Origin of the sequence: Nocardia sp. NPDC127526, assembly GCF_042672265.1 — a bacterium.
Classification (GTDB): domain Bacteria; phylum Actinomycetota; class Actinomycetes; order Mycobacteriales; family Mycobacteriaceae; genus Nocardia.
In genome coordinates this window covers 57,672-115,342 of record NZ_JBHXVO010000014.1, presented here as the reverse complement: position 1 = coordinate 115,342, position 57,671 = coordinate 57,672, and the positions used below count along the sequence as shown (strand labels likewise).

General features: G+C 69.3%; 34 protein-coding genes (2 of these 34 cut by a window edge). 25 read left to right on the top strand and 9 right to left on the bottom strand.

The features are described 5' to 3' along the window. On the top strand, positions 1-824 hold the 3' portion of the coding sequence (locus ACFVIV_RS22570) for a phosphatidate cytidylyltransferase (protein ID WP_379199412.1). The gene continues 40 nt to the left of window position 1, outside the view; the window shows 824 of its 864 coding nt (coding positions 41-864); its start codon lies off the left edge, out of view; it ends in the stop codon at positions 822-824. 67 nt (positions 825-891) lie between these two features. Here the strand turns inward: ACFVIV_RS22570 and ACFVIV_RS22565 are convergent, their stop codons facing one another. Further along, positions 892-1,212 (bottom strand): lipopolysaccharide assembly LapA domain-containing protein, encoded by a 321-nt coding sequence (locus ACFVIV_RS22565; protein WP_379199304.1) that lies wholly within the window; start codon positions 1,210-1,212, stop codon positions 892-894. 152 nt (positions 1,213-1,364) lie between these two features. On the opposite strand from ACFVIV_RS22565, the gene rlmN reads away from it, so the two are divergent. The 7 genes from rlmN (at position 1,365) to ACFVIV_RS22530 (ending at position 12,115) form a co-directional block, all read left to right on the top strand. Beyond that, positions 1,365-2,477: a 23S rRNA (adenine(2503)-C(2))-methyltransferase RlmN gene (rlmN, locus tag ACFVIV_RS22560; protein ID WP_379199302.1), complete on the top strand. Its 1,113-nt coding sequence runs from the start codon at positions 1,365-1,367 to the stop codon at positions 2,475-2,477. 143 nt (positions 2,478-2,620) lie between these two features. Next, a complete protein-coding gene (locus ACFVIV_RS22555) occupies positions 2,621-3,316 on the top strand; it encodes a VWA domain-containing protein (RefSeq protein WP_379199300.1) in 696 nt (231 codons plus the stop codon). Next, a complete protein-coding gene (locus ACFVIV_RS22550; RefSeq protein ID WP_379199298.1) occupies positions 3,313-4,197 on the top strand; it encodes a protein phosphatase 2C domain-containing protein in 885 nt (294 codons plus the stop codon). Before ACFVIV_RS22555 ends, ACFVIV_RS22550 begins: the two co-directional genes overlap by 4 nt. A gap of 49 nt (positions 4,198-4,246) precedes the next feature. Then, on the top strand, positions 4,247-8,113 hold the full coding sequence (locus ACFVIV_RS22545) for an NACHT and WD repeat domain-containing protein (protein ID WP_379199296.1): 3,867 nt from the start codon (positions 4,247-4,249) through the stop codon (positions 8,111-8,113). A 13-nt stretch (positions 8,114-8,126) separates the two neighbouring features. Next, entirely contained in the window at positions 8,127-9,482 is a 1,356-nt protein-coding gene (locus ACFVIV_RS22540; RefSeq protein WP_379199294.1) for a family 1 glycosylhydrolase, read from the top strand. Positions 9,483-9,549: 67 nt separating this feature from the next. Further along, positions 9,550-10,416, top strand: a complete 867-nt coding sequence (locus ACFVIV_RS22535) for a helix-turn-helix domain-containing protein (RefSeq protein WP_379199292.1) — start codon at positions 9,550-9,552, stop codon at positions 10,414-10,416. Positions 10,417-10,516: 100 nt separating this feature from the next. Beyond that, complete coding sequence (locus tag ACFVIV_RS22530; RefSeq protein WP_379199290.1) at positions 10,517-12,115, top strand: MFS transporter; 1,599 nt, start codon at positions 10,517-10,519, stop codon at positions 12,113-12,115. Here ACFVIV_RS22530 and ACFVIV_RS22525 read toward each other — a convergent pair. Further along, a complete protein-coding gene (locus tag ACFVIV_RS22525; RefSeq protein WP_379199289.1) occupies positions 12,112-12,507 on the bottom strand; it encodes a nitroreductase family deazaflavin-dependent oxidoreductase in 396 nt (131 codons plus the stop codon). The genes ACFVIV_RS22530 and ACFVIV_RS22525 overlap by 4 nt on opposite strands. A gap of 224 nt (positions 12,508-12,731) precedes the next feature. Between ACFVIV_RS22525 and ACFVIV_RS22520 the strand changes: the two genes are divergently transcribed. Genes ACFVIV_RS22520 through ACFVIV_RS22480 form a run of 9 tightly spaced genes read left to right on the top strand, consistent with a single transcriptional unit; the run spans position 12,732 to position 43,398 of the window. After that, complete coding sequence (locus tag ACFVIV_RS22520; RefSeq protein ID WP_379199287.1) at positions 12,732-12,992, top strand: acyl carrier protein; 261 nt, start codon at positions 12,732-12,734, stop codon at positions 12,990-12,992. After that, positions 12,989-14,083, top strand: coding sequence for an acyl-CoA dehydrogenase family protein (locus tag ACFVIV_RS22515; RefSeq protein ID WP_379199285.1), 1,095 nt, complete (start codon positions 12,989-12,991; stop codon positions 14,081-14,083). Before ACFVIV_RS22520 ends, ACFVIV_RS22515 begins: the two co-directional genes overlap by 4 nt. Further along, positions 14,080-15,060 (top strand): 3-oxoacyl-ACP synthase, encoded by a 981-nt coding sequence (locus tag ACFVIV_RS22510; RefSeq protein WP_379199283.1) that lies wholly within the window; start codon positions 14,080-14,082, stop codon positions 15,058-15,060. The genes ACFVIV_RS22515 and ACFVIV_RS22510 overlap by 4 nt, the downstream gene beginning before the upstream one ends. A 3-nt stretch (positions 15,061-15,063) precedes the next feature. Beyond that, a complete protein-coding gene (locus ACFVIV_RS22505; RefSeq protein WP_379199281.1) occupies positions 15,064-16,089 on the top strand; it encodes an HAD-IIIC family phosphatase in 1,026 nt (341 codons plus the stop codon). Next, positions 16,086-18,155, top strand: a complete 2,070-nt coding sequence (locus tag ACFVIV_RS22500; RefSeq protein WP_379199279.1) for an AMP-binding protein — start codon at positions 16,086-16,088, stop codon at positions 18,153-18,155. Before ACFVIV_RS22505 ends, ACFVIV_RS22500 begins: the two co-directional genes overlap by 4 nt. 8 nt (positions 18,156-18,163) lie before the next feature. Continuing rightward, positions 18,164-23,002 (top strand): condensation domain-containing protein, encoded by a 4,839-nt coding sequence (locus tag ACFVIV_RS22495; protein ID WP_379199277.1) that lies wholly within the window; start codon positions 18,164-18,166, stop codon positions 23,000-23,002. Then, complete coding sequence (locus ACFVIV_RS22490; protein ID WP_379199275.1) at positions 22,999-23,844, top strand: 3-hydroxyacyl-CoA dehydrogenase family protein; 846 nt, start codon at positions 22,999-23,001, stop codon at positions 23,842-23,844. Before ACFVIV_RS22495 ends, ACFVIV_RS22490 begins: the two co-directional genes overlap by 4 nt. Next, positions 23,831-35,173 carry an amino acid adenylation domain-containing protein gene (locus tag ACFVIV_RS22485; protein WP_379199273.1) on the top strand — a complete coding sequence of 3,781 codons (11,343 nt, stop codon included), beginning with the start codon at positions 23,831-23,833 and terminating at the stop codon, positions 35,171-35,173. The genes ACFVIV_RS22490 and ACFVIV_RS22485 overlap by 14 nt, the downstream gene beginning before the upstream one ends. After that, positions 35,170-43,398 (top strand): condensation domain-containing protein, encoded by an 8,229-nt coding sequence (locus tag ACFVIV_RS22480; protein WP_379199271.1) that lies wholly within the window; start codon positions 35,170-35,172, stop codon positions 43,396-43,398. The genes ACFVIV_RS22485 and ACFVIV_RS22480 overlap by 4 nt, the downstream gene beginning before the upstream one ends. On the opposite strand, the gene ACFVIV_RS22475 is transcribed toward ACFVIV_RS22480, so the two are convergent. After that, positions 43,363-43,587, bottom strand: a complete 225-nt coding sequence (locus ACFVIV_RS22475; RefSeq protein WP_379199269.1) for a hypothetical protein — start codon at positions 43,585-43,587, stop codon at positions 43,363-43,365. The genes ACFVIV_RS22480 and ACFVIV_RS22475 overlap by 36 nt on opposite strands. Before the next feature lie 167 nt (positions 43,588-43,754). Continuing rightward, positions 43,755-44,690 carry an NAD(P)/FAD-dependent oxidoreductase gene (locus ACFVIV_RS22470; protein WP_379199267.1) on the bottom strand — a complete coding sequence of 312 codons (936 nt, stop codon included), beginning with the start codon at positions 44,688-44,690 and terminating at the stop codon, positions 43,755-43,757. A gap of 45 nt (positions 44,691-44,735) precedes the next feature. Here ACFVIV_RS22470 and ACFVIV_RS22465 point away from each other — a divergent pair, with 45 nt between their 5' ends. Both ACFVIV_RS22465 and ACFVIV_RS22460 read left to right on the top strand, forming a co-directional pair. After that, entirely contained in the window at positions 44,736-45,200 is a 465-nt protein-coding gene (locus ACFVIV_RS22465; protein WP_379199265.1) for a MerR family transcriptional regulator, read from the top strand. A gap of 89 nt (positions 45,201-45,289) precedes the next feature. Further along, positions 45,290-45,514: a hypothetical protein gene (locus tag ACFVIV_RS22460; RefSeq protein ID WP_379199263.1), complete on the top strand. Its 225-nt coding sequence runs from the start codon at positions 45,290-45,292 to the stop codon at positions 45,512-45,514. A 36-nt stretch (positions 45,515-45,550) separates the two neighbouring features. On the opposite strand, the gene ACFVIV_RS22455 is transcribed toward ACFVIV_RS22460, so the two are convergent. Next, on the bottom strand, positions 45,551-46,174 hold the full coding sequence (locus ACFVIV_RS22455) for a LysE family translocator (RefSeq protein ID WP_379199261.1): 624 nt from the start codon (positions 46,172-46,174) through the stop codon (positions 45,551-45,553). Positions 46,175-46,288: 114 nt separating this feature from the next. On the opposite strand from ACFVIV_RS22455, the gene ACFVIV_RS22450 reads away from it, so the two are divergent. The 3 genes from ACFVIV_RS22450 to ACFVIV_RS22440 all read left to right on the top strand — a co-directional run bounded on the left by ACFVIV_RS22450 (position 46,289) and on the right by ACFVIV_RS22440 (position 50,324). Next, positions 46,289-46,753 (top strand): Lrp/AsnC family transcriptional regulator, encoded by a 465-nt coding sequence (locus ACFVIV_RS22450; protein WP_379199410.1) that lies wholly within the window; start codon positions 46,289-46,291, stop codon positions 46,751-46,753. 126 nt (positions 46,754-46,879) lie between these two features. Continuing rightward, positions 46,880-49,714 (top strand): hypothetical protein, encoded by a 2,835-nt coding sequence (locus tag ACFVIV_RS22445; protein WP_379199259.1) that lies wholly within the window; start codon positions 46,880-46,882, stop codon positions 49,712-49,714. Between the two features lie 91 nt (positions 49,715-49,805). Next, positions 49,806-50,324: a hypothetical protein gene (locus ACFVIV_RS22440; RefSeq protein ID WP_379199257.1), complete on the top strand. Its 519-nt coding sequence runs from the start codon at positions 49,806-49,808 to the stop codon at positions 50,322-50,324. Here the strand turns inward: ACFVIV_RS22440 and ACFVIV_RS22435 are convergent. Both ACFVIV_RS22435 and ACFVIV_RS22430 read right to left on the bottom strand, forming a co-directional pair. Beyond that, positions 50,311-51,642 (bottom strand): tetratricopeptide repeat protein, encoded by a 1,332-nt coding sequence (locus tag ACFVIV_RS22435; RefSeq protein ID WP_379199255.1) that lies wholly within the window; start codon positions 51,640-51,642, stop codon positions 50,311-50,313. The two genes, ACFVIV_RS22440 and ACFVIV_RS22435, sit on opposite strands and share 14 nt — an antisense overlap. Before the next feature lie 89 nt (positions 51,643-51,731). Continuing rightward, entirely contained in the window at positions 51,732-53,375 is a 1,644-nt protein-coding gene (locus ACFVIV_RS22430; protein ID WP_379199253.1) for a DUF4331 domain-containing protein, read from the bottom strand. A gap of 362 nt (positions 53,376-53,737) precedes the next feature. Between ACFVIV_RS22430 and ACFVIV_RS22425 the strand changes: the two genes are divergently transcribed. Further along, positions 53,738-54,466, top strand: coding sequence for a hypothetical protein (locus ACFVIV_RS22425; protein ID WP_379199251.1), 729 nt, complete (start codon positions 53,738-53,740; stop codon positions 54,464-54,466). 76 nt (positions 54,467-54,542) lie between these two features. Here ACFVIV_RS22425 and ACFVIV_RS22420 read toward each other — a convergent pair whose 3' ends face one another. Next, positions 54,543-54,827 (bottom strand): DUF2631 domain-containing protein, encoded by a 285-nt coding sequence (locus tag ACFVIV_RS22420; protein ID WP_379199249.1) that lies wholly within the window; start codon positions 54,825-54,827, stop codon positions 54,543-54,545. Positions 54,828-54,994: 167 nt separating this feature from the next. Here ACFVIV_RS22420 and dxr point away from each other — a divergent pair, with 167 nt between their 5' ends. Next, positions 54,995-56,164 carry a 1-deoxy-D-xylulose-5-phosphate reductoisomerase gene (dxr, locus tag ACFVIV_RS22415; RefSeq protein WP_379199247.1) on the top strand — a complete coding sequence of 390 codons (1,170 nt, stop codon included), beginning with the start codon at positions 54,995-54,997 and terminating at the stop codon, positions 56,162-56,164. A 24-nt stretch (positions 56,165-56,188) separates the two neighbouring features. After that, positions 56,189-57,391: a M50 family metallopeptidase gene (locus tag ACFVIV_RS22410; protein WP_379199245.1), complete on the top strand. Its 1,203-nt coding sequence runs from the start codon at positions 56,189-56,191 to the stop codon at positions 57,389-57,391. Here the strand turns inward: ACFVIV_RS22410 and ACFVIV_RS22405 are convergent. Next, positions 57,375-57,671 carry the 3' end of an endonuclease V gene (locus ACFVIV_RS22405; RefSeq protein ID WP_379199243.1) on the bottom strand. It continues 390 nt past the right edge of the window, so only the last 297 of its 687 coding nucleotides appear in the window; the start codon falls outside the window, past its right edge; the stop codon is at positions 57,375-57,377. The two genes, ACFVIV_RS22410 and ACFVIV_RS22405, sit on opposite strands and share 17 nt — an antisense overlap.

Here is a 57,671-nt window from a genome sequence, read left to right as displayed (position 1 = left end):
CGCCCAAGTCCAAGGCGGGGCGCAACCTGCCCGCCGCACTGGCGGTCGGTTTCGGGCTGGGGTTGTCCCTCATCGCGATTCTGCTGTGGGCGCCCAAGATTCTGATCGGCGTGATCGCGGCGGCCATGGCGGTGGCGACCTGGGAGGTGGCCAAGCGGCTGCGCGAGGCCGATGTGCTGGTGCCGCGGATTCCGCTGCTGGTGGGCGGGCAGGCGATCATCTGGCTGGCCTGGCCGGCCGGGCCGCAGGGGGTGCTCGGGGCATTCGGGGCCTCGGCGCTGGCGGTCATGGTGTGGCGGCTGTTCGATCACGGGTTGCAGGCGACGCCGCGAAATTATCTGCGGGACACCGCGATCAGCGTGTTCGTGCTGGCGTGGGTGCCGTTGCTGGCCTCGTTCGCGGTGCTGCTCCTGCTGGAGGAGGACGGCAATCTGCGGGTGCTGACCTTCATGATCCTGGTGGTCTGCTCGGATGTCGGCGGTTATGTGGCGGGGGTGCTGTTCGGCAAGCATCCGATGGTGCCGGCGATCAGCCCGAAGAAGTCCTGGGAGGGCTTCGGGGGGTCGCTCGTCTTCGCGGTCATCGGTGGTCTGCTGACCGTCACGCTGCTGCTGCAAGCCAATTCGATGATCGGCGTGCTGCTGGGCGTGGGTCTGGTGCTGGTGGCCACCACCGGTGATCTCATCGAATCCCAGATCAAGCGGGAGCTCGGGATCAAGGACATGGGCACGTTGCTACCCGGCCACGGCGGCATCATGGATCGCCTGGATTCGATGCTGCCGTCGGCCTTCGTGTCCTGGTTGGTACTCACAGCCCTGCTGTGAGAGAGCGGGGGCTAAGACCCCGAACCCCCTTAGCCCCGCTGGGGGCGCGGGCCGAGTCCCCGAAACCTCAGTGCGCTTTCTTGGCGGCGCGCCGGAGTTGCAGGATGCGGTAGCCGCCGACCAGGGCGGTCGACAGGGCGCCGATGAAGACCGCGAGCAGGACCAGGACGCCGATGGGCAGGTTCCAGGTCCAGGCGAAGAATTCGACGTGCGCCTGTTCGAGGTTCTGCAGGATGAATACCAGGACGAGAATGCCCAGCAGGGCGGCGATGACGAGCCCGATCCACGCGTAGCCCGCGCGGGTCTTGAGAACGCCTTCGCCCTTGTGCTTCGGCTTGCTGCTCGGGGCCGGATCCGCGCCCGAGGCTGGTACGTCGGCGGTGGTCATAGCTGAATCATTGCCGATAGCTATGACCGGTGCACGCATATTGCCACTTATCTCCGCAATGTCGCCTCTGCCCGATGTTCGCCCGCAATGTGACCAGCGCATCTCCCCCCGCGGCCCCGCGGACCCGTTTCGGATGGAATCATGGAGGGGTTATGACTGCCGCCCCCTTGCCCCTCGTTTTCGACGCCCCCCGCCGTGGCATGCCGCCCCGGCACCTCGCCGACCTCGATCCGGCCGAGCGCAAGGCGGCGGTCGAGGAGCTCGGGCTCCCCAAGTTCCGCGCCGACCAGATCGCCCGGCAGTACTACGGCCGCCTGGTGTCCGATCCGGCGCAGATGACCGACCTCCCCGAGGCCATGCGCACCAAGGTCGGCGAGGCCCTCTTCCCGCCCCTGCTCTCCGAGGTCCGCCACGTCGTCTGCGACGAGGGCACCACCCGCAAGACCCTCTGGCGCGCCCACGACGGCACCCTCCTGGAATCGGTCCTCATGCGCTACCCGGACCGCGCCACCCTCTGCATCTCCAGCCAAGCCGGCTGCGGTATGGCCTGCCCCTTCTGCGCCACCGGCCAGGCGGGCCTGAATCGCAACCTCTCCACCGCCGAAATCGTCGACCAGGTCCGCGCCGCCGCGGCCGCCCTGCGCGACGGCGAGGTCCCCGGCGGTCCGGGCCGCCTCTCCAACATCGTCTTCATGGGCATGGGCGAACCCCTCGCCAACTACAAGCGCGTGGTGAACGCCGTCCGCCGCATCACCTCTCCGGCCCCCGACGGCCTCGGCATCTCCCAGCGCAACGTCGTCGTCTCCACCGTCGGCCTGGCCCCCGCCATCCGCAAGCTCGCGGATGAGGATCTCTCGGTGACCCTGGCCGTCTCCCTGCACACGCCGGACGACGAGCTCCGCGACACCCTGGTCCCGGTCAACAACCGCTGGTCGGTAGCCGAGGTCCTCGACGCCGCCCGCTACTACGCCGACAAGTCCGGCCGCCGCGTCTCCATCGAATACGCCTTGATCCGCGATATCAACGACCACCCCTGGCGCGCCGACATGCTCGGCAAGAAGCTGCACAAGGCCCTCGGTTCCCGCGTGCACGTGAACCTCATCCCGTTGAACCCGACCCCGGGCAGCAAGTGGGACGCCTCGCCGAAACCCGTTGAGCGCGAATTCGTTCGCCGCGTGGAGGCCCAGGGCGTGCCGTGCACCGTGCGCGACACCCGCGGCCAGGAGATCGCCGCCGCCTGCGGTCAGCTCGCCGCCGAAGGCTGATTCCGGGGGCGGAACACTCCGGTCCGGAGGGCTGGAAAACGTAGTCTGAGCTGCGTATACCCCGAATCTTGGGTCGAGTGATCCGGGTTGGGGGCGAAGAGTTGGGTCCATCGACGAACACCTCGGTCGTTAGGACTCAACTCGTGTACAACGTGATGCCGGAATTCTCTGATATCGAACGCCCGCCGGTTTTTCCGATCTGCTTGATCATCGATGTGTCGTTGTCGATGTACGGGGATCCGATCGATGCGGTGAATGAAGCCTTGCCCGGGCTGCGCCGGACCATACTCGGGGACCCGGCGGCGGGGGAGATCGCGCGATTGGCCGTGGTGACCTTCTCGCATACCGCGAAAGTGGTGCTGCCGCTGACGGATTTGCGGGAGGCTCGGCAGCCGTTGCTCGCGGTGGAGTCGTCCACCAATTTCGCGGCGGGGTTCCGGCTGGCTCGTGAGGTGATCTCGACGGGGATCGAGCGGCTCGGGCGCGGTACCCGGTTCTATCGGCCGGTGGTGGTGTTCCTCAGCGATGGTGAGCACAATGCGCCCGAGGATTGGCATCCGGCGTGGCAGCGGCTCACCGATCGCGGTGCCGGGTCGGGTGCGGAGGTGGTGAGTTTCGGTATGGGACTGGCCAATCGGCAGGCCATTACCGAAGTGTCCACCGGGCAGGCGTATTTCGCCGGGGATCCGGATCCGGCCACTGCGGTGCGCGCCATATTGAGCGGCGTCGGGGACAGTATCAAGGCCCTGTCCGGGGCGTTGTCGCGGCCGGAGGGCGGCACCCTTGTCGTGCCGGAGGCCGATGGGCTGACCCGGCTTTCCGAAGGGGGCGGGAAATGATCGAGTTGCCGACCACCGCACCGCTGGTCGGGGAACCGATCGAGGCGCCGGCGCCGCGGTTGAGCGGCTCGGCCGCCGCGCTGCCGGGCATTCGCGCCGATGCGGGGCTCCTCGCCGATCGATGGCTGGCCGCGGCCAGCGTTGCCGGGCACGCGCATCAGAGCCTCGGCGCCACGGGGCAGGACTCGTACCGGTTCGCGCTGTCGGTGGATGGTTCGGCCCTGGCGCTCGTCGTGTGCAACGGGCTGGGCGGGTATCCGCACACCTCGCAACTCGGCGCGGATCTGTTCGCGCGGCTCGGCGGTGCGGCAGTCGCGGAAATCGGTGCGGCCGAGGCCGATGCGCGTGGCGCGGCCGCGCTCGCCGGCCCGATCGAGCGGGTCAATGCCATGCTGATCGACGAGTTCAGTGATATCGCCACCGCGGACTGGGCGATATCGTGCCTGCGCTTCACCACCCTGGTGTGCCGGGTGCCGTTGAGCGGCGACCGGCCGGCGCTGGTCGCCCGGGTCGGCGGCGGTGAGCTGTTCCTGCTGCACGGTGACCGCTACACGACCGCGCTGCCGGCGCGGGAACCCGGACCCGCCAATGTGGTTCGCGCGAGCCTGCCGCACGCCCGGCCCGCATCGGTGCTGGAACTCGCCGAAATCGACCTGGGCGCAGCCGATCTGCTGGTGCTGGCCACCGGCGGGCTGGCCGGTGACATCTTCGACTCGCCCGCGGTGCGGTCCTGGCTGTCGTGGCAGTGGTCGGTGCACTGCGGCCCGGCCCGCATGCTCGACTCGCTGCGCTATCGACGGCAGGGGTCGCACGACGATCGGACGGCAATCGCATTGTGGCTGCGAGGGATTCAGGACGGCGATGCACACGGATCGATCTAAACTGCGGGTGGCGCAGTCGGTGTGCCAGCTACGTCCGGGGGAGGGGTCCTTGGCAGAACCGCAGGCTGCCGGTTCGCCGCGGGAGGTGTTCGCGCGGCAGCTCACCGAGCTCTGGGAGTGCGCCGGCAAACCGCCGCTGGAGAATGTCGTCACGGCGGCGAACAAGACGATGGCGCCCGCGCGGGGGGCGGCCGCGAAAGACCTTCGGTTCCAGCGCTTCGCCGATTGGAAGGCGGGCCGCAATGTGCCCGCCGACTTCGAGACGGTCTGGCCGGTGCTGCGGGTGCTCATCGACAAGGCGGCCGAGCCGCTTCCGCCGGTACAACGGCAGCGGCAGTACTGGCGCCGGTCCTGGGAGGCGGCGCGGAAATGGGCGCCGGAACCGGTGTGCCCGTACCGCGGTCTGCGACCGTATCGGCGCGCCGACGCCGACCGCTTCTTCGGCCGGGACCGCGCGATCGGGGAGCTCACCGAGATGGTGCGCACCATCGCCGAGAAGGGCGGCGGCATAGGCATTCTCGTCGGAGCCTCGGGTGCGGGAAAGTCCTCGCTGCTGGCCGCCGGGCTGGTTCCGCGGCTGGAAGCCGGGTTCACCCCGGTCCGATGCACCCCCGCCACCGGCTCGCGGCAGGCTTTGACCACCGCGGTCTCGACCGCGCGCTGTGTGCTGATCATCGATCAATTCGAGGAGCTGTTCGCCGCCGCGTTCGGCGCGGAGGAGCGCCTCGACTTCATCGAGAAGCTCCGGGAGTGCGCGTCGAGCGGGGTCACCGTGGTGCTGGGCCTGCGGGCGGACTTCTTCGCGCGCTGCCTGGAGTATCCGATCCTGGCGCAGGCCTTGGCCAACCGGCGGATTCCGGGTGCGGCGCAGCAGGATTCCGCCGCGCGGAGCATGGTGCTGGTCCGGCCCTCGGATACCGAGTTGGGCGAGGCCATCGCCGGGCCCGCCCGCCTGGCCGGGTTGAAGCTCGAGGCCGGTCTCGCCGATTTCATTCTCTCCGATCTGGTTCGGCTCACCGACGCCGACGGAGCGGGCGCCCTGCCGCTGCTCTCGCACGTGATGGCGGCCATCTGGGAGCATCGCAGCGGCAGCAAGCTCACCATTGCCGCCTATGTGGCGGCGGGCCGGGTGGCGTCCTCGGTGGCCGCGACCGCGGACCGGGCGTGGGAGGAACTGGACGCGGCCGGACGCGATGCGGCGCAGCAGATGCTGGTCGCCATGGTGGCGGTCGGCAATGGCACCCGCGATACCCGCCGTCGGGTGCCCCGCGCCGAGCTTCTCACGCGCACATCGAATCCGGAGGCCGCCGAGGCCGCGCTGGACCGGTTGACCCGCGCCCGCCTGGTCGTCGCCGACGACGACACCGTCACCCTCGTGCACGAGGTCGTGCTGGACGCTTGGCCGCGGCTGCGCGGCTGGATCGACGCCGATCGTGAGGACCTGCTGGTGCGGCAGCGCACCGATACCGACGCGATGGAATGGGAGGCGGCCGGCCGCAATGCCGCACTGCTGTATCGCGGGACGCGGCTGGCGCAGGCGCGCGCGAGCCATCCGGCGCGCAGCGGGCGCAGCGCCGCCTTCCTCGCCGCCGCGATCAGGGCGCGGCGACGGCGGCTGGCAGCGCTGAACGCCGGGGTGCTCGCGCTGGTGGTGGCGCTCGTCGCCGCGGCGGCCGGCCTCATCGGAGTCGCCAATGAGTCCCGCAAGCGCGATGCGGAATTCTTCGCCACCCTGCTGAGCACGATCGACCGCAAGCAGACCTCCGACCCGACGTTGGCGGCGCAGCTGAGCGTCCTGGCGCATCGGCTGCGGCCCGATGATCCGGGCGTGCGGTCCCGGCTGATCGCCAGCCAGGCCTGGCCGGTGGCGAAAACCTTTGCCGGCCATGACGGTTACGTGCGGATGGCCTACCTGGCCGATGGGACGCTGGCGGTCGGCGGCGGTAACGGCGTCATCCGGCTGTGGAATGTCCAGGGCGCGGGCGAACCGGACCTGATCGCGGAGATCGCCGGTCACTCCGCCGGGATCGTCACGCTCATAGCTCGCGGTTCGCAGCTGATCTCGGCCGGTGAGGATGGCGCCATCGCGGTGCACGATCTGGCGGATCCGGCGCGGCCGCGGCAGCTGAGCCGCTTCGGCGCCGGTGGCGTCATCCGATGGGCGAGTCTCTCGCGGGACCGGCGCATGCTGGTGACCACGCAGGGGAGCGAGGTCAAGGTGTGGGATCTCGCCGACTCCGGTGCGGCGACGCCGATCCCGGTCACGTTCCCGCTCACCGGAATACCGATCAGGGCCGTGTTCACGAGCAATGGCGCGCTCCTGATCACCGAGGGCGTGCCCGGCAACCTGCGGTCGGAGCTCACGACCGCCGTGTGGACATTCGATCCCGCGTCCGGCGCGACCCGGCGCACGCCGCTGCCCGTCCAATCCGATGTGCTGCTGGCGGAGCCCGCCGAAGATCAGCCGCTGGTCGCCGTCGGCGACAACGGCGCCCAGAGCACGGCGTCCCACCCGGGCAGCAGCACGGTCCGGATTCTCCGCATCGACGATCCGCACCATCCGGTCGAGGTCGGCCCGGCCTTCCCGGTGACCAGCGCGGAGAACCTGCGTGGCGTCGGATTCCTCGGCGACAGCGGGATACTCGCGACGCTCACGCCGGCGGGACTGACGCTGTGGAATCTCGCCGATCTCACGCGGCCGGTGGCGCTCGGCCTACCGCTGACCGGCCGGAGCTCCGCCTGCACGGCGCCCGATGGCCGATGCGGTTCGATGATCCAGCAGGTTGTCACCACGCTCGATGAGCGCCAGGTGGCGATCGGGTACGCCGATGGCACGGTGGCGCACTGGTCGCTGCCCGCGAGCGTCCTCGCCGGCCAGGCCGGGCATATCGGAGCGCTGACCTCCGCGGTCAGCGCGCGCGGCGGCCGGATGATCACCGGCGGGCCGGGCGCCGATGCCCGGATCTGGGACATCAGCCGGCCCGCCGCGCCGCGGCTGATCGGGACGATTCGCAAACCCGGCTATCGCCTGCCCGGCCGGAACCCGACGGTGGGCCCGACCATCAGTCCGGACGGCCGGTTCGTCGCGGTGGTGCAGGACGACCTGATGCGGATGCTCGACATCACCGATCCCGGCAATCCGCGGATCGTGCACACCTTCGAGGGGGCGCTGAGCATCGGTTTCGGGGTCGGCGACCGCCCGCTGCTGGTTTCCCTGCATGCCGACCCCGTGCCCGCCTGGGTGGTCTGGGACTACACGGATCCGGGAAATCCGGTGCGCCTGGGCGCTGCCCTGCTGGCCGGCGAGCCGAACGACTTCCTGGTCCAGCTCGCGCCGAGCCGTGATGGTCGCATCGCCGTCGGTCTGACCGACGTCCTGCAGGTGTGGGTACCGGATGCGATCGAACCGGCCGGGGAAGTGGGGCGCGTCCAGCTGGGACCGAGAACGAGCGGCACCGGGCTCGCGGTCTCCCCGGACGGCCGGATGGTCGCCGCCGGATGGGATTTCGGCACCGTCCGCCTGTGGGACATTTCCACGCCGGATGCCATTGTGCCACTGGGTGACCCGTTGACGACGGTCAGCAGCATGGTGAACTCGGTGGATTTCGCGCCCGACGGCCGCACCCTGGCGGTCGGCGGCCGGGACGGCACGGTGCAGCTGTGGGATGTCTCCGACCCGGAAACCCCGGTGGCGCTCGGTGATTCACTCAACCCGCCCGGCGAGGGAAGCTGGCACGTCGCCTTCCATCCCGACGGTGAGCACCTCATCGGCGGCGGCGACAACGGCGCACTGCGCATCTGGAATCTCGATCCCGCCCGCGCCGTCGAGCGCATCTGCGACCTGACCGGATCCGCGATCGACGACTGGGTCGCCGCCGAATTCGAGGGCCGCTCCTTCCCTCGCCTGTGCTCCTGACCGAACTCGACGAATGCGAGACATCGTGCGTCCGATCCCCCGCCGTACCGTACTCGGATCGGCCGCCGCGGTGGTGGCCGGTCTGGTCGCCGGCCGGTCCGGCCCGGCGACTGCCCGCCCGGCGCCGCCCCGTGAGCTGCCACCGCTGGGAAATGAATTCCTCTGGGGTGTCGCCGCTTCCGGATTCCAAACCGAAGGCCATACTCCCGACAGTCGCCGGCGGCAGCTCTACATCGGCACCGAACTGGACGAATTCCCGGACTCGGTGGACTTCTACACCCGGTACCCGAGTGATATCGCGCTGGCCGCCGACCTCGGGGTCGGTGTGTACCGGATTTCCGTCGAGTGGGCGCGCCTACAGCCGCGGCCGGGCGAATGGGACGAGGCCGGGTTCGACTTCTACGACCGCGTCCTCGATGCCATGGCGGCCCACGGCATCCGCCCGATGCTCGCCCTGGATCACCTGGTGTATCCGGTGTGGATCGCCGAGCGGGGCGGGTGGCAGGATCCGGGCTTCGTCGACGCCTGGCTGGCGAATGCACGGAAGGTGGTGCAACGCTACGCATCTCGCAATCCGATCTGGATCACCTTCGCCACACCCTACGGGTACGTGAAGTTCGAGAGCCGCGACACCTTGCCGGCGACCGAGATTCCGGCGCAGATGACGCGAATCATCGACGCGCACAACGCCATCTACGACCACATCCACCGGCTGCAACCGGGCGCGCGGGTCACGATGTCGGGCGGTTTCCTCACCGGCTTCACCGATGACGTCACGGAAGGCCCGTTTCTCCGGCAGGTCGTCGATCGCCTGGATTTCATCGGTTTCGGCATCTCGGCCGGCCTCTCCCTCGAATCCCTGCCCGATCTTGCGCAGCAGGCGCTGTTCTCGCCGCTGAATCTGCGCAGCCCACTCGCCCACGCCATGCAGCCGGAGTCGGTCTACTACGCCCTCCGGCATTACGCCCGCAAGTTTCCTGGCAAGCCCCTCTATGTCGTGGAGAACAGCATTCCCATGGTGAATGGCCGGCGGCCCGACGGTTACGGCCGCGGCGACCATCTCCGCGATACCGTCTACTGGCTGCAACGCGCTCGCGCCGACGGCATCGATGTCATCGGTTACAACTACTGGGGACTGACCGACAGTTTCGACTGGGGCGGCTACGACCTGCGTTTCGGCCTCTACACCGTCGATGTCCGCACCGACCCCACGCTGACCCGCCACCCCACCGACGCCGTAGCCGCTTACCGCGCCATCACCGCGACCGGCGGCGTACCCGCCGATTACCTTCCCACTCGCCGACCCGCCTTCTGCTCACTCGTGGACAGCGCGGACAGCTGCTTCGATCCGGTGACCCTCCCGCGCTGAGGTCCGCCACCACTTGTGGCAGGTCGTGCACTGGGAAAGACGGTGTGGCGGTTCTAGGCTCGATGAGGTGCGACCGATTGTCTCCGAGGGGGATCTGGACAGCCGGTGGGAGGTGGCACGGCCGGCTCCGGGTCCGGTGCTGCCCGGAATCGAGATGGGCGGGTTTCGGGACCGGACGGCCGGCGAGGTGGAGATGAAGGCGGTGGCGTTGCCGGCGGTTACGGTGGCGTTCGGTTGTGCGGACTCGGAATTGACGCTCGAGAGTGGCGGCGCGCGGCGCGTGCTCGATGGGTATGTGGTCGGCATGTCACCGGATGCGCACACCTTGCGTGGGCGTCGCGTCGACGGGATCAAGATGCGGTTGTCGCCGGTGGTGGCGTACTCGGTGCTGGGCGTCGCGCCGGTCGACCTCAGCGACTCCGTGGTGGATATCGACGAGCTGTGGGGGCGGGCGGGTGCTCGGTTGCGTGAGCAGCTTGCCGAAATCGCCTCCTGGGATGAGCGTTTCGCGTTGGTGACGGCCTTTTTGAGGCGGCAGTACGCCCAGCGGGCGGCGGATGCCGAGGTCACCGCGACCTGGCATCGCTTGATGGCCGGTAAGGGGCTGACCTCGGTCACGGAGCTGGCGGCCGGGTGCGGCTGGAGTCGCAAGCGGTTGTGGTCGAGGTTCACCGCGCAGATCGGGGTGACGCCCAAACACGCCTGCCGGGTGGTTCGATTCCGGCGTGCGTTCGAGATGCTCGTGGCGGGGCAGTCCGCCGCCGAGGCCGCCATCGCGTGCGGATACGCCGATCAATCGCATCTGCACCGCGAGGTGTCCGGATTCGTGGGAATGACGCCGGGCATGGTCGCCCGCAATCCGCAGGAACCGGAATGCACGACGGCATGGGAACATTCGTTCAAGACAGGCATGTGGTGCGTCGACGATAGTTAGTGCGACCGGCAAATCCACGGGGGATGTCATGAGTCGACGAGCGGGTGTCGTGCGAAGCGGGTCCGGTGCGGCCGGTGCGAACTCCCTCGGAGGGGAACTCATGAAATCCCATGGTCCCCAATGGACCTTGGTGGCGGTCTCGGTCGCCACGTTCATGCTGATGCTCGACCTGACGGTCGTGAACGTGGCTCTGCCCGATATTCGCGCCGACTTCGGCTCCGGTTTCGCCGCCCTGCAATGGATTCTGGATTCCTACGCGCTCGGCCTGGCCGCGGTGCTGCTCGCCGCCGGTTCGCTCGCCGACCGGATCGGCCGCAAGAAGGTCTTCGACGGCGGGCTGGTGATCTTCGTGCTCGCCTCCCTCGCCTGCGGACTCGCGCCCGGCGATGTGACGCTCATCGTGGCCCGATTCATCCAAGGTCTCGGCGGCGCGGTACTTTTCGCGGTCGGTCCCGCTCTGCTCGGGCACGAGTTCCGGGGCCGGGACCGCGGTCTGGCCTTCGGCGTCTTCGGCGGGGTCGCCGGGCTCGCGATCGCCTTCGGCCCGTTGATCGGCGGTGGCCTCACCGAATTGTGGAGCTGGCGGCTGATCTTTCTCGTCAATGTCCCGCTGACCCTGCTCGCGCTGCTGATCGGCTATCTGCGGATGCGTGAATCCCGCAGTGAGACACCACCGCCCGTGGACTGGCCGGGTATGGCCGTATTCTCGCTCGCCCTGTTCTTCCTGGTGCTCGCGATCCTGCGGGGTGAGCAGGACGGCTGGAGCAGCGCCCGCATCATCAGCTGTTTCGTGCTCGCCGTGCTACTCCTCGCGATGTTCACCGTCGTGCAGGTGACGCGGCGCGATCGGGCCATGTTCGACCTCGCCCTGTTTCGCAACCGGACCTTCAACGGGCTGTCGGTGGTGACGGCGTTGTGCGCGCTGTCGGTCATGCCCGCGCTGTTCGTGCTGATCTCCTACACCCAGAATGTGCTCGGCCATTCGGCGCTGTCCGCCGGGCTCCGATTCCTGCCGCTGACCCTTGTGTTGTTCGTCGCGGCCGCCGTCACGGGCGGCGCGGTCGCCCGCATGCGGCCCGCGGTGCTGGTCGGCGGCTCCCAGCTGTTCATCGGCGCGGGCCTGCTCGCCGTGCTGCTGGTCGACGTCGATTCCGAATGGACGGCCTTGATTCCGGCGATGATCCTGATCGGCGCCGGCATGGGCATGTTCAGCCCCGCCCGAGCCGGATTCTCCATCGCGGTGACCACCCCGCCCAAGGCCGGCATGGCCTCGGGCATCAATGAAACCTTCCAGCAGGCGGGACTGGCCCTCGGCATCGCGGCCGTCGGCGCGTTCTTCCAGAACCGGGTGAGCAATGCCTTCGCCGCCACCGATATGGCGCGATTGGTGTTCGGGGACCGGGCCGCCGAGGTCGGCGATGCGGTCGCGGCCGGCGGTCCGGGCGCGGCGACCGCCTCCGAGCCGGTGCGCGCCGTCGCCGAATCGGCCTTCGTGAGCGGACTGCACAACGCCCTGGTGCTGGCGGCGGTGATCGCCGCGGTATCCGCCGCAATCGCCTTCGCCATGCTGCGTCGCGCCGACCTGGACGAGGCCGCCCTGGCAGCCGCCGCCCCGCCGCCGGACGAGTCGCCGGATCACCTCGCGCGGCAACGTGATCGGGAAATCCTGCGCCCGGCAGGCGAATCGGAGCTGCGCTAGCCGGCGATATCCGCGACGAACAGCCGCAGACCGCGACCGGCGGCCCGGGCCAGGAGGGGCAGGCTCGGGTCGGGGTCGGCGGGATCGACTATGCGCGGATCGACGAGCCGCACCCGGCGAAAGGTGGTGCGCGCCTCTGCTTCTCCCGCGGCGAGGATATTGCGGGCCCAGTCGGTGACACCGTGGCCGAGGACGACAATGAAGATGCCGCGGGCGGGAACGACATTGACGGGGGTCGTGTACGGGGTTCCGGATTTGCGCCCGCGGTGTTCGAGGAGGGCGAAACCGGGGAGGTAGGGAGCCAGCGGGCGGACCAGGGGATTGAAGTAGCGGTTCTGTAGTCGGCTCAGACCCGCGGGAAATACGTGCGGGCCACGATCAACTGCTGCCATGTCGCCACCGATCGTCGTTGGGGGTGCGATTCGCACGATACCGGCGTCTGGGACGGAGGGGAACCGTTGCGGGGATTGCCTGCCGAAGCGTGCCCTTCGTACCCCCGCCCGAGGAAACCGGGGCTTGTCCATGATCAGCACGGATGGTGTCGTGTCTACCGGGCGAGGGGTTGTGATCCGTCGTCTTCGAGATGTCATCGAGAGGCGGGGTGCCCGTGGAAGACGTGGAACAGCGCGGCGCGGAACTGACGGCGGAACTACTGGATTATTTCGGGTCGATGGCGACGGCCGAATTGGGCGCCGACGACGATATTTTCGCGTTGGGGCTGGTCAATTCGCTGCGGGCGCTGGAAATCGTCGTGCATGTGGAGCAGACCTACGGGATCTCGGTCGAGGTCGATGATCTCGAGCTCGACAATTTCCGGACGGCGGCGCGGGCGGCGGCGTTCGTGGCGCGCAAGCGGGCGGGGAACGCGGGGCTGTGATCGAGGTCGGGAAGCTGGTGGCGGCCGCGGAATCGGAGGCGGCGCGCTGGGATCGGGAGGGGCTGCCCGCGGAGATGATCGCGCTCGCGGGGGAGAGCGGGCTGCTGGGGGCGGACCGGTCCGTGGCCTTCGGCGGTCGCGGGCTCGATGCGCTGGAGCTCGGGCGGCTCGCGGCGACGGTCGGGCAGGTCTGTACGAGTCTGCGGTCGCTGCTGACCGTGCACGGGATGGTTGCCGCCGCGGTGGATCGGTGGGGTACGGGCGAGCAGCGCAATGCGTGGTTGCCGCGGCTCACCAGCGGTGAGACGGTTGCCGCGCTGGCCGCCACCGAGGCCGGGGCGGGGACCGAGTTGGCCGGTGTCGCTACGACTTTCGAGGTCGACGGGGCGGATCGGCTGGTGTCCGGAACCAAGCTGTGGGTGACCTTCGGACAGGTCGCCGGGGTCTTCCTGGTGCTCGGACGGTCGGACGGGGGACTGTGCGCGGCGCTCGTCGAGCGGGATCGGCCCGGTGTGCGGGTGGAACCGGTCGAGAGCGGGATCGGTTTGCACGGTGCGCGGTTGGCGACCGTTCGATTCGATCGGGTGCGCATACCCGTCGCGCAGTTGATCGCGCCGCCGGGCTTCGGGCTGTCGCACGTTGTCGGAACGGCTCTGGACCATGGGCGATTCACCGTCGCATGGGGTTGTGCCGGGCTTGCGCGCGCCTGTCTCGAGGATGCCGCCGCACACGCCGCCACCCGGACGCAGGGCGGCGCGGCGCTGGCCGGGCATCAGCTGATTCGCGCGGCGCTGGGGCGCGGCTGGGTGGATGTGGAAGGGGCGCAAGCGATGTGCGAGCGTGCGGCCGCGTCCCGGATCGCCGGATCGCCGCAGGCGCTGATCGACACCATTGCGGCCAAATACGCGGCGGCCGCGGCGGCGGCCACGGTGAGCGAACGCGCGGTGCAGGTGCTCGGGGCGGCCGGGTGCGCGCCGGACAGCCGGGTCGGCAGGTTCTATCGCGACGCCAAGGTCATGCAGATCATCGAGGGAGCACAGGAGGTCGCCGAGGTGACCATGGGTGAGCACGTCTTGCGGGGTGTGCGATGAGCGGGACGGTGGTGCTCGGTCCGGTGGCCACATGGTTCCCGGACACCATTGCCGAGGTGGCCACGCTCGAGGAGCTGGATTACCTTGCGGTGCAGCGCCGGGAGCATGCGCTCGCCCTGGGCATCGAGACGGTGCGAACCGCCGATGAGCTGACCGAGGTGGATCTCGCGGCCGAGGCGGCGCGGAAGGCCTTGGCGGAGGCGGGACTCGACGCCGCCGGACTCGACGCGCTGCTGCTCGTCACCGGCCGCGCGCCGCAATATCTGCTCGCCTCGGAAGCGACGCGGTTGCAGCACCGGATCGGTGCGACGCGCGCGTTCACCACGGGCGTGGGCGATCTGGGCTGCGTATCCGTCTCCGCCGCATTGACTCTCGCCGCGAGCCTGGTGCGCGGTGACGCCCGCTGCCGCAATGTTCTCGTGGTCACCGCGGCCAAGACGCCGACGCTCAATCGCTACCGCCCGCCCATGACCGTGCTCGGCGACGGCGCGGCCGCCGTGCTGGTCACCACCTCCGGGCCGGGTCGCTGGGAATTCGTGGACCAGATCGTGCGCAGCGACGGCAAATACGCCGACCTGTTCCGCATCGACTACCGCGATATTCCCTCCGGCGAATGGGTCGAGGAATGCGCGGACGAATCCACCTATTCGTTCCGGCTCGCGGTCGAGAGCAAGAAGCGGTTCGACGACATCGTTCCGGAGCTGCTGGAACGCAACGGTATTCACAAGGACGCGGTGGGTCCGATCCTCATGCAGAACCTGTCGGCGGGCGCCTTCGCCTTCTGGGAGGAGGCCCTGGACCGTCCGGTCGACAAGGCGTGCCGCGGCAATCTCGCGGCCTACGGCCATCTCGGATCGATGGACATACTGGTCAACCTGGAGGCCGCGGCGGGCGGGCGCGCGGCGGGGGAGTACGCGCTGCTGCTGAACAGCAGTCCGGTCGCGGCCTGGAGCGCCGGCCTGATGCGGAGAGTGTGAGCAATGACGGCAATCGTGAAATGCCTGGTCTGGGATCTCGACGATACGGTGTGGCCCGGCGTCGTGCTGGAATCCGACGGCGGCGCGCCGAAACCCGAGGTGCTGCAGGCGCTTCGGACGCTGGACGAGCGCGGCATCCTGCACGCCGTCGCCAGCCGCGGTGAACCCGCCGCCGCCACGGCGCATCTGCGGCTGCACGGCATCGAGGACCTGTTCTCCGCCGTCGAGATCGGCTGGGGTCCCAAGTCGGAAGCCATCCGCCGGATTGCCGAAGCATTGAACATCGGCCGCGACGCCATCGCGTTCGTCGACAATGATCCGTTCGAGCGGGCCGAGGTCGCGGCAGCCTTCCCCGAGGTCCGCTGCTACCCGGCCGAGCGCATTGCCGACCTGGCCGAACTGCCCGAATTCCGGCCGGGCACAGCGACATCCGAGGCCCGGCAGCGCCGGCTGCTGTATCGCGCGGAACGGGAACGACAAGCCTCCCAAGCCGAATTCAGCGGCTCGGACACCGATTTCCTCGCCTCGCTGGACCTGGTCATGACCGTGCGCGAGGCCGACGAGGCGGATCTGGTCCGGGCGCACGAGCTGACCGAACGCACCCACCAGCTCAACACCACCGGTGTCACCTTCGATATCGACGAGCTGCGGCAGCTGTGCGCGTCACCGCGGCACGAAGTGCTCGTGGCCTCCCTGACCGACCGCTTCGGCGGCTACGGCACCATCGGGCTGGCGGTCACCGAGCACCGCGGCGAGGACGCGGTCCTGCTCCTGCTGCTCATGTCCTGCCGGGTGATGTCGCGCGGTGTCGGGACCGTGCTCATTGCCGAGCTGGTCCGGCGCGCCCGCGCGGCCGGGCGGCGACCGGCGGCGGAATTCATTGCGACACCGCTCAATCGGGTCATGCTCGTGACGCTGCGCTTCGCGGGCTTCGAGGTGGTCGAAACCGACGGCGACCGCATCCTGCTGGCCTGCACCGCGCCGCTCGACAGCATCAGCGGCACCGGACATGTCGAGGTGGTTCGATGAGCACGGCGGCGCACCGCGAATCCGATCTGCTGAGCGGAATCCTGCGACAGGTCGACCGAGTGCCCGACCGCACCGCACTGGTGGTGGGGGAACGCGCGCTCACCTATCGTGAACTCGACACCGCGACAGCGGCTCTCGCGCGACGACTGGTCACGGCCGGCGTGCGGCCCGGACAGACGGTCATCGCTTACCAGCAGCAGAACCTCGGCACCCTGATCACCATGATCGCGGCCATGCGCGCGGCCGCGGCCTGGTGCGTGATCGAACCCGGCCACGGCGGTGAGGCGTCGCTCGGCGCGGTGCTGGCGGCGGTGGACGTCGCCGCGGTGGTCATCGACGGCAGCGACGCGCTCACCCCCGCAGATGCGGCCGCTGCGCTGGCCCAAGCGGCGGACGGTCCGGCGGTGATCGATATCGCTGTGCGATCCGGACCGGCTTCGAAGGCAGTGGCTGACCCGAGTGCGCAAGCCCTGGCCGGCTCGGGCGCGCCGATGGCCGACTCGAGTGCGCAGGCGACAGCCGACGCGGGTGTGCCGGTGGCCAGAGCGAGTGTTGGGGAAGTGGACGATTCAGGTGGGCACGGGGCCGCCGACGACATGTGGTCGATCGCGGGTGACCTTGCGGCACACGCCGATTCAGATGCGGTGAACCTTCCGGACCGGCCGGCGATGTCCACTCCCGCCTACGTCATCACCACCTCCGGTTCCACGGGCGTGCCGAAGGCCGTTGTGGTTTCGCGCGCGAACCTCGCCACGTTGATCGCGTCGCGGGACTATCCGCCGCACGTCGACGGGGAACTCGTCACCTTCTCGGCCATGCGGCTCATCTGGGACGGTTCTTTGATGGCGCTGGCGTGGGCGCTCACCGTCGGCGGCACCAGTGTGCTGCCCGATGCGCCGATATTGCGCGATGTCGACGCGGTGGCCGAACTCGCACGCCGTCACAAGGTTTCGCATTTCGTCGCGACGCCGTCGTTCTATCGGTTACTGCTGCCCAGGCTCGCCGAGTTGCGGCCGACGTTGCGGATCGTGACCCTCGCGGGGGAGGCGGTGCCGCCCCGCCTGGCCGACGAGCATCGCGAGGTGCTGCCCGCTGCGCGTCTGCACAACGAATACGGTCCCACCGAAGCGACGGTCACCTGTATTTGTCATGTCGTCGCGGAGAAGCCGCACCACATCGTGCCCATCGGACGGCCGACGGAGGGCACGACAGCGCATATCGTGGACCGCTCCCTGCGGCCGGTCCGCCGGGGCACGCGGGGCGATCTGTATCTGGGCGGCGGGCAGATCGCCGACGGGTATGCGGGCAGGCCGGGACTGACGGCGACTCGTTTCGTGGCCGATCCGTTCTCCGGCGAGCCGGGCGCGCGCATGTACCTCACCGGGGATCTCGCCCGGGTGGATGCCAATGGCGACATCGAATTCCACGGCCGCGCCGACAATCAGGTGAAGGTTCGCGGGGTGCGCATCGAGCGCGGCGCGGTCGAGGCGGTGCTGGAGGATCATCCGGCCGTGCGCGAGGCGGTGGTGCTGGTCGCCGCCGATGCCGACGACAGCGTGTACCTGGCCGCGTTCTGGGTGCCCGTGAACGGCGCGGCCGCCCCGCCGACACCTGCCGCGCTGGCCGGACACTGCGCGGGACGTCTTGTGCCCGAATCGGTTCCGGATCGGTTCGTGGCGATCGACGTGCTGCCCATCGCCCCGGGCAGCAGCAAGCTCGATGAAGCGGCCCTGCACGCGCTGCTGCAGGCTCCCGTCGAACGCCGCCCGGCGCCGTCGCGGGATGCCTGGACCGAGACCGAGCGGGCCATCGGCGAGATCTGGTCCGAAGTACTGCTGCACGACGAATTCGACCGCGAGGACCGGTTTCTCGATGTCGGCGGCAATTCCCATCGTGTGGTGGCGCTGCACATGCGCCTGGAAGAACGCTGGCCGGGCGCGATCTCGGTGGGTCTGCTGTTCGATCTGGACACCGTGGCCGCGCAGGCGGGTGCGCTGCCGGCGGATCCCGCGCGGCCCGCCGAGCCCACGCCGGCCGATGACGCCCCCATGGCATTCGAGGTTTGAGAGATATCGTGACCACACCAGCACCACGCCCCGACGACATCGCCATCGTCGGTCTCGGCGTCCGGTTCCCGGACGCGTCGGACCTCGGCGAATTCCGCGCCAACCTCGCCGCCGGACGGGACTCGATCGGGCCCATGCCGCAATCCCGGGCCGAGGCGACGGCGCTCGACCGGCGGGTCGACTACCTGCCCATGGGGCATCTCACCGATATCCACAGCTTCGACTACGCGTTCTTCGGGCTGTCCAAACGCGAAGCGTCCCTGATGGATCCGCAACAACGGATCGCCCTCGAACTGGCGCACACGGCAATAGAGGACGCCGGATACGCGCCACGCACCCTGCGCGACGCCACCACCGCGGTCGTGTTCAGCGCACCCATGCCCACCTACCACGCCATGGCCGTCGATCCGGGACCCCTTGCCATGCTGGGCAACCTGCCCTTCGGCACCCCGGCCCGCATCGCGCACCTGCTCGGCCTGACCGGCCCCTGCTACGCCATCGACAGCGGCTGCAACGCCTCCCTCATCGCCGTCCACCACGCCTGCCGCGAACTGCGTTCCGGTGACGCTGATTACGCTCTCGCGGGCGGGGTCAGTATCCGCGCCGGCGGATCCCCGGCCTGGACCATGCAGACCATGACCGAAATCGCCTCCACGACAGGCAAGGTCCGCGCCTTCGACGCCGAAGCCGACGGCACCGTCCCCGGCGAGGGCGGCGCCGCCCTCCTCCTGACCACCCTCGCCCGCGCCCATGCCGACCGCGCCCCCGTCTACGCCGTGATCAGAGGCAGCGCCGTCCTGCACAACGGGCATTCGGCCGTCACCATCAGCACCCCCAGCGCCACCGCCCAGGCGCGCGTCATCGAGCGCGCCTGGCGAGCCGCCGGAGCCGACCCCCGTAATGCGGGCTATCTCGAAGCACACGGCTCGGCCACCCGCCTCGGCGACGCCGTCGAACTCGAGGGCCTGCGCACCGCCTTCGCCGGTCGTGCCAACCCACTCCCGATCGGATCAGTGAAGACCAATATCGGGCATCTCGATCACGCCGCCGGCGTCGCGGGCCTGGTGAAGGCCGTACTCTCCGTCCACGACGGCCACCTGTACCCCTCCCTGCACTTCCACCGCCCCACCGGCGATCTTGACCTGGCGGCCGCCGGTATCGAAGTCCTCACCCGCCCACGCCCCTGGGACAGCGACGAACCCCGCCTCGCAGGCGTGAGCTCTTACAGCCTCGGCGGCGCCAACGCCCACTGCGTCGTCCAGCAGGCACCGGACATCGTTCAGCAGGCGGCCGCGGCGAAGCGGAGGCCGACCGATGTGGCACAGCTGCCGAGCGAAGTCGCGGACGGCGCGGGCGATGTCGTGCAGCACGTATCCGACCTGCCGCTGAAGACGGCCGAAATCGTGCGGCAGCCAGGTGATGTGGATAGTGCGGGCGAGATCGGGCGGCAAGCACCCGACGCGGCGCTGAGGCCCGGCGGTGTTGCGCGGCAGGCCGCCGATGCTGCGCCATCGTCGGTGGGCGGCGGGCCGCACGCTGGTGGCATCGTGGCTGATGCGAGCGATGTCGCGCAGGGTGCGGGCGCGGTCGTGGGACAAGCACCCGACGTGGTCTATTCCAGTGTCACCGGAGCGGACCGGGAGCCGGAGCGGCGGCTGGTGGGGGTTTCGGCGCGGACGCCGGCGGCGCTCGCGGAATTGTGCGGCACGCTGGCGGGGCGGTTACGCGGCAGCGCGGTCGATCTCGCGGATGTGGCGTTCACGCTCGGGCGGGGGCGGGCGCATTTCGGTTATCGCATTGCGGTGTGTGCGACCAGCACGGCGGATCTTGCCGAGGAGCTCGAACTGCGTGGGGCTGCGGTCGATCCGGAAGGTGGGCAGCCGGTGGCGCCTCGGGTGGCGCTGCTGCTTTCGCCCGGGTCGGTGGACAGCGGTGCCACAAGCGGTGAGACGAGCTCGGTCTCGTCGCTCTCGGTCGGTATGCTGACCGGTGACGAGATCAGGCCGTCGCTGCCTGCTCAGCTGCCCGCACCGGAGCATGTCGCTCCGGTGCTCCGGCGGCAGATCATGGCGCATGATCTGCTGCGGGCGTGCGGAATTCGATTCACCGCCATACTCAGCGGCGGGGCATCGAAGTATCTGGCCCGCTACCTGCTCGGATCGACGGCGGCGGTCCAGGCCGGTGAGCTGGCCGAGGCGGCAGCGAATCCGGCGGTGAACCGGTCCCGGCTGCGCGCCGCGGCGGAGACGTTGCTGCGGGACGGGCCGGTGGTCTTCGTCGATCCGAGTGAAGGCGGCGAGCTGGGTCGTCTGCTCGCCGAGGATCTCGCGGACCGGGCGGATGCGGAGATCATTTTCGGCTCCGCCGATGCACCCGGAATGCTGGACGTTGTCGGCAGCCTCTACGAGCGCGGTTTGGATATCGACTGGGCCGGCGTGCAGAACGGCGACGGGATGCGCGTGCGCTTGCCCGGACACCCGATGCACCGCACCCGGTGCTGGGTCGAGCTTCCCACTGCGGCGGCGCTTCCGGCTGAACCCGTCGCGGCGGCGGTGGTGCGCGCGGAGACGTCCACGCCCTCGGACGCGACGGAGTGGCTGCGCGGGGTGCTGCGCGAATTGCTGCACGCCGAGTCCGAAATCGGCGCGGACGAAGACTATTTCGACCTCGGCGGGAATTCGATTATCGCCGTGCAGCTGGTCGAGCGGGTGGAGGAGAGTTTCGGCTTCCGGCCCAAGCTTCTCGATGTCTATGAGCGGCCGAAGGTCTCGGACTTCGCGGCGCTGCTGAGCGATGGGGCGGTCCCGACGGCAGCCGAGGCCGGTCGGCCGGCCCGGTCGGCGCCGCCCATTACGCGCACCGACGAGCTGGTCATGTCGCCCGGGCAGGAGCGAATGTGGTTCCACCACCAGCTCGTTCCGGATACGACGCTTTACAACTACCCGGTGGTCAACGTCCTTCGGGGTGCGATCGACAGCGCCGCCATCAAGGGCACCTTCGAGGATTTCGCGCAGCGGCACGAACCGTTGCGGTACAACCTCGTCGAGGTCGATGGGCTGCCGGTGGTGCGGGTCCGGCCCGCGCTCGCTGAGTTCTTCCGCGCTGTCGACGTTTCCGGTGCAGGGGATCCGGTCGCCGTCGCACGCGGGTTGATCCGGGAGGCCGCGACCACGCCGTTCGACCTCGCGCGCGATCCCATGGTGCGCGTGCTGCTGGTGACGCTGGCACCCGATATGCATGTGCTGCAGGTGACTTGCCATCACTGCGTGACCGACGGGCAGACTCCCGGGATTCTCGCGCGCGAGATTCCGCTGCTCTACGCCGCGCGGCAGGAGGGGCGCACCGCGGAACTGGAGCCGCTGCCGGTCCGCTATCGCGATTACGCGCGCTGGCATCGGGATCTGCTGGATTCGGGTGCTCTCGATCATGAGCTGGAGTACTGGACGCATTCGCTGCGGAATGCGCCGAAACTGCGGCTGCCCACTGATTTCCCGCGTCCGGCGCGCAAAACCTTCGCCGGCGATCTGGAGCCGTTCACGGTCCCGGCCGAACTGCTCGCGGCGGCGCGCGCGGTCGCCAAACGGGAGTCGGTGTCGCTGTTCGTGGTGATGCTGAGCGCCTTCTACATTCTGCTCGCGCGGCGTAGCGGGCAGCGTGACCTGGTCATCGGCACGCCCACCACCGGGCGTACCCGGCGCGAGCTGGAGGGGCTCATCGGGTTCTTCAACAGCACGGTCGCCTTGCGCGCCAACCTGTCCGGGCCCGCGACGCTGGCCGATCTGCTCGAGCGGGTGCGCGCGATCGTGCTCGGCGCGCTGGAGAATCAGGAGATTCCCTTCGAGCGGGTCGTCAACGCGCTCGACGATCAGCGTGATGTGTCGCGCACCCCGATCTTCGATGTGCTCTATGTGCACCAGGATCTCGTCGGCACGGCGAACCCGCTCAGTGGCGGCGAGACGGAGTTCTTCGACCTGGAGCACTCCATCGAGAACGCCTTCGGCGGATTGCCCGCCGGCACCGCGAAATTCGATCTCAGCCTGATCACCTACGACCGCAGCGACGACCACGACATGCTGGCCTGCTTCGAGTACAGCACCGAGCTGTTCACGCAGCGCACGGCCGCGGGCTTCGCCGCCACGTATCTCGAGATCCTGACCGAGGTGGTGGGGTCGGCCCCGGACCGCTCGATCGATGAACTGATCGCCGCGCCTTCGCCGGCCGGTATCGGCTCGGCTGAACCGGGTGCAGCGCTGGACATTCCGACGGATCGGCCGCGCAAGACGGGACAGGTGTCGTACACGCCGGCGACCGTGCGCGAGCGATTCGACGGCGAGCCCGAGGACGCGGTGCTGCTGGCCGCGTGGATCGCATTGCTGGCCTGGTACTCCGGCTCCGATGAGGTGGAGGTGGGGCTCGCGGGCGGCGCGGCCCGGATGGACCTCGCCGATGATCCCGACGGCGTCGCGCTGATCGCGCGAGCCGCGGCGGCACTGACCGCTGCCGCGACAAGCGCCGCCGACTATGCGACGAGCGCCGCCACCGACGCGGCAGGAGCTGTCAGCGAGGCTGCAGGCGCTGTCGGCAAGGCGGCGGGCGCTGTCGGTGATGTGGCGATCCGTTTCCGCGACGCACGGCCCGGGGCGGCGGAGCTGGTTCTCGACCGGAGCCTCGCCGATGACGGACCTGTCGTGGAACTGGCCTATGCCACAGAGCTTTTCGATGAATCGACCGCGCAGCAGATGCTCGCCGACCTGGTCGGGCTGCTGCACGGCCTGGCGGAGACGCCGGATGAACCGGTGGCGGATATCGCGCTGCGCTGCATCGCGGAAGCGGAGGTGACCCGATGACCGGAACCGTGGCCGTGATCGGCGCCGGCACCATGGGTGCGGGCATCGCGCAATGCCTGGCGCAGGCGGGCCGCGATGTCATTGTGGTCGAACCCGACCCGAATGCCGTTGCCCGCGCCCGCAAGAGCCTCGACGAAGCGGTGCGCCTGGCCCTCCTGCTGGGTCGCGGCGACCGCCGCACCGCGCTGGAGGCCGCCCGCCGGGTGCGCTGGACCGACCGCATCGACGAGCTGGGCGAGGTCGACTTCGTCATCGAATGCGCCACCGAGCGCATCGAATTGAAGGAGCGGCTGTTCGCCGAACTCGACCGGCACTGCCCGCCCGGCGCCGTGCTCGCCTCGGCCACCTCCGCCATCCCGATCGCCCGGCTGGCCGCCGCGACCGGCCGCCCGGAGCAGGTGCTCGGCCTGCACTTCATGAACCCCGCGCCGCTCACCGACGCCGTGGAAGTCGTTCGCGGCGAACAGACTTCGGCGCACACCCTGACCCGGGCCACCGACCTGCTGACCGCGCTCGGCAAGGAGTCCATCGTCGTCGGCGACCGCCCCGGCTTCGTCCTCAACCGCCTGCTCATGCTGACCATCGCCCAGGCCGCCGCCACCCTCGACACCGGCACCGACGCCGCCACGGTGGACGCCCTCTTCGAACGCTGCCTCGGCCACAAGATGGGGCCGCTGCGCACCGCCGACCTCATCGGCCTGGACAACGTCGCCGACACCATCGACGTGTTGCACCGCGAAACCGGCGAAGACCACTACCGCGTACCCCCCGCCCTCGCGACCCTCGTCGCCGCCGGGCATTTCGGCCGCAAGACCGGACAAGGATTCCATGACTATCGCTGAGACGCCCACCGCCGCGACGCCCGGCCTCCGCACCCCGAGCGACGCCCAGCGGGCCGCCCTCGCAGCCGGTGATCGCTACGTCGACCTCTACATCGAACTGACGGGGTCGCTGACCGCGGAAACCCTGCGCGCTGCCGTCGACACCGCGCTCGCGGAAAGTCCGGTCCTGCACAGCGTCTTTCGCGGCGACACCGGCGCGATCGAGGTGCACGAGACGACGCCCGCTCCCACCTCGATAGTCGTCGCCGACCCGTCCGGCCCGGCGCGCTTCGTCACCGACCGGATCGAGCAAGAGCGTTCCCGCGCAATGGATCCCGCACGGGGCCCGCTCCAGCGCCAACTCATCTTCCAGCTCGCCGACGGCCGGATCGGCTGGTACCAGCGCTACCACCGCCTGGTCAACGACCACCCCGGCGTCCTCGCCATCCTCGCCCGGGTCCGCGACCTCCTGCACAACCCGGCCGCGCCCCTAACCCCGATCTCGCCCTTCGGCCCGACAGCGGACCGCCTCGAAACCGAACGCCGCTACCGCGAATCAGGCGCCTGGGCCGCCGATCGCGACTACTGGGAGCAGAGCCTTACCGCCGCCCCCCGCCCCGAACCCCTCCCCGCAATCGCAGCCCACGCGACGGCCGAGAGGTCGCGCGCCGACCAGGATGCTGTGAGCCTGAATGCGTCCGGTCATTCCGATCGCGTGCCTGGCGACCCGCACCACGCGCCCGGTCATTCGGAGCGTGCGCCCGGCCAGCGGGTGACCGATGAAGCGTCGGACGCTCCGGTCTCCGGAAGCCCGGCCGCCGTGCTCTGGGCAGCCGTGCAAGGCTCGTCGGAGCTCACGAGGATCGCGCGCACCTGTGGTGGCGGTTCGCCCGCGGTAGTGCTGGCCGCACTGGCCGTCTACGCGTCCCGCCTGGCCACGACCCGCGAGGGCGTCATCGCATTCGACAACGGGGAAACCACTGCGCCACTGCGGATCACGGTACAACCGCAGGACACCTTCGACTCCATCGCCAAGAATGTGGGCCGCGAGCTGCGCAAGGCGCGCCGGCACCGGTACATCCCCGACATCGACGACCCCTGGACCGAATCACCGGTGCACGGTCAATGGCCGCTCACCGTGCGCATGCTCGCCGGCGCAGCCCTGGACGATCTGGGCACCGCGACCGTGACGTCGTGCGCCGGGCAGGCCGAAACTCTCGCGGTCTGCCTCGACGACCGCGCCGCAGGCGGTTGGCGTATCGCCGTGACCGGCCCGCACCCGGCACACCGAGACCATCTCGTCCCCCTGCTGGACCGGCTCGCCCACGCACCGCACGCCCCGATCGGCCGCATCGGTCTTGCCGCGCCCGGCGAGGTCCGCCACCTCGTGGGACGGCGACCCGAGACCGCGTCGGGTCCGGTCACGACTCCGGTCACCCCGACCGCGGGCCGCGACGGCCACGCACTCGGGACGAATGCAACCGTCGATGGCGAACCGGTGCCCGCAGCTGTGACGGCAGCGGCTCCCTCGTCGACCGACCTCGCTGGAACAGACACCACGGGTTCGTCGGCCGCGACCCCCAAGGTATCGCTGCCGGAGCGGCGCGGGTCTTCGGATGAGCGTGAGTCCTCAGGTGGGCGTGCGCTTTCGGGCGTGCGCGGGCCTTCGGGAGGTCGTGCGCCTTCCAGCGAGCGTGGATCTTCGGGAGGTCGTGCGTCCTCGGGCGGGGCGGTTGCGCTCACCGAGGCCGGGGGCGCGCTGTCGGGCGCGGCGACCTTGGCCGGGTTGCTGGCCGGGCAGGCCGCGCGGACGCCGGAGGCGGTGGCGCTGGCGGGGGCGGGTAGCGGGATGTCGTATGCGGAGTTGCAGGGGGCGGCGAATCGGCTGGCGCGGTATTTGATTCGGTCGGGGGCGGGGCCCGAGCGGGTCGTGGCGCTGGCTCTCGGGGCGTCGGCGGAGCAGATTGTCGCGGTGCATGCGGTGATCGCGGCGGGCGGGGCGTATCTGCCGCTCGATCCGGAGCATCCGCGGGAGCGGCACGCACAGGTGATCGACAGTGCGGGACCGGTGTGCGTGCTGACCACCCGGCGGGAGGGGTTCGAAGGGCCGGACGGGGTGCGGGTGATCCATCTGGACGAGCTCGACCTGAGCGGGGAGTCCGCCGCGACGGTGACCGATGCCGATCGGATCGCGCCGTTGCGGCCGGAGAACCTGGCGTACGTGCTGTTCACGTCGGGGTCCACGGGGCGGCCGAAGGGGGTGGAGGTCACCCACGCGGCCGTGTGCTCGCATCTGGCTTGGATGCAGGACGTGCACGGGCTCGACGGCCGTGATGCGGTGGTGCGCAAGACCGCGCTGTCGTTCGATGTGTCGGCGTGGGAAGTGCTGTGGCCCTTCACCAGTGGAGCTCGCGTCGTGGTCGACGGGTCGGGTGCGTACCGCGACGCGCAGGAGCTCGCGCGGGCGATCGGGGAGCACGCCGTCACCACCGTGCAGTTCACGCCCTCCACGCTCGCCGCGCATCGGGCGGCGGTGGCCGCGCCGTTCGCGCCGAGTGTGCGGCGGGTCCTGCTCGCCGGTGAGGCGGTGACGCCCGCGCTGGCGGCGCAGCTGCCGGTGCTCGCGCCGGGGGCGCGGTACGACAATCTGTACGGTCCGACCGAGGCCACCGTCGCGGTCACGCGGCATCGCATCGACGAGAACGACACCGGCGCAGTGCCTATCGGGGCGCCGTCGTGGGGGACCCGGGCCTATGTGCTCGATGCGTTCTTGCAGCCGGTTCCGGTCGGCGTGCCGGGCGAGCTCTACCTGGGCGGTGTCGCGCTCGCTCGCGGGTACGTGCGGCAACCCGGGCTCACCGCCGCACGCTTCATTGCCGACCCGTTCACGAAGTCGGGGGCGCGGATGTATCGCACCGGCGATATCGTGCGCGCCAACGGGTCCGGGGAACTGGAGTTCGTCGGGCGCAGTGATTTCCAGGTGAAGCTGCGGGGGATTCGCATCGAGCTCGGTGAGCTCGAATCGGTGCTCGCCGCGCAGGAATCCGTGGCGCAGGCGGTTGCCGTGGTGCACGACGGAAACGGCACGGGCGGTGGGCGATTGGTGGCCTACGTGACTCCGGCCGCCGGGCATCGCATCGACCGGGAAGCGCTGGAGCAGCGGCTGGCCGAGGTGCTGCCGCGGCATCTGGTGCCCGCCGCGCTCGTCGTGCTCAGTGAGCTGCCGGTGAATCGGTCCGGCAAGGTGGATCGGAAGGCGTTGCCCGCACCGGATTTCGAACCGGTGGTGTACCGGGCGCCGCGCACCGAGACGGAGACCGCGCTGGCCGCTGTTTTCGCGGAGGTGCTGGGGCGGGACGGGATCGGGGTCGACGAGTCGTTCTTCGCGCTCGGCGGGGACAGCATCATGTCGATTCTGCTGGTGTCGCGGGCGCGGGCACGGGGGATCGCGGTGACCGCGCAGCAGGTGTACGAACACCGGACGGTGGCGCGGCTGGCGGCCATTGCGCAAGCGGCGGAGGCGGATTCGGTCCCGCCGTTGGCGGAGTTGGCGGATGGCGGGGTGGGGGAGCTGCCGCTCACGCCGGTCATTCGGTTCCTGGTCGAGCGGGGCGGGAACTTCGATCGCTTCTGCCAGTCGATGACGCTGGAGCTGCCCGCCGGAATCGACCGCGCGGCCATTGTTTCCACGATCTCGGCGGTCGTCGATCATCACGACATGCTGCGGTCGCGGCTGTACCGCGACGATGCCGGTGAGTGGCATGTGCGGGTCGGCGCGCCCGGGAGCATCGACGTCGATTCCTTGATTCACCAGGTTGTGTACGACGATGACCTCGACCGCGCGGAATTGGTGGCGCTCGCCGGGATCGAGCTCAATGCGGCCATCGATCGGATCGATCCGGCCACCGGTGCGGTGCTGCGCTTCGTGTGGCTCACTCCCGAAAACCGCAGCAAGCCGGGGCTGCTCGTCATTGCCGCGCATCACATCGCCGTCGACGGTGTCTCGTGGCGAATCCTGTTGCCCGACTTCGTCGCCGCATGGGCGGCCGTCGCGGCGGGGAGTACGCCGCAGCTGCCGGCCGTCGGAACCTCCATGCGGCGTTGGGCGCACGCCATCACCGACACCGCGCACACCGAGGCGCTGATCGGGGAGCTGCCGATCTGGCGCGATATCGTCGAGGGACCCGAGCCGACGTTCGGGGACCGGCCGTTCGATCCGCAGCGCGATCTCGCGCCGGACGTGGCGCACACCGCCATCGAACTCGACGAGCACGACACCAGCGCGATCATCACCGCCATTCCCGACCGGTACCGGGCCCGCGTGGCGGACGCGCTGCTGACCGCGCTCGCGCTCGCGGTGACCCGCTGGCGGTCCCGCCGCGGCGAGGGCGAGCGGTCGGTGCTGCTGCGCCTGGAAGGCCATGGGCGCGAACAGGATGCGGTGCCCGGCGCCGAATTGTCCCGCACCGTGGGCTGGTTCACCTCCATCGTCCCGGCGCGACTGGACCTGACCGGAGTGGATGTCGACGACGCCTTCGCGGGCGGGCCCGCCATGGGCGACGCCATCAAGGCGGTCAAGGAGCAGCTGCGGGCCGCACCGCACAATGGTTTCGGCTACGGCCTGCTCCGATACCTGAACGCGGATACCGCGGCGGCCCTGCCGCATCGGGAGCCCGGGGAGATCTCGTTCAACTACTTCGGGCACATCACCGGCCTGGATATTCCGGAGGAGCTGGCCGGCATCGGCTGGCTGCCCTCGCCCGAATTCGGCATGCTGCCCATCCGTCCCGATGCCCGCCGCGGCGCGCTGGGCGCCGTCGAAGTGGATTCCATTGTCGTCGGCCAGCGGCTCGCCACCAGCTTCGGCTATGCGCGCACCCTGTTCACCGAGGAGTCGGGCAGCGAACTGGTCGAACTGTGGCGCGAGGCGCTGGCGGCCCTCGCCCGCCATGCCCGCAGTCCGCGGACGCGCGGTGGCCACACCCCCTCCGATTTCCCGCTGGCGACCACGACTCAGCGCGATATCGATACCTGGGAGCGGCAATACCCCACGCTGAGCGACGCCTGGCCGGTCTCGCCGCTGCAGGCCGGAATGATGTTCCACGCCATGTTCGATCCGGACGCGCTGGACGTGTACACGGTGCAGCTGGTGCTGAGCCTGGACGGGGCGGTCGACGCGCCACGGTTGCGCTCCGCCGCGGCCGCCGTCCTGGAACGACATGCCAACCTGCGCACCGCTTTCGCGGTCACCGCGAGCGGTGTGCCTGTTCAGCTGGTCACGGGTGAAGTGACGCTGCCGTGGCGCGAGGTGGATCTGACCGCCACTGCGGGCGAACGGCACGACCTCCTCGACCGTGAACGCACCGAACCGTTCGACCTCACGCGCCCGCCACTGCTGCGCTTCCTGCTGCTGCGCTTGGACGCCGACCGCACCGAGCTGGTCGTCACCGGCCACCACCTGCTGCTCGACGGCTGGTCCATTCCGCTGCTGCTGCGCGAGATCATCGCCGGCTATGCGGGTTTCGCCGCCGACGCCCCGCGACCGTACCGGCACTACGTGGAATGGCTTTCCCGCCAGGACAACTCGGCCGCGAAGCAGGCATGGGCGCAAGCCCTCGAAGGTCTTTCGGAGCCGACGCTGCTCGCCTCCGACCCCGCCGTGGGAGCACCCACGACGCTGCCGCCCGAGCATGCGTTCGCCCTGGACGTGGACCTCACGCAGGAGCTCGTCCGACTGGCCGCAGAGCTCGAGGTGACGGTCAACACCGTCCTGCAGGCCGCCTGGGCAATCCTGCTGGCGCGCATGACCAATCGCGACGACGTCGTCTTCGGCACAACCGTATCGGGCCGCCCCGCGAATCTCCCCGGCGTCGAATCCATGGTCGGCCTGTTCATCAACACCGTTCCCGTGCGAATCCGGCAATCTCCCGGCGAGTCGGTGCGATCACTGCTGCGCCGCGTCCAGCGCGAACAGTTCGAACTAGCGGGCCACCACCAGCTCGGCCTCCCCGATATCAGCGCGCAATCCGCCCTCGGTGAGGGAACCCTCTTCGACACACTCCTCGTCGTCGAAACCTATCCGGTCGACGAGGCCGCACTCCGCGCCCGAGCCGCCGCCGGCGCCGGGCTGGTGATCACCGGCTTCCAATCACGAGAAGCAACCCACTACCCCCTGACGCTGACCGTCCGCCAGACCGACCGCCTGCACCTGCTCGCAAGCTGGCGGCGCGACCTCCTCGACGAGGCCACCGTGCTGCGCCTGGGCGAGCGCATGACCCGCGTACTCCGCCAGATCGCCACACACTCGGATACCGCCGCAACCGACATCGATCCGCTCGGCCCGGCAGAACGCAGCCTGGTACTGCACGACTGGCAGCGCCCAGCCCTGCCGGGAAAGTGGCAAAGCCCCGCCCTGCCGGAGAACTCGCAACATCTCGGCGTTCCCAAGGGTTCGCGAGCCGCCCAGCCAGGCGACCGGCACGGCGACCTGCTGACGCCCGACGTGACGCTCGTGGACTTGTTCCGCCGGCAAGCGGCTGCGCGCGGACCTGCCGTAGCCGTCCGCTCCGGCAATCGCACCCTGACCTACCGTGAACTCGATGCGGCCTCCGACGCTCTCGCGCGGTCGCTCGCGGCTCGCGCAATCGGCGCGGAATCGCTCGTCGCCGTGGGAATCTCGCGATCGGCCGACTTGATCGTCGCCTTGCTCGGCGTCGTCAAGTCCGGCGCCGCCTACGTCCCACTCGACCTCGGCAACCCGGCCAAACGCCTCGAATTCATACTGGCGGAAACGAACCCGGCCTGCATCCTGACCACCGCCGCCGACCGCGCCGCATTGCCCGCGACCGGCGCGCCATGCATCGTGATCGGTACCGGAGACGGCGCTGACATCACTGACAACGGCGACAACCCAGGTGGCGGCAAGACCCGCAGCGCCGATAGTGCCGTCGCCGTCAGCGCCGCCGGATCGGATCGGTCCGACAGTGCCGGCGGTGTAGACCCGTCTCGCGGCTCAGGCGGTCTCGATCGGACCGAAGGCGCAGCCGACCTGAACAGAAGTGAGGGGGCCGGCGGCGCGGACCAGACCGGCGGTGCTGACCGGGCTGGCGGAGCGGGCGCGACCGGGAGTGTCGGCGTTGCAGACCGAAGTGACGGTGTCGACGGCGTGGTCACATCGGCCGGTTCCGGCCTTGCGGCGCCAGGCGCGGACAATCTCGCTTACGTGCTGTACACGTCGGGCTCCACGGGGCGTCCGAAGGGTGTGGGCGTGACGCATCGGAATGTCGTTGCCATGCTCGCTGCTACGCGAGCGGTCGTCGACACCGGGCCCGACGATGTGTGGACCATGTTCCACTCGCACGCGTTCGACTTCTCGGTGTGGGAGATGTGGGGGGCGATTGCGAGCGGCGGTGCGCTTGTCGTCGTGGATGCGGAGGTGACCCGCTCGCCGGAGGACCTCGCCGAAGTGCTGACGCGAGAAGGTGTTACGGTGCTGAGCCAGACACCGGCGGCGTTCTACGCCTTGCTGGACTCCGGGCTGCTGGATGCCGGCCGGAATGCGCTGCCCGCGCTGCGGCACCTCGTGCTCGGGGGTGAGGCGCTGGATTTGCGCCGTGCGCGGTCGTGGTACGACTCCGATCCGGCTGCGGGGGTGCGGATCTCGAATCTGTACGGCATCACCGAGGCGACTGTGCATGCGACCCATTTCGCGGTGGATGGTGCGGACGCCGAATCGGCGCGGGGCAGCGTCATTGGTCGCGGGTTGCCGGGAATCTGTGTGCGCGTCTTGGATTCGCGGTTGCGGCCGGCACTTGTGGGCGCAGTGGGCGAGATCTACCTCAGTGGGGGGCAGCTTGCTCGCGGTTACCATGCTCGGCCGGGGACGACGGCGGATCGCTATGTCGCCGACCCGTTCGGTGCGTCCGGCGAGCGCATGTATCGCACCGGGGATCTGGCGCGTTGGACTGCCGACGGGCAGCTCGAGTACCTCGGTCGCGGCGATGATCAGGTGAAGATTCGCGGCTATCGGATCGAGCCGGGTGAGATCGAGGCCGCGCTGCTCGAGCACGAGGCCGTGGCGCGGGCGGCTGTCGTGGTTCGGTCCGGGGAGTCCGGGGCGTCGCGACTGATCGGCTACGTTGTGCCCGTGCAGGGCGCTGATTTGGGCTCGGCGGAGCTGAAAGCTCATGTTGCACAGCGCGTCCCGTCATATATGCGACCGGCCGCCATTGTGCTGATCGAAGCGTTGCCGCTGACCGCCAATGGCAAGCTGGACCGGGCGGCCTTGCCTGCGCCGGTTCGCGCGCCGCAATCGGTGCGGCAGCCCCGCACCCCTGCGGAGCATGCCGTGGCCGAGTTGTTCGCCGAGGTGCTCGGCACGGCGCGGCCGGGGGTGGATGATTCGTTCTTCGCGCTCGGCGGCGACAGCATCATCTCGATTCAGCTCGCCTCCCGGGCGCGGGCGCACGGATTGCACTTCACGCCGCGTGACGTGTTCGAACACCGCACCGTGGCCGGAATCGCGGCGGCCGCGCGGTCGCTGGATTCCGGGGACGAGTTGCCGCACGTGCTGCCGGAACTGCCGGGCGGGGGTGTCGGCGAGATGCCGCTCACCCCGATCGTGCGGTGGTTGACCGAACGCGGCGGTGGCTTCCGCCGGGTCAATCAGACGCTCACCGTCGATCTGCCCGCAGGGGTCGAGCACGGCAGCCTATTGGCGGCCGTCGGTGCGCTCGTCGATCGGCACGATATGTTGCGCAGCCGCTTGTACCGTGACAAGTACGGCGAATGGCAGTTCGAAACCCTGCCGCCGGGCTCCGTGGACGTGTCGAAGCTGCTGTACCACAGTGCATTCGACGACATCGCGGAGGACGGCGCTGTGGACGCCGGCATGTTGGAGGCGCTCGCGGCGCGGGAGCTGGATGCGGCGCTGGATCGCCTCGATCCGGCGGCGGGCGTGGTCGTGCAGTTCGTCTGGCTGGATTTCGAACAGCGGGGTGTGCACGGTCGTCTCATCATCTGCGCGCATCACATCGCCATGGATGGCGTGTCGTGGCGAATCCTGCTCCCCGACCTGCTCAGCGCTCTGCACGCTGCCGCGAATGGCGCTGTGTCTCAATCGAGTCCGGCGGGCACCTCGATGCGCAGGTGGGCGCACGGTCTCGTCGACGCGGCGCACGCGCCCGAGCGGATGGCCGAACTCGCGCTCTGGCGGCGAATTTGCGAGACGCCGGACCCACCGCTGGGGTCCCGGCCGCTGGATCCGGCCGTCGATGTCTCCGCGCGGGTGGAAACGGTGGACGTCAGCGTGGACGAGGCGGTCACCGACGCGCTGGTGCGGGTCGTCGCCGGCCGGTTCCATGCGGGTGTGGACGAGATCTTCGTTGCCGCATTGGCTGTCGCGCTCGCGGTATGGCGGGCTCGGCGGGGTGTGGAGGCTCCGGTCTCGGTGCTCCGGCTGGAAGGGCACGGGCGTGAGGAGCAGGTTGTGCCGGGGGCGGAGCTGTCCCGCACTGTCGGGTGGTTCACCTCGCTCTATCCGGTCCGCATCGACCTCGGCGATATCGATATCGAGGCGGCGCTGGCCGGGGCCGATGCGGCCGGCGCGGTGATCAAGGCGGTCAAGGAGCAGATGCGGGCCATTCCCGATCACGGGGTCGGATACGGGTTGCTGCGCTATCTGAATCCCGATGCCGCAGAACAATTGCCGGACGCCATGCCGGGACAGATCGCCTTCAACTATCTGGGAAGGGTCGACGACCGGGGCGCGGGGGTCGTTGCGACACCGGACGCGCATCCGGACCCGGACCTGCCCGCGGCTGCTGCGATCGAGGTGAACGCGATTGTGACGGGGTCCCGGCTGCGCGCTGGATTCGCTTATCCCACGACACTTCTCGATGGTGGCGACGTGGCGGAGCTGGCGCAGCTGTGGACGCGCGCGCTCGACGCCATCGCGGTCCACGGGAGCGGTGCGAACGCGGGCGGTCACACGCCGTCGGATTTCCCGTTGGTGCGGGTGCGCCAGGAGGACATCACCCGGTGGGAGCGCGACTACGGACGGCTCACCGATGTGTGGCCGCTCGCGCCACTGCAGCCGGGGCTGTTCTTCCACGCCACCCTGGCCGGGCGGGAAGAGGCCGCCGCCGATGTGTACAACGTGCAAGTGGTGGTGCGCATGGGCGGTGCGGTCGACCACGACCGGCTGCGGGGGGCCGCGCAGCGCCTCCTCGAGCATTACCCGAACCTGCGGGCGGCGTTCGTCTTCGACACCACCGGCACGCCGCGTCAGGTGGTGCCGGAGGCGGTCGAACTCCCCTGGAGCGAAGTGGATCTGGCGACAGCGGGTGAGGTCGCGAAGCTCGCCGCCGCCGAGCGCGCCCGCCGCTTCGATCAGGCCCGTCCGCCGTTGCTGCGATTCACGCTGGCCCGCATCGCGGACTCCGAGCATGTCCTGATCGCCACCTACCACCACATCCTGCTCGACGGCTGGTCGGTGCCCTTGGTACTGCGAGATCTGCTGGCGCTCTACGCCTCCGAGGATTCGCTGCCGGTTCCGGGTGGTTCCTTCCGCGACTACCTCGCCTGGAACCATGCCCGCGACGCGGCGGCCGCCACCGGAGCGTGGCGCCGGGCACTGGAAGGCATCAGCGCGCCGACGCTGGTCGCCCCGGCGGCCCGCGCTCGCGAAAGCACGGTCACGACAGCGGATTATCGATGGTCGCTCGATGCTTCGACCACCGCCGCGCTCGGGGCGACCGCCGCTCGACTCGGGGTCACCGTCAACACCGTGCTGCAGGTCGTCTGGGCAATCCTGCTGGGCCGCAAGCTCGGTCACGGCGATGTGGTGTTCGGCGCGACCGTCTCCGGTCGCCCGGCCGCCCTGCCCGGCGTGGAATCCATTGTCGGACTGTGCATCAATACCGTGCCGGTGCGGGTGCGGTACGGGCCGCGCATGACGGTCGCGGAGCTGCTGCGCGCGGTGCAGGCCGAGCAGGCGGAGCTCATGGAGCACCATCACCTCGGCCTGACCGAGATCCACGCCGCGGCGGGGCTGCGGGACCTGCTGTTCGACACGGTGCTGGCGTTCGAGTCCTATCCGGTGGACACCGAGCAGCTCACCGCCGCGGCGGCCGCCGTGGAGGGTGTGACGGGCACCGGGCTCGAGCTCACCGACGCCGCGCACTATCCGCTGACGGTCACCGTCGATCCCGGACCCGAGCTGAGCGTCCGAATCGGTTATCTGAGCAGGCTTTTCGACGAAGCGCAGGTGACCGAGATCGGCGCGGGCATGCGCGGGCTGCTCACCGCCATCGCCCGGGATCCGGAGACGACCATCGAGGGGCTACCGTGACCCGACGCCTACCGCTGACGCGCGCACAGCAGCACATCTGGGTCGCACAGCAGCTCGACGACACCGGGTTGCGACTGCTCGTCGGCGGCTATGTGCACATTCACGGCGCGATCGACGAGGAACTGTTCGAGCGGGCGTTGCGGATTGTCGTCGCCGGCGCGGAATCGCTGCGGGTCCGGTTCGACACCGAGGCCGACGGATCGGTCGTGCAGGTCGTCGAGAACGTGCGGGACTGGCCGTTGCACCGCAACGACTTCCGGGCAGCGGCCGATCCGCTCGGCGCGGCCGTGCGGTTCATGAACGCCGCCTTGGACCGGCCGTTCGATCTGGCGTGCGCGCCGCTGTTCGAGCATCATCTGCTCGACGTGGGCGCGGCGGGCACGCTGTGGTTCATCCGCTCCCATCACGCGGTGATCGACGGCGCCGCCTCGGCCGCGTTCATCCGCCGCGTGGCCGACACCTACACGGCCCTGGTCGAGGGCCGCGCGGTGGACGAATCGGTCTTCGACCGGGTGGCGGACCTGATCGCCGAGGACGACCGATTCCGCGCGTCCGCGCGCTTCGAGGACGACCGGCGGTTCTGGGCGCAGCGGCTCGCGACCGGGCCGCAGGAGCCGCCGCAGTTCGCCGGTGCCCCGGCGGCCGCGGACGGCAATCGGTTCCTCCGGCACGCCGACCTGGTCGGTGAATCCGAGTGGAAGGCGCTGCGGGTCCGCGCGGAGGCCACCGCGACGGCCTGGCCGGTGTGGGTGTTCGCCGCCATCGCGTTACTGCTGCACGCGGATTCGGGTTCGCGCACGGTCACGCTCGGCTTGGCCGTGCCCGCCAAACGGTCCCGCAACGCACTCGGTATGACCGCGAACATCGTCCCGCTGCGGATTACGGTCGACCCGGCCGCCACCGTCGGTGACCTGCTGGCCGCCGTGCGCGCCGAATCCCTGATCATCCTGCGCCACCAGCGATATCAGTACGGCGATATGCTCGCCGATCTGGGAGTGAGCGGTCTCGACGGTGGCGTCCTGGGCCCCACCGTCAATGTGATGCCCATGCAGAAGGATCTGCGCTTCGGAGCCGAATCGGCCACCCTGCGCCATATCCTGGCCGGGCGCTCCGACAACCTGAACATCAGCGTCTACGACAATGGTGAACCGGGCCTGTCCCTGGTGCTCGAATCGAATACGCTGCGCTACTCCGAACGCGACCTCGCCGCACATCACCGACGGCTGATGGACACTCTTACCGCCCTGGCCGCGGCTCCGGAGGATCTTCCGCTGGGGCGGTTGCGGCCCGCACCGAATCCGGCCGGGCCCGCCGCAACCGCGGAACCGGCCGAGACGTTGGTCGACTGGTTCGATCGAATCGCGGCCGCGCAAGGTGACGCCATCGCCGTGGTCCACGGCGACGAGACCCTCACCTATGCCGGCCTGGATGAGCGAGCACGCCGACTGGCCCGGACCATGACCGGATACGGCGTCCGCCCAGGGGATTTCGTCGGCCTCGCCCTGCCGCGTTCGATGGACCTGATAGTCGCCATCATCGCGGTGCTGAAGACGGGTGCAGCCTACGTCCCACTCGATCCCGGCCATCCGCGGTGGCGATTGCGCACGATCCTCGACGACGTGGCACCGGCGCTCATCGTCGTCGGCGCGGGAGTCGAACCGCCCGAGGCGATCTCGACCGCACCCGTCCTGCGAATCGGGGAACCCGCACAGGTCGTCCCCCGCGAGCCCGCCTTCCACCGGACACCGGCACTCCCCGCCTACGTCATCCACACCTCCGGCACCACCGGACGCCCGAAGGGCGTGATCGTCACGCACGCCAATGTGGTCCGGCTGCTCACCGCGACCCGGCCGTGGTTCGACTTCAACGCCGACGACGTCTGGACGCTGTTCCACTCCACCGCATTCGACTTCTCCGTGTGGGAGATCTGGGGCGCACTCTGCCACGGCGGCAAGCTCGTCATCGTCGACGCCGAGGTAGCTCGCTCACCCCGCGAGTTCCTCGATCTGCTGGCGGCACAACGGGTTACGGTGCTCAACCAAACACCGTCCGCCTTCGGAGCCCTGGTCGACGCCCACATGCGGCGCCCGGCCGATGACCAGCTCGCCTTGCGCTACGTGATCTTCGGCGGTGAACCGGTGGAGCCGTGGCGGCTGGCCGACTGGTGGACGCGGCACGATCCGCGCTCACCCCGCCTGATCAACATGTACGGCATCACCGAGACGACCGTGTTCACCACCGGAACCCCGCTGCCCGGTGAACCGGCCGCCGACCCCGCGACGGCGGGACTCGAGCAGGCGCCCGACCTGGTGAAGGCAGGGTTCGAGCAGGCGCCCGACATGGTGAAGGCAGGGTTCGAGCAGGAACTCGGCGCCGCGGAGGCGGGATTCACGTGGGTGTCCAGGGCCGTGTCGGCGGGCGATATCGGCACGCCGATAACCGATCTGGCCGTGTATGTCCTCGATGCCGGGCTGCGCCCGTGCCCGCCGGGGGTGCCCGGCGAGCTTTACGTCGCCGGTCCCGGTGTCACCGCGGGATACCTTCGCCAGCCTGGTCGTACCGCGGTGCGATTCACCGCGGATCCCTTCGGCGGACCCGGCACCGTGATGTATCGCAGCGGCGACCTGGCGCGGTGGACCGAGACGGGCACACTCGAGTACCTCGGGCGCGCGGATCGCCAGGTGAAGATCCGCGGCTTCCGCATCGAACCCGGCGAAATCGAGGCCGCGCTGTGCACGCTCGACGCGGTGCGCGCGGCGGCCGTGCTGACAGTGGAACACCGGCCGGGTGATCGACGGCTCGCCGCCTTCGTCAAAGGCGACCACGCCGACCCCGACGAGATTCGCGCCGATCTCACCGATCTGCTGCCCGCACACGCCATTCCGGCCACGATCACGGTCGTCGACGCCATCCCCGCGACCACCAATGGCAAGGTCGACGAACGCCGACTGCGCGCCCTGGCCCCGCAGGGCGTAGCCCGCCCCGACGACGCGCCACCACGCACCGAGACCGAGACCCGCCTGCACGCCGTCTTCGCAGAGATCCTCGGACACGACGGATTCGGCGCAGAAACCGGCTTCTTCGCCGCGGGCGGCGACAGCATCCTCGCCATCCGGCTGGCCGACCGCGCCCGCGCCGCCGGACTCGACCTCACGCCGCGAGATGTATTCGAGCAGCAGACCATTCGCGCGCTGGCCCACACCGCCGACACCCGACCGCCAGTGGCCCCTCGCACGTCGGTGACGCTACCGCAGACCCCCGCGCACGACCGCATGTTCCTGCCCGCCACACCATTGCAGTCCGGCCTGCTTTTCCACTCCCTATACGAGGGCGGCGACGGCGAGGACCCCTACCTGGTCCAGGCCACGCTGACACTGGACGGCACGGTCGACGCGGACCGATTGCGCGCAGCCCTGCACATGGTGCTCGCACGACACCCACACCTACTGGGCCGCTTCGTCGTCGACCAGGGCGACCAGCCCCGCTACGAGATCCTCGACAACCTCGAACTCCCCTGGCGTGTAGTGGATCTCGCCACCCTGCCGACAGCCCATCAGGACGACGACACCAAGCAGGGTGACCCCGCCGGGCGGCACGACGCCGCTGCGCGCGGTGATACGCCTGCGCGGGGTGATGTTGCCGGGCGGGTCGACGCCGCTGCGCGGGTCGGTGCTGCCAGCCGGAGTCATGTTGCCGGGCTGGGCGATGCTGCGGCGCTGGGCGACGCTGTGGGGCGGCACGACGCCGCTGCGCGCGGTGATGCTGCCGGGCGGGTCGATGGTGCTGCGCAGGTCGAGGGTGCTGGCCGGTGCGATGTTGCCGGGTTGGGTGATGCTGCTGCGTGGGGCGATATTGCTGCGCGGCACGACGTCGGTGCGCGAATCGCTGGTGCCGGGCGGGCCCACTCTCCCGGGCGGGGTGGTGACGCTGAGTGGGATGACGGGGTTGATCGGGTGCGGGCCGAAGATGCTCGCATGGATCCGCTCGGGGCTCCTTTGCTCGCGGTCAGTCTGGTTCGTGCTGGGGCGCGGAAGGCGGCCCTGGTGGTGACTCACCACCATGCGTTGCTGGACGGGTGGTCGCTGGGGATCTTGCTGCGCGAGATGCTGATTGGGTATCGCGGGCTCGAACTGGCTGCGGCGACTCCGTTCGCGGCATTCCTGGAGTGGTCGGAGGGGCGGGATCGGGACGGTGCTCGCCGGGCGTGGGCGGACGCTCTGGCGGGGGCGGAGCCTAGTAAGGTCGCGCGGGTTGAGCGGGGGCGGTGGCGGCGGCCGGAGGAGCATGTCTTTGCGCTGCCCGGTGCCATGGTTGCCGCGTTGCGGGAGCGGGCGGGTGTGCATGGGGTCACGCTCAATACGCTGGTTCAGGCGCTGTGGGCGTTGGTGTTGTCCAATCTGACCGGTAGCGATGATGTCGTTTTCGGGATTACTGTCTCCGGTCGCGACGGCGGTGATATGGGCGGTGCCGTGGGGTTGCTCATGAATACCGTGCCCCTGCGGGTGCGACTGGCCGCCGCCGAGACGCCCCTCGTGCTGGCCGGCCGGATTCAGCGTGAGCGGGTGGCTTTGATGGAGCATGACCATCTCGGGCTGGCCGATATCAGTGCGGCGGCGGGGGTGAGCGACTTGTTCGACACCTCGCTCGTTTTCGAGAACTTCCCGCTCGACACGGCCCTGCTCGGTGATCCGGGGGCGGATTTCACCGTTACGGGCGTGGATGTTCGTGGTGGAACGCATTTTCCGCTGACGGTGGTGGTGGTTCCGGGTGATGGTGAGCTGATCTTCCGCATCGGGGCGCACTTCGATCGCATCGACTGCCTCACCGGTGTGGACGAGTTGTGGTCGCGGATCCTCGCTGCCGGGGCGGCGCTGGCCGACCCTGATCAGTCCGCGATCGGGCGGCTCGACCTGCTGCCGCCCGCGCGTCGGATGGAACTGCTCGCCGCTGGGCGGGGTGCTGTCTCCGGTATCGAAAATGGCAGTCTTGCACAGTGTTTCGAATTGGTCGTGCGGGACCACGCGCTGCGTGCCGCGCTCTGGTGTGACGGCGTGGAGATCAGCTACGGCGAGTTGAATGCTCGTGCCAACCGGGTTGCCCGGTGGCTGCGCGCTCGCGGCGGCGGGCCGGGTGTGCCGGTCGGTGTCGCCATGCCGCGCTCGGTGGATCTCGTGGTGGCGTTTCTCGCGGTCGCCAAACTGGGGGCGTTGTGCGTGCCGCTCAGCGACCGCTATCCGCCCGCTCACGTGCGGCGGCTGTTGGAGTTCACCGGAACCGAACTGGTGCTGAGGGAAATCGACACTGCGGCAGCGGATTACGATGACAGCGACCTGGGTGTCGCCGTTGCGCCCGATGCCGTCGCCTCGCTCATGTTCACCTCCGGGTCGACCGGTGACTCCAAGGGCGTCGAGGTCACCCATCGCAATATCGTCACCCGGGCTCTCGATCGGGTCGCGGGCGGTGCCGAGCACGAGCGCATGTTGATGCACTCGCCGCACAACTGGGACATGGTGGTGTACGAGCTGTGGCTGCCGCTGCTCACCGGACGCACCGTGGTGATCGCCCGGCCCGGGATCCTCGATGTCCACGACCACACCGCGGTGCTGCGCGCGGGGCGGGTCACCTCGATGCTCCTGCCGGCGGGGCTGTTCCGGCTGCTGGCCGAGCAGATGCCGGGCGAACTGGCGAGGCTGCGTCACCTGGCCTCCGCCGGGGACGTGCTGTCACCGCAGGCCGTCGCGGCCGTGCGCAAAGGCGCGCACCAGGACAACGGCGCGCACCCGGGTGAAGGCGCACACCCGGGTGAAGGCGCGTACCAGGGCAGCGGCGCGCACCCGGGCGAAGGCGCGTACCAGGGCAGCGGCGCATACCAGGGCAGCGGCGCATACCAGGGTGAAGGCGCGAACGAGGGCGGAGGCGCGTACCAGGGCAAGGGCGACCAGCCGGGGACTCCCGTGTCTCTCGATCACAACGCACCCCGGGTGACGAATCTGTATGGGCCTGTGGAGGCGACCGGGTGGGCGCTCGGCTATTCGATTCCGGGTGACGCATCACCGGAGCAGCCCGTCCCGATCGGCCGCCCGGCCGACAACACGCGCGTCACGGTGCTCGATTCCGCACTGCGGCCGGTGCCGGCCGGTGTCACCGGCGAGATCTACCTGTCGGGTGCGGGACTCGCCAACGGCTACCACTGTGCGCCGGGCCGTACCGCCGAACGCTTCGTGGCCGATCCGTTCGGCCCGTCCGGTGAGCGCATGTACCGCACCGGCGATCTCGGCCGCTGGGATGCGGACGGGCTGCTGCATTTCCTCGGCCGCGCCGATCGGCAGTTGAAGGTCAACGGTTTTCGCGTCGAACCCGGCGAAGTGGAGGCCGCGATCCGGCGCGAACCCGGTATCACCGCGGCCATTGTCACCGCGCGGCAGGCCGCGAACGGGCAGTCGCTCATCGCGCACGTGGTCGGGGCCGGTGTCGATACCGAGGCGCTGCGGGCCACCCTGTCCGCGACCCTGCCCGGCTACCTGGTGCCGTCGGCGATCGTCGCGATCGGCGAACTGCCGCTGACTCCCATGGGCAAGGTCGACGTCGGCGCGCTCCCGGCTCCCGATACAGGGGAGGCGGTGCCCGTGCGCACGCCGCGTCAGCAGGTCGTCGCGGCCGCTTTCGCCGCGGCGCTGGGCCGCGCGGAGGTGGGGATCACCGACGACTTCTTCGCGTACGGCGGCAATTCCCTGTCCGCGATCCGGGCCGTCGCCGCCCTGCGGTCGGCGCTGGGAGTCGAGGTCTCGCTGCGCGATCTGTTCGAGTCGCCGACGGTCGCCGCCCTGGAGCGGGCCCTGGACCGGCGCGCACCCGCGAACCTGCCGCGCGGCCTCGCGAATATCCCTCGCACGGAACCGATTCCGCTCGCACCCGCACAGCAGCGGTTGTGGACCGTGGACTACCTCAGCGGCCACCGCCCCGACTACTTGATCGCGACCGCCCTCGAGCTCCACGGCGCGCTGGACCCCGAGGCCGTGCGAGCGGCGGTCACCGATGTCGTCGAACGACACGAAATCCTGCGCACCGTACTGCCATACGCGCTGGACGGCCCCGTCCAGCGCATTCTGCCGATCGAATCGGCCCGCCCGGACTTCCGCATCATCGACATCGCCGAAGGCGAGAGCGTCGACCGCGCAATGGATTCCGAATTGGAGCGCGGTTTCGACCCGACCAGGGAGCCGCCGCTGCGCGTCCGCCTGTATCGGCTCGACGACCGCCATCACATCCTGCTCGGCGTGCTCCACCACATCGCCGGCGACGGCGAATCCCTGGGCATCCTGCAATACGACCTGCTCACCGCCTACCGGGCGCGGGCAGCCGGTATCGAACCACAATGGCCCTCTTCGGCAACGCAATTCGCGGACTACGCGATCTGGCTGCGCCGCATGCCGAACGAGCCCGCCGCGGTCCTCGAACAGCAGGCGCGCTACTGGCGCACCGTCCTCGACGGCATGCCGGACCATCCGATCCTGCCCGCCGACCGCCCCCGCGCCGACCGCCGCGACAACCGCGCGGCCTCGATACCCATCGCCATCGACGCCGGCACCCACCGCGACCTCGCCCGCACCGCCCGCGACCACCGCGCCAGCACCTACATGCTCGTGCACACCGCCCTCGCCCTCGCCCTGCACCGCCGCGGCGCGGGCCCCGACCTGCCCATCGGCGTCGCGCTCAGCGGCCGCGACGCCGAAGGTCTCCAGGACCTGGTCGGCTGCGTGGTCGACACCGCGATCGTCCGCGTCGACCTCACCGCCGACCCCGCCATGGGCGAGCTCGTGAGCCAGGTCCGCGAACGCGTCCTCGGCGCGTACGAGAACAAGGAGTTCCCCTTCGATCGCCTCGTCGAACTGCTCAACCCGCCCCGCTCCCGCACCCACCACCCGCTGTTCCAGGTGATGGTGACCTACCTGCGCGGCCTCGATCTCGCCGCGACACCGGACGACCTGTCCGCCCGGCACCGCCCGGTACCGGTCCGTCACACCCCTTGGGAACTCCTGCTGAACCTGCGCGAGGACTACGGCCCCGACGGCCGGTGCGCCGGAATTCACGGCGAGATGATCTACGCCGCAGAACTTTTCGACCACACCACCGTCGAGGCCATTGTCACCGCCATGACCGGCGCCCTCGGCGAGCTGTGCGACGGCTCGCTATCGGGCGCCGGAATCCGGGCGAACGCCGGATGAACCCGATGCGGGGAGCAACAAGGCGCGCGCCGCCACCAGTTGCGGCATGGTCTGGGCGAGACTGGCCGGCACCGAGGCGGCCACGAAAACGCCCACCGCGCCGAGGAATACGGTGCGCCGCCCCAGCTGATCGCTGAGCTTGCCGTACAGCGCGCCGGTGACCGTGGTGGCCAGCAGATAGGCCGTCACGATTCAGCCGATCGAATCCGCGCCGCCCACATCCGCGACCATGTGCGGCAGCGCGATGGCGACGACCGTCTGGTCCAGCACCGAGCAGCGCGCCCAGCATGAGTCCGGAGGGTGGCCAGCGGCACATTGCTCGCGCGCGGCGGAGTGATAACCCGAGTCATCCGGAATCACCCTCTCGCGAACGGATTCGGGAGCGCGAAGTCCTCGCTCAGCAGATCCTGGTCGAGCGCGGACGCGGCGACCGTGCCGGCCGCCGCCGCGGCGATGACGGCCGCGAGCGGCACGGGCAGCGACGCGCGGTGGGCCATATCGCCGGCCGCGTGCACGCCGGGCACGCTGGTGCGCCCGAACTCGTCGACCTCGACGCAGCCGTCGGCGAGGAACGCACAGCCCAATCGGGCGGCGAGGTCGCTGTGCTGGCGCGGCAGGTTCTCGACGAAGACCGCGTCCCGGTCCAGGGGCGGGCCGGACTCGAAGACGATTCGGTCGAGTGCGCCGTCCTCGCCGTCGAATCGCGTGACGGGCTCACAGCGCACATCGATCCGATTGCGCTCCAGCACATTCCGGAGATCCTCGGCCAGGGGCCGCCCGCCGGTGCACAGCACGACATCCTTGGCGAACCGGCTCAGCTGCAAGGCCAATCGCACCCGCGGACCGGTGGATCCGAGCACGGCGACCGGTTTACCCGCGCACTCGTAACCGTGGCAGTAGGGGCAATGAAAAGCCGATCGGCCCCACAGCCCGGCCAGCCCGGCGATATCGGGCAGCTCGTCGGCCAGCCCCGTGGCGAGCAGCAGCCGCCGGGCGGAGAGCCGATCACCCGCGGCGGTGCTCACCTCGAAGCCGCCGTCCGAGATCCGGACATCCGTTGTCGTGCCGTCGCGCACCTCGACCGACGGGTACGCGCTCAGCTCCGCCCGCCCGATGCGCCGCATCTCCTCCGGTGGCGTCCCGTCCCGGGTGACGAAGTTGTGCACCGCATCGGCCGGACCATTGCGCCCGTGGCCCGCGTCCAGCAGCAGCACACTGCGATGCACCCGCCCCAGCGTCAGTGCGGCCGCCATTCCCGCGGGTCCGCCACCGAGAACAATCACGTCGAACATGGTTTCCTCCTTGACTTCTCCGCAAGTCTGCAAGTTAATGTCAACATGAGGTCAAGTGATCGGGAGATGTCGATCGGCGAACTCGCGGCGCGGTTCGATCTCGCCCCGCACGTCCTGCGGCATTGGGAAGCCATGGGCCTGCTGGTCCCCACCACCCGGCGCAACGGCCGCCGCCGCTACGACGCCGGCCACATCGCGCGGGTGGCCATGATCGTGCGGGGCAAGGCCGCCGGCATGAGCCTCGAACAGCTGGCGGAAGTGCTGCGCTCCACCAGCCGCGACCAGCGCCACGAGGTGCTGCGCCGCCACCACGCCGAACTGGAGCTGCGCCTGCGGCAGCTGGAAACCTCCAAATCGATGATCGAGCACGCCATGAGCTGCGACGCCGAGGATTTCACCCAATGCCCCGCCTTCCGGCGCCTGGTGGCCGAGACCGCCGATGCCCGCCACGATCCGGCCTGCGCCGATACGCTCGGCACATCGAGCACCGGCTCCGGACGACGCCGGTGAATTCGCGGTCGCGGATGTCGTATCGGGCGGTGCGCCGATCGTCTTCTGGGTAGAGGCCGTGGAATCACCACGCCGCGCGAGGAGGAACGATGAAGTATCTGCTGTTGTTCGTGGACGACGAGAAGTTCACCGCCGAGTTGGAGGCGATGGCGCCGGCCGAGCGGGAACAGGCGTATGCGCGGGTCGGGCAGTGGCTCGCCGACCATGCCGACAAGATCAGCGGGGGCGGGAAACTGCAACCGCCGCACACCGCGACGACCGTGCGGCTGTCACCGTCGCCGGCCATGTGGAGGACCTGCCGCCGGAGGAGATGATGCGGTGCATGGCCGCCATGGGCGAGTGAATCACGGTCACAGCAGGCGCTCGATCGGCAGCAGCACGCCGACCACGATCATCGCCGCGCCGGAGATCCGGGAGATCGACTGGGCCAGCGCGGGTTTCGCCGTGAGTATGCCGCGCGCGCACAAGCCTACGACGGTGTAGAAGACGCCGCAGGTCCCGACGAACAGCAGGCCGAGAAGGCCGAGCTGGAGAGGGAGCGGCAGGGCGGCCCGCTGGTCCGTGAATTGCGGCAGCATGGCCAGAAAGATCAGCAGGCCTTTGGGATTGAGACCGCTGACTCCAATGCCGGTCAGGGTCCGGCGTAACCCGGGCTGCTCGGTCCGCGCGCCGGTTACCGAGTCGGCAAGGGACCCGGTGGGTTTGCGGAGCACCGAGGTTCCGAGATAGACGAGGTAGCCGGCGCCGGCCACGGTCAGGGCGGTCAGGAAGATCGCCGACCGGCCGAGCACGGCGCCGACCCCGCCGGCGACGAGCAGGGTCAAGCCGAGATAGCCGAGCATCAACCCGGCGACAGCGGGGAACACCACCCGGTCCCGGGCCCCCGCAGCCAGAATGAACGCCCAATCCGGGCCGGGCACGATGATCAGCAGCAAGGTCGTGCCCCAAAAAGCCAGCAGCAGCGTCGGGTTCATGGCGTCCGCCCTCCCGAGGGGATATCCGGCGTGCTGGAAACGCTATCCCGATCGCCGGCGAAGAGGTTGCCGAGTTTTGCCCGGATCCGCGCCGGCAGTGGAAGAATCATCGCGATAGACGCCATTGATCGGAAGATTCTTGCGGAGCTGCAACGCGATGGCCGAGTGAGCATCACCGATCTGGCCTCCCGCATCGGCCTGAGCATTTCGCCCACCCATCGCCGCCTGCGCGATCTGGAAACCAGCGGCGTCATCCGCGGCTACCGGGCCCTGGTCGATCCCGAAGCGCTGGGCCTCAGCTTCGAGGCGCTGGTCTTCGTCACCATGAAGCAGGAGGATCGCGAAACCCTGCTCGCCTTCGAGCGGGCCTTGGCGGCGATCCCCCATGTCCTGCAAGCGCAACGGCTTTTCGGTGATCCGGACTATTTGATCCGGGTTCGCACCCGCGATCTGGCGGCCTATGCCGAACTCGAAGACGACACCCTGGCCGCACTTCCGGGGGTGCAGCGGCTGAACTCGACACTGGTCATGAAACAAGTGGTCACCGACCGCGCGATTCCCACCGCAGCACCGAACTGAATCGCATCCGGCATTTCACCGGGAATCCGCAATTCTCGGTACTTTCGCGAAACGCACTGTGCAGAACGGCGTTTCGCGGAACGATATTGGCTGGGCACAACGCCATGAGATCGAGGGGGCGCCACGGTGGCCGAGTCCGATATCGATAAATACGTCAGACTTCTGCGCAAATTATTCGTACCGGACGAACATCCGCGCACCCGGACCGCCCTGTGGCACGGGCTGCTGCGGCGCGACGGGTCGCAGCTATCGCCGCCCATGGTGTGCCTGGTCGGCGCGAATGCCGAGGGCAGCACGGTGCGGTCGGCGACCTATAGATGGCTGGAGGCGTCACATCGCCGGGCCGCGCCGCGCGTGCATCTCGCCGTCACGACCCGCCCGCGCGATGCGGAGTACCCCGATCCGAACGAAGCGGCGGTGGAGGACTGCCTGTGGATTCTCGACCGCCTGCGGCTCGGGCTCGCCACCGGCAATACGGGGATGGGCTCCCTGGTCTTCCCGCGCTACAACATGCTGTCGTGGGTCCTGGGGCAGCGCTTCGGCGCCGGTGACGATGCGCCGGAGGAATTGCGGAGCCGGATGTCGCAACTGCTGCGCGCTGGTCGTCGCCGGCCACGGCGAGGCGTCCCGGCCGACGGCGCGGTGTCCAATATCGCGGAACGCGTTCCGCTGACCGTCTACCTGGTGCTGGCGCTCTGGCCGGTGCTGTGGGTGTGGCTGCGGTTGAGCGGACGGGTGCCCGTGCTGTCCCGGGAGGTGCGGTGGTTTCTGGGGCAGCGATATCTGAGCCCCGAACTATCGGATGGCTTCTTGGATTTCGCCGGTCGCCTCACCTGGCCGAGCCGCAGTGGAGAGGATCCGGACCAGGTATCGAAGCTGCTGGTGCACGCCTTCCTCGAGGATCTGCGCCACGCCTACCGGCGACGTTTGCTCCGGCCGTCGAGCTGGCGGCGCACCGCCTATCCGGTGGTGCTCGTTCATGTGGCGGACGCCTCCGATCCGGCGGCCGAACTCATGCGCCGGATCAACGAGATCCGCAATGAAACCGGTGTCTTCGACCCGCTCGTCGTGGTGGCGACCATGGCGCAGGCGCCGTATGAGCAGCGGCTCGGCCGGCTCTCCCGGCTGCTCACCGAGAATTTGCAGGATACGAACGCCGATCAGCCGGAATACGATCCGCTGGAATATTGGAAGGCGCGAATCGAGGAGCGTCGCCGCCGCCGGGCACGCGAATCCTGGTATCTCCCTGTGCGATTGACCGATGCGCTGGCCGGGGTCGGTGAACTCGGCTCGCCGAAGCTCGCGCGTCCGCCGAAAGCGCCCTGGTTCGCGCGGCGCGGGGTGCCCTCGGGAACGGTGTTGGCGCTCATCGTCGTCTCGGTCGTCGCGGCCTCACCGACCGTCGGACCCCAGCTGCGCGAGGGCTGCTGGCGGTGGCCATGGGAGTCCGGGATCGGGGTGGCGGTGCACGGCGGGGAGTGCGTGGGCTACAGCGACAGTGAGAGCCTGATTTTCACCGATGACGCCGAGCTGCGGGAAATGCAGCGAGAGGTGTTCCGGCAGAATCGGATCGCCGAGGACATCCACCGCCGCAATCCGAGAAAGACCCTGGTCTCGGTGGTCTACTTCGCCGGGCTCACCTATGTGGACGACAATGTGAAGTATCCGCACGCGCAGGTGGAGGAACTGGCCGGATTCGCGATACGCCAGCGGCGCGCGATCGAGGAGAGCAGCGAATCCGAACCGCTGCTGCGGGTGATCATCGCCAATGGCGGATCCACCATGCGATACGCCTCCTGGGTGGCCGAACATCTGCTGAGCCGGATCGTGCGCGCGGACTCCACCCTCATCGGCGTGGTCGGCCTGGACCGCAGTACGGCCGAGACGCGCCGGGCCATCGCGCTGCTCGGTGCGAGCGGGGTGCCGGTCATGCCGACCACCTTGTCGGCCGATGGGCTCACCGAGGTGTCGCCGCTGTATTTCCAGCCGGTCCCGGGCAATCTGACACAGGCGCGGCTGGTGGCCGACTATTACCAGGGAGCGCGCTATCCGGAAGGGGATGCGCGGCAGGGACAGCCGCGATACACCGGCATCACCCTCTATCACTGGAACGATCCCGACGACATCTACGTGAAATCGCTGACGGATGGGGTTCGGAACGAACTGCGCGGGCGCGGAATAGCTTTCGAGGAAGTGTCCTGGATTCGCCAGCAGGAGATGGCCGACTGGCCCGCGCCGTGCGCGCAGCCGCAGCCCGACCGGCAGCGGCTGCACTATTTCGCCGGCCGCAACCACGACTTCGGGGCCTTCGTGGATTCGCTCACCCGCGGCTGCCCCACCCCCGAAACGCTGGCGATCCTCGGCAACGATGCGGTGACCCGATTCATCGCCGACCCGACCGCCCGCGCGGCCGCCCCGCCGGGACTGCCGATTCGCTATGTGGCCAAGGCCGTTCCGGTCTTGCTCGGTGGGGCCGAATGTGTGCGCGAAGGCCGCGGCGTGCTGGGCGACGAGCCGGTGCATCCGGACTATCTGGATATGTGCCGGCGCTTGAAATCCCTTGTCGACCAGCTCGATCTGTACGAGACCGCCTGGCCGGGCGACCGCACCGGACTGGCGTACGACGTCGCGGGAGTGTTCCTGGAGGCCGTGCGTCGCAATCAGGCCTATCTGGCGGAGACCGCCGCCGGCACCGTTCCCGCTCGGGCCGCCATCGCGACGAAACTGCGCGAGATCGACTATCAAGGGGTGACCGGGGTACTGGCCTTCAGCGCCTCGCGAATCGCCAATGACACCACCATCGGAATTCTGTACACCGAGGACGTGAGCGATGAGAAGGCCTCGCAGCAATGCCTGTTGATGTACGGCAGAACCGTGGGCCCGAACACCGGGCGCGAGCCCGACGGATGCCCGGTCGGAACGCGCGGGACCGTCGAGGATTGGTCGCTGACCCCGCATTGAGCATTCGGGGTTACCCCTGAGCGGCCAATGGGGGTGAATTCCGGATTCGGTGGGCGGGCCACGAGCCTACGGTCTCCACCAGGAGGTCGTCATGAAGTCCGCTACCGTTCCGGTTGCCGTCGTCGGGTTGTACGCGGCGGTCGCCGGATTCGTGTTCTCCGCGACCGTCGCCGAGACGGTGTTGCTGTATCCCAATATCTTTCGCGATATTCCGGAATCGCTGGAGTTGACCGAGCGATTCATGAGCGCGATGGCGGTAGGGGATTTGATGCGGCCGTTGGGGGCCGGGCTGACGCTGTGCGCGCTGGCCGCTTTCGGTGCGGCGCTGTGGTACCGGGTGGGACGGGGATGGCTGATCGCCTCGCTGGTTTCGCTGATCAGCGGGCAGTTCCTGCTGTCGATTCTGTATTTGTGGCCGCGGGCCTCGGTCCTGTTCGATGATCGCGCCCGGCACACGCTCGACGAAATCGAGCGGGCCGCGACCGAATTCCAGGTGGGGCAAGGATTTCGGATACTCGCGTGCGGCCTCACCGCGGTATTCGCCGGAGTAGCCGCGCTCGTGTGTTATCGAGCGCGGCTGGTGCAGCGGCTATCGGTCAACGACGGTTGAGGGAATCGAGGGTTTGTTGCAGCCGGGGTGAGTGCAGCGGGGAGAAGTACGGGTTGATCCGCAGCGCCTCGGACAGGGTGTCGGCGGCCTGGTCGGATCGGCCGAGGGCGGCGAGGATCATGCCGCGGTGGTAGGCGAGGGTGGCACTGCGCCAGCCCAGGGTTGCCGCCTGGTCGGCATAGCCGAGGGCTTCTTCATTGCGGCCGGCCTTGTGCAGGGACCAGGCCAGGCCGTCGGCGGTGAGAATGCTCTGGCGGCGGTCGTATTCCAGCTGGGCCAGGCGGACGGCCTCGTTCGGGTCGCCGTGGTCGGCGGCGAGCAGGGCGGCGTCGAGGTATTCGGTGGCGCCCTGGGCGGCGAGTTCGGCCTGCTGTGCGGCGACCTCCCGGTACTTGCCGGCGGCTTCGCCGGGGCGGCCCGCCGATTCGAGCAGTTCGCCGAATTCGATCAGATATTCCGGCAGCGGTGCGATCTCGGTCAATTGCGTGTACAGGTCGATGGCCCGAGCGGAATCTCCCCGCGCGGCAGCGATTTTGGCCGTGCCCTGCAACAGGGCCGCGCTCTCCGGATTCGCCGGCAGTCCGGCCTTGTACTGAACCTCGGCCTCGTCCAGTTGCCCGGAATTGAAGGCCAGCTCGCCCAGGTGATACCGGGCGAATGCGATCTGATCGGCGGTATTCGCCGCGCCGAGCGCCATTTCCAGGGCCGCGCGCGCGTCCTCGGTGCGGCCGTGCAATTCCAGGTCGTAGGCGGCGCGGGTGAACGACGGCACACCGGGCCGCAGATCGAGCATGCGCTGGACGGCGGCGGTGGCGGCGTCGGCGTCACCGAGCTGGGTGTAGGCGTCGACGAGAACGCCGTAGACGTCGGCGCTTTCGGGGCGCAGCGCCAGGGCCTGTTCCCCGTAGGTGCGCGCCGCGGTGAAATCGTGCAGCGCGTTGGCGAGCACACCGAGCCCGAACAAGGCTTCGGCATTGCCCTCCGGCTCGATCTCGATCGACCGGTCCAGCGCCCGCTGCGCCTCACCGTAGTTCTCCGGATCGCCGGTAATGCGGGCCAGTTCGACATAGGCCGCGCCCAATTCGGCCCAGCCCGCGGCATTGCCGGGCACCCGTTCGAGCTGCTGCCGCTGCTGCGCGACCTTGGTGATCAGCGGATCGACGCTCACGGTCCGCGCGGAGTCGGCGGGAGATGTGTTGTCGGACAAGGCGATGGTCGTCCCCGCCGCGGCGGCGATCAGGACGAAGAGAGCGAACAAGATCAGTGCGGGCTGTCGGCGTATGCGGAAGAGTGCTCCGCGGGACTGGGTTTCGGACATTTCGCGGCCTCGAATGGGAGAGGTGGGGGAGGGGAGAACGCCCCGGGGACGGGACCGGATCGGGGCCGGTCCCGCCCCCGGGAGCGATATCAGGCGCTCGGCGGCGGATCGAGCGGATTCACCGCGCGCCTGCGGCGCAACAGCATCCAGCCGCCGAAGCCGAGCAGCGCGGCCGCGCCGACGCCACCCGCGACGGCGGGCATCGTCCACGACATCCCGTCCGTACCGGAGGGCGCCGCGGCGGCGGGCGCGGTCACGGTGCCGTCCGCCAAGGCTCCCGAGGTGTATTCCATACCGCGCGAAGGCAATGCGAGGTACGGGAAGGACTCGGAGAACTTCGCGTCATTGGCATCCACCTTGTCGCCCGCGGCGAGCGCGTCGACCAGCTGACCGGTCGCGGCCGCACCCTCCATGGCCTGCAAGGCGATATCGACGACGTCGTCGGTCAGCCGCCGCCCGTTCGGGAACCCCTGCAGATCACCGGCGAGCACGCCGAGCCGCTCCGGCGAGGCCGTTACAGGGATGGACATGTTGAGCCGCAACATCTCCGAGGGCTGGAACGCCTTGGCATTGGCATCCGCATTGAGGATCTGGGAATTCAGATCCGCCTGGATCGGCGGCGCGGTGCCGTCCAATGTCGGTGCGTTCTTGGCGATTCCGGTGAGGAAGATCTCCACCAGATCATTACGCGGCGCGGCCGGGGCCGGGATCTTGTAGATGGCCTCGATCAGCTTGGCCAGCTCCGGATCGGTGACCCGCTTCACCACCTCGGGAATGGTGGCGTCGGTGGCGGGGGAGATCCCATTGAACGCGTCCTTCAACTCGGCGGGCATGACCACCTCGTTCACCAGCGGATTACCCAGCCGCGACACCTGCACGGCCTCGCCGACCGGCTTGGCCTCGCCCGGGCTGAGCTGCATGGTGCGGCGCTCGGTATCGCTCCACACGCCGATCACCGGGTTGCGGGCCGGATCGTTCTTCAATGCCAGATCCCGCATGGGCACCTGCAGCACAACGGTATTGACATTGAACCCGGCGAGGGTATCGGTGCCGGTCTCCGACAGATCACCGCCGTAGAGCAGGTCGAACACCCGCAGATCCAGGAAGAACGGATCCTCCGCCGCGCCGACGTATACGCTGCCGCCGCTGGGCAGCGTCTCGGTCGCCTGCTCCCGCAGCGTCTGATAGTCGGGCATGGACGCCTCGCCGACATACGAGGGCGCCGCCTGCCCGTGCGCGATCGGCCGCCAGTCGTTCACCCCGTGGCTGACCGACACCGTGTAGTTCTGCCGAAACAGCAGATTCTCGTCGTTCAGGCTGGTGACCGGCCCATTGTTGTAGAGGAAGGTCGACCCGCCGCGCCGGTCGTCGGTGGTGAAGTTGATGCGATACGACAGGTCCGGTTTGCCATTGCCGTCATTGTCGATATTGATGTCGTAGTTCGCCTCGGTCGCCCACGGGTAGAAGTTCGGGCCGCCGTAGGCCGCCTGCACACCCCACCAGTTGGCGACGAGGGTGACGGTATCGGGCTTGTCCGGGCTGACGAACGCGTACACATCGGTGTTGTCCACCGCCGGATCCCCCGCGATGAGCGGGGCCTCCCGGTGACTGGAAGCGCCGGCGGTGGTCGGCAGCGCGAAGCCGCCCACCGTTCCGCCGAGCACGAGAACGCCGACGGTCGCCAGAGCGCCGGCGGCACGGCGGCGCAGGCCGCGCCGTGGTGATCGGGACATGAGATTTCCTTCGAATCCGGGTCGTGACACGCCTCGGAATCGAGACGGTGCAGCCATGGTCCGACCCGGGGTGACCTCGCCACATCGGCCGATCGACCTATCCCGGGGCGCGTGGGGAGTTATTCGATCCAACCGTTACGTGTAATGGAGATCACAAAGTGGATTTGACCGGCATAACGGACTGAAAGTTGGTTTCCAAGAAGCGTTTTCGAGTGCGATGACGTAGATCACTGTCGCTTTTAACCTCTAAGGGAGCTCTCAGGTTACTTTTTGGCAACAGTCTGCTGGACACTTGACTAAGGCGCTTGAAAAGCTCCCACTCCCGAAACCGGAAGTGCCCGCGCAAGAAAGCAATCACAGCCATGAAGTTCAGCAAAGTCGCCGCTACGTCGGCTCTCGTCATCGCGGCCCTCGGCGTCACCGCCGGTACGGTTCACGCCGACCCGGCCCCCGCTCCGGCTCCTGTTCTTCCCTCGGTGATCGACGGGATCAACCAGGGCATCGCCCAGGTCGCGCCGTCCATCCACTGGAACGCCCACGTCGAAGGCAACGCGGTTGTCGTCGAGACCGACAAGGGCTCCATGACCACCGACAACGGTCAGTTCCAGGTGCGCGACGAGCAGGGCAATGTGGTCGTGGGCCTCCCCCTCGAATACACCCTCGACGATCTCTCGCACCCGATCGACGCCGCCGTCGACGGCCTGCGCGCCACCCTCGTCCCCAGCACCGATCCGGCCGCCGCCCGCCCCGCGAGCATCGACCTGCGCCACAACGTGGTGAAGCAGGAGGCCTTCGATGACGCCGTCTCCGCCGCCTCCACCCAGTTCGGCATGATCACCGCCATCGGCACCCTGATCGGCACCGTCGTCGGCGGCGCCGCCGGCTGCGCCCTCGGCATCATCGGCGGCGCGACCCTCGGCCTGCCGATCCTGGAAGCCGGCGGCCTGGCCCCGGTCTTCGGCTGCCTCGCCGGCGCCGCCATGGGCATCCCGCTGGGCGCCGCGGCCGGCCTGGTGATCACCGGCATCCCCGCCGCGATCATCGTCGGCATCGGCTTCGTGCAGCGCATCAACGCGCCGGAGAACCAGTAATCACCGGGCGCCACAACTGAAAACACGGCAAGGGCCGGGTCGTCGGAGGCGACCCGGCCCTTGCCGTACGAAAAACCTAGCGCGGCTTGCGCTGCAACAGCGAGTCGCGAATCAGCACCGCCGCAATCCCGAGGGCGAACAAGATCAGGAAGATATAGCCGATATTCCCGGTGCCCGACGAGCTGCCCTGCGGCCCCTCGAACAGCATGGCCAACAAGATCACGACGACGACCCACCCGGCAGCGCGGAAGGTGCGCCGCGACTCACCGCTCCAGCCCCAAGCGGCGGACGGAACCTCGGCCGGGTCGACCTTGGTGACAACAGCAGAGCTGTGGGCGGGTTCCAGTTCCGTGGTGGCCACTTTCGCTCCCTCTTTAGGCTCGAATCGAATTCTGGCCAATATGGTGGCATACGACCGTCCGTCGTAGCCAGCAGGGTGGCGGTGTGGCAACTCTCGAACTCTCAGGGGCAAGCCCCTGAAACCCCAACGGCGGTGGCGAGGCCAAGCCCCTGAAACCCCGCGCGGGGATGATCAGTCCTGCAAGGGAGAATGAGCGCGTGTCCGACGTTGTGAAGGTTCTGCTGCTGGGCAGCACGGGTTCGATTGGTACGCAGGCGCTGGAGGTGATCGCGGCCAATCCGGACCGGTTCGAGGTGGTCGGGCTGGCGGCGCGGGGCGGGAATGCCGAGCTGCTGGCCCAGCAGATCGCCGCCACCGGTACGCGCAACGTGGCCGTGGCCGATGAGGGGGCGGCGGCGAAACTCGGTGTGTCCCTGGCGGGTCCGGAGGCGGCGGCCGAATTGGTGCGCCGCACGGATGCGGATGTGGTCCTCAATGCCCTGGTCGGCTCGCTCGGCTTGGAGCCGACGCTGGCGACTCTCGAATCCGGTCGCCGACTGGCCCTGGCCAATAAGGAATCCCTGGTGGCCGGCGGCTCGCTGGTCACCAAGGCGGCCGCCCCCGGCCAGATCGTCCCGGTCGACTCCGAGCATTCCGCCCTCGCCCAATGCCTGCGCGGCGGCCGGGCCGAGGAGGTCGCCAAACTGGTGCTCACCGCCTCCGGCGGCCCGTTCCGCGGCTGGACCTCCGAGATGCTCGAATCGGTGAATCCGGCCGAGGCCAAGTCCCATCCGACCTGGTCGATGGGCCTGATGAACACCCTCAACTCGGCATCGCTGGTGAACAAGGGCCTCGAGCTCATCGAAACCCACCTGCTGTTCGGCATCGACTACGACGACATCGACGTGACCGTGCACCCGCAGTCCATCGTGCATTCCATGGTCACGTTCAAGGACGGCTCCACCCTGGCCCAGGCCAGCCCCCCGGACATGAAGCTCCCCATCGCGCTGGCCCTGGGCTGGCCGGACCGGGTCCCGGGCGCCGCCGCCCCCTGCGACTTCTCCACCGCCGCCACCTGGACCTTCGAACCGGTCGACAACGAGGTGTTCCCGGCGGTCGAACTCGCCCGGCAAGCCGGCAAGGCGGGCGGTTGCGTGACCGCCGTCTACAACGCCGCCAACGAGATCGCCGTCCAGGCCTTCCTCGACGGCCTGATCCGATTCCCGGGCATCGTCCGCACGGTGGCGCGCGTCGTGGAGTCCGCCGACGCGTGGACCGCCGAACCCAGTACCTTGGACGAGGTGCTCGCGGCGGACGCGTGGGCGCGAGAGACCGCACGCACGCTCGTGCGCGGCTGATTCAGCAGGAGGGTTCGTAACCGCATGGTCTACGCGATCGGCTTCATCCTGTTCGCTCTCGGCATCACCCTGTCGGTCGCCTTACACGAATGCGGCCACATGTGGACGGCGCAGGCCACCGGCATGAAGGTGCGCCGCTACTTCATCGGCTTCGGCCCGAAGGTGTTCTCCTTCCGCCGCGGTGAGACCGAATACGGCCTGAAGGCGCTGCCGCTGGGCGGCTTCTGCGATATCGCCGGCATGACCGCCCTCGACGAGCTGGACCCCGAGGATCTCGACCGCGCCATGTACCGGCAGGCCACCTGGAAGCGCCTGCTGGTCATGTCCGGCGGCATCCTGATGAACTTCCTGCTCGGCTTCATCCTGATCGTGATCCTCGCGGTGGGCTGGGGCCTGCCGCGTTTCGATCAGCCCCCGGCCACCCAGCTGGGCAATATGAGCTGCGTGCAGAGCCAGACCTCCGCCCAGCAGGTCGTCCCCTGCACCGGCGAGGGTCCCGCCCAGCAGGCGGGCCTGCGGCGCGGCGATATCGTGACCGCCGTCAACGGCGTCCCGGTGAAGACGTGGAAGGAATTCGTCGAGCAGACCCAGAAGCAGACCGGCACCTTCACCTACACCATCGACCGCGACGGCGACACCCTCACCGTGCCCGTCACCCCCCAGCTGGCCACCATCTACCCCGAGAAGGATGGCCGGCCCAAGACGGTCGCCAAAATCGGTGTCGGCCAAGACTTCTACGAGCCGGTCCAATACAACGTCCTGGCCGCCATCCCCGCCTCGGCTGCCTTCACCGGCGATATCCTCGGCCGCACCGTGCATGCGCTGACCCAGATGCCCGCCAAGGTCGCCGACCTCTTGGAAGCGGTGACCGGCGGCGAACGCGACCCGGAAACCCCCGTCAGCGTCCTCGGCGCCAGCCGCATCGGCGGCGAATCGGCCGAACGCGGCCTCTGGGAACTGTTCGTCCTGACCCTGGCCAGCCTGAACTTCTTCCTCGGCGCCTTCAACCTGCTGCCCCTGCTCCCGCTCGACGGCGGCCACATGGCGGTCGTCATCTACGAGAAGATCCGCAATGTCTTCCGCAGCCGCAAGGGCCTGCCCCCGGGCGCCCCGGTCGACTACCTCAAGCTGCTGCCGGCCACCTACGTAGTGGTCGTCATCGGCGGTGCGTACATGCTGCTGACCCTGGCCGCCGACATCGTCAACCCGATCAAGCTGTTCCCGTAGCGATTTCGCGCAGCAGTTGCCGGCACAGGGCGTCCGCGCGGCGGGTGGTCTCGGGCTGGCGGAATTCGGGGGTGAGGGCGAGGACCTGGGCGCAGGCGGTGTCGAGGTCGATGAGGTGGCCCACCGAGACGTAGACCGGTTTGACCCCGGCGCGGGTGCGCAGGGCGCGGCCCACGGGGTCGCCGTCGATGGTGATGGTGGTCCAGGAGCCGCGGTCGGGGGCCGGTTCGGCGTGGTCGCCCCAGGCGTTCTTGGCGACGCCGAGGGTAGGGGTGGCGGT

Coding starts and splice junctions, on each gene's coding strand:
- ACFVIV_RS22490 (WP_379199275.1), top strand. CDS start 22,999: ATGACCGGAACCGTGGCCGTGATCGGCGCCGGCACCATGGGTGCGGGC.
- ACFVIV_RS22440 (WP_379199257.1), top strand. CDS start 49,806: ATGAAGTCCGCTACCGTTCCGGTTGCCGTCGTCGGGTTGTACGCGGCG.
- ACFVIV_RS22470 (WP_379199267.1), bottom strand. CDS start 44,690: ATGTTCGACGTGATTGTTCTCGGTGGCGGACCCGCGGGAATGGCGGCC.
- dxr (WP_379199247.1), top strand. CDS start 54,995: ATGATCAGTCCTGCAAGGGAGAATGAGCGCGTGTCCGACGTTGTGAAG.
- ACFVIV_RS22550 (WP_379199298.1), top strand. CDS start 3,313: ATGATCGAGTTGCCGACCACCGCACCGCTGGTCGGGGAACCGATCGAG.
- ACFVIV_RS22505 (WP_379199281.1), top strand. CDS start 15,064: ATGACGGCAATCGTGAAATGCCTGGTCTGGGATCTCGACGATACGGTG.
- ACFVIV_RS22425 (WP_379199251.1), top strand. CDS start 53,738: ATGAAGTTCAGCAAAGTCGCCGCTACGTCGGCTCTCGTCATCGCGGCC.
- ACFVIV_RS22540 (WP_379199294.1), top strand. CDS start 8,127: ATGCGAGACATCGTGCGTCCGATCCCCCGCCGTACCGTACTCGGATCG.
- ACFVIV_RS22530 (WP_379199290.1), top strand. CDS start 10,517: ATGAAATCCCATGGTCCCCAATGGACCTTGGTGGCGGTCTCGGTCGCC.
- ACFVIV_RS22430 (WP_379199253.1), bottom strand. CDS start 53,375: ATGTCCCGATCACCACGGCGCGGCCTGCGCCGCCGTGCCGCCGGCGCT.
- ACFVIV_RS22565 (WP_379199304.1), bottom strand. CDS start 1,212: ATGACCACCGCCGACGTACCAGCCTCGGGCGCGGATCCGGCCCCGAGC.
- ACFVIV_RS22510 (WP_379199283.1), top strand. CDS start 14,080: ATGAGCGGGACGGTGGTGCTCGGTCCGGTGGCCACATGGTTCCCGGAC.
- ACFVIV_RS22500 (WP_379199279.1), top strand. CDS start 16,086: ATGAGCACGGCGGCGCACCGCGAATCCGATCTGCTGAGCGGAATCCTG.
- ACFVIV_RS22455 (WP_379199261.1), bottom strand. CDS start 46,174: ATGAACCCGACGCTGCTGCTGGCTTTTTGGGGCACGACCTTGCTGCTG.
- ACFVIV_RS22435 (WP_379199255.1), bottom strand. CDS start 51,642: ATGTCCGAAACCCAGTCCCGCGGAGCACTCTTCCGCATACGCCGACAG.
- ACFVIV_RS22410 (WP_379199245.1), top strand. CDS start 56,189: ATGGTCTACGCGATCGGCTTCATCCTGTTCGCTCTCGGCATCACCCTG.
- ACFVIV_RS22485 (WP_379199273.1), top strand. CDS start 23,831: ATGACTATCGCTGAGACGCCCACCGCCGCGACGCCCGGCCTCCGCACC.
- ACFVIV_RS22465 (WP_379199265.1), top strand. CDS start 44,736: ATGAGGTCAAGTGATCGGGAGATGTCGATCGGCGAACTCGCGGCGCGG.
- ACFVIV_RS22525 (WP_379199289.1), bottom strand. CDS start 12,507: ATGGCAGCAGTTGATCGTGGCCCGCACGTATTTCCCGCGGGTCTGAGC.
- rlmN (WP_379199302.1), top strand. CDS start 1,365: ATGACTGCCGCCCCCTTGCCCCTCGTTTTCGACGCCCCCCGCCGTGGC.
- ACFVIV_RS22460 (WP_379199263.1), top strand. CDS start 45,290: ATGAAGTATCTGCTGTTGTTCGTGGACGACGAGAAGTTCACCGCCGAG.